Source organism: Halomonas sp. TA22, from assembly GCF_013009075.1.
Taxonomy (GTDB): Bacteria; Pseudomonadota; Gammaproteobacteria; order Pseudomonadales; family Halomonadaceae; genus TA22.
On the sequence record NZ_CP053108.1, the window covers coordinates 3,473,176 to 3,530,039 of the forward strand.

The following is a 56,864-nucleotide window of genomic DNA, read 5'->3' on the forward strand; positions in this document are numbered from 1 at the left end:
GCCACAGGAAGTGCACTCGGCCACCCGGTGGCGCCAGGCAGGTGACTCGCCACGCCGCTACCGCCATCAGCAGGTACAGGGTCGTCCAGGCCACCGGGAACAGCCAGTTCGGCGGCGTGAGCGGGGGCTTTTCAAGCGCGGCGTACCAAGTCCCGGGCGGGGTGAGAATGCCACTCAGCGAGGTCAACGCCACCAGCAACAGCCAGCCGACAAGGATCATGAGCGACTGGCGGGGCGAAACCCTCAAGCTTCGTCCTCGTCGGTGTAGAAGTCGAGATCCTCGAGCTGGCCGATCACGGCGGTGGCGATATTGGCCAGGTGGGAGGCCACGCGCTTGTAGTGCCTGGCCAGCAGCGAATAGGCCACCGCTTCGTGAAACTCGATCTGGCTCTCGTCGCGCAGCAGCGACTCGACCAGCTGGTCGCCCTGGCGGCGTATCTCGCGGGCCTGGCTCAGCACCTGGCCGGCGCGGGCTTCGTCGGAGTCGCGGATCGCCTGGGCAAGCGAGCCGAACATGCCGCGCAGCCGCTCGGCCATTCCGTCCAGGGGGGCCTGGTACTTGGCGACATTGAAGCCTTCGGTGTAGAAGGCGCCCACCTCGAAGACGTTCTTGCAGTAGTCGCCGATGCGCTCGGCATCCTTGGCCACGCTCATCAGCGCCAGGCAGATGGCAACGTCATGTCCTGGGTTGATGGTCAGGTGGCGCATCACCTTGCGGCGAATCGAGCGCTCCAGCTCGTTGATCGCCCGGTCGCGTTCGTAGAGCGGCTGACGCACCTCCTCGGCCGGCACGGTGCTGTAGAGCACTTCGTTGGCGCGGCCGAACATCCAGGCGCCATGCTCCAGCATCTGGGTCAAGTCCTCGAACGCCTGGTCGATCGTGTTCTCGGAGGTCAGGGCGGTATAGAGCTCTCGAAACATGGGGAAACCTCCCGGTTGGCCGCGCTCAGCGCAGGCTGGTGAACAGTTCGGTGGCGGCGATGCCGAGCAGCGGTATCACCAGGAAGACGCCGATCAGGAAGGCGAAGGCGTAGCGAGTCTTCTTGGCGGCCAGCTTGCCGTACCAGGTGGCCACGCGCAGCGGAATGCGGCGCAATGGATACCAGATGAGGGTACCGACCACATTGAAGGTGACGTGGAACAGCGCCACCGTCAGGGCCGCGGCGATGGGATTGGCGGTGGCGGCCAGCACGCTGGTCACGGTGGTACCCAGATTGGCGCCCATCATGAAGGGCAGCACGCGGCGGATGCTCACCACCCCGGCACCGGCCAGCGGCACCATCAGGCTGCTGGTGATGGTGCTCGACTGCACCAGCACGGTCGACACCACGCCCACGCCATAGGCGCGCAGGTCAGTACGGAAGAAGTAGGTGCGAAACAGGCCGTCCATGTGGCGCAGCAGCGCCCCGCGCAGGTTCTGCACCATGAACACCAGCGCAATGAACATCAGCAGCAGACCCAATCCCGCCACGAACAGGCCCTGGGCGGCGGGCGAGGGCATCAGTGCGCCGCCCAACCAGTTCGAAGCATCGACCACCGGAGCAGTGATCAGCTTGATCGGGCTATTGGGCCTTGCCACCTCCTCAAGACCGATCATATCGGCAAGCCATGCCGCAAAGCGCGTGAAGATGCCGCGGCCAGCTTCATGAAACATGCCGCTGAGCCACTCGATGGGAAACACCACCGCGACGGTGAGGATATTGAAGAAGTCGTGCAGCAGCGCCGCGGTGAAGGAGCGCCGGAAGTTGCGCTTGATGCGCATATTGGCCAGGGCGACGATCACCCCGGTCACGGCGGTGCCGATGTTGGCTCCCATGATGGCGAACACCGCCGTGCCCAGCGTCATCTCGCCACTCGCCACCAAGGTCACGATCAACGCCGAGGTGAACGAAGAGCTCTGCACGATCATGGTGACCAGTACCCCGGCCAGCAGAGCGATGAAGGGGTTTTCGCCATAGGCGAACAAGTCGGCCAGGAAATCGCTGGCCTGCCCGAAGCCCCCCAGCCCGGCGCCGAGCACGTTCAGCGCGGCAAGAAACAGATAGAGACACAGCCCGGCATAGATACCGCGCAGCCAGGCCGGCACTTCTCGCCGTGGCTGGCGGGCCAAGGCCCGACTGTCGGTCGTTGAGGGTGTTGGTTCAGTTCTCGACATTAGAAACCTGCTAGGTGGCGGCGCGGTCATTGTGTCAATTGCGTGACGAATTCATGTCAGCCCGCGCACGGTAACGAGCCTTTGTGACATTTTGATGACAGCCGCACATTCACGAAACGTAGCCTTTAAGCCATCAGATTAGGTGGTGAAGGAAAAGGCGTCGAGTCCATCCCCTTGCCACTAATTCAGAAAAAGGCGTAAACCTCCCTACCGCTTCGCTAACGCTGCTATCTTGTAGGGCTTGCGTCCGCCCATCTCGGAGCCACTATGTCCGCCTCTCGCGCCCTCATGAATATCGCCATTGCCATACTGACACTTGTCTTATCCACAACCGCTTTTGCCGACCCGCGCCAGGAGTGGTATGGCTATGCGGATGCACTGGAGCGCGGCGAGCGCCAGGCCAACTACTGGCAAACGGGCTGGACGACGTTCTACGCCGGCAGCTTGGTGCTCAATGCCTACCAGTCCAGCGAGGCGAGCAGCAGCGACGACCGCTTCGATGCACGGGTAGGGGCAGTGAAGTCGGCACTGGCCTTGGGCGGTATGTTCTTCGATCGCCAGCCACATCCTCAGGCGCGACGCGAATTTCAGCAGCTCGATGGCGAGACTGACCTGGCCCATGCTCGCGCGCTGATCGAACAGACCGCGGCGATCGAGCGCGAGCGGCGTACCTGGCAGTCGCGCATGGGGTCGCTGCTGGTCAACACTGCCGGCGGCCTTGCCATCGCGTTGGGCGATGATCGGGCTGAAGATGGCGCGATCAGCTTCGCCACCGGCATGCTGATCGGCGAGCTGCAGATCTGGTCCCAACCCCGCCAGGCCACCACGGCGCTCAACCGTTTCCAGCCGGCCCGAGTCTCGATGGGCGACGTGCGCCTGGATCTCGAATACGCCTTCGTGGTGGCGCCCGACCAGCTGGGCATGCAGATCCGCTACTAACTTTTTACCGTCGCTTTTTCCCGCCTCCCTCTCTTTTTCCTGTCTCCCTCGGCCGCTATTATAGGCGGCCAGCTTTTTTCCACGCTCCGATGAGCTACCGCGTCACGCTGGCCCTTGGCATTATTGTTATGTTATAACCTTCGCTATTCGAGGATAATATCGTCATGGCGCATCGTCACCACCATCGGCCGGAAGGCCCCTGCCATTTTTCGTTGATGTCGCTGGCGGCCGGGCGTCGGCTGCTGCTGGCGCTCATACCGCTGGCTGGGCTGTGGCTGGCTGTCGCCTGGGCGGCGCGGTGGTGGGTCTGATGTCGCGGCTTCGCCTGCACGACCTGCAACTCGCCCAAGGTGGGCGCACGGTGCTCGAGCACGTCAGCGGCACCTTCCAGGATGGTGCCATCACCGCCCTGCTCGGTGCCAATGGGGCGGGCAAGAGTACCCTGATCCAGGCGATCATGGGCGAGCTCAAGCCCGTCGCCGGGCACGTGGAGTGCAGCGTGCCCAAAGAGCATCGCGCCTGGCTGCCGCAGCAGCTGGTGCTGGATCTCTCTTTCCCGATGAGCGTGGAGGAGCTGATCATGACCGGCACCTGGCCAAGCCACGGGGCGCTCAAGGGTTACTGCGGGCCTCACTATCGCCGCGCCCGGGAGGTGATGTCGCGGCTGGGTATCTCGCATCTGGCGCACCGTCCGCTGGGCGAACTCTCCGGAGGCCAGCGCCAGCGTGCCCTGCTCGGACGCACGCTGATGCAGGAAGCGGAGCTGCTGCTGCTCGACGAGCCGTTTGCCAACGTCGACATCGAAACCGTCGAGGTGATCGCCACCGTGCTGCGCGACATGGCTGCCCAGGGCGCCACCATCATCGTGGTACTACACGATCTCGAGCACCTGGCGCGTCTGGCCGATTGTGTGCTGGGCCTGGCCGGCGGTCATGCCCAGTGGAGCACCCCCGAAGCGATCATCCAGCATCACCATGGCGGCACCCAGCGCCACCATCACGCGCCGATCCTGCCCTTGAACCTGCAGCGCATCTCCTCATGATCGATCTTTTGACCAGCTGGTTCATCACCCCCTTCGACTACGGCTTCATGCGCCGCGCGGTGGTCGCCGGGCTCGCCCTTTCGCTTGCCGCCCCACCGCTCGGAGTGTTCTTGATGCTGCGCGGCATGAGCCTGATCGGCGATGCCATGGCCCACGCCATTCTTCCCGGCGTCGCGCTGGGCTTTTTGCTCGCTGGCTTCTCGCTGCCGGCAATGAGCCTGGGCGGCATCATCTCCGGGCTGGTGGTGGCGGGGCTCGCCGGCAGCGTGTCGCAGATGACCGGTCACCGCGAGGACTCGGCAATGGCCAGCTTCTTTCTCATCTCGCTCGCCGCCGGCGTGATGCTGGTATCGCTTGGTGGCAGCAGCGTCGACCTGACCCATGTGCTGTTCGGTTCGATCCTGGCGGTCAACAGCACCGCATTGATCCTGATCGCCGCGATCAGCTCGACCATCGTGCTGGCGCTGGCGCTGATGTTCCGCGTCCTGGTGGTGGAGTGTCTCGACCCGCTGTTCCTGCGCGGCCAGGGCATGCGCAGCGGCCTGGTGCACGGCCTGTTCCTGGGGCTGGTGGTGCTCAACCTGACTGCCGGCTTCCAGACCCTGGGCACCTTGATGGCGGTGGGCCTGATGATGCTGCCAGCCACTACCGCGCGCTTCTGGAGCAAGCGTTTGGAGGGGCTGATGGTGATCGCCATCGGCTGGGCGATGCTCGCCAGCACCGGGGGGCTGTTGCTCTCCTACCACCTGTCGCTGCCCTCGGGGCCAAGCATCATCATGCTGGCCGGTATCGGCTACATCTTCTCGGCGCTATTCGGCCGTCACCACAGCCTGACGGCCAAGCTGCGCCGTCGTGCCACGCCACTCGACGCCAGTGAGCCCGGCTGACTCACCATTGCTACCAGGAGGTTTTCATGTCCAAACCGATCACACTAGGCCTGATGCTCGGCACTGCCGGCCTCTTTGCCCTGTCGCCCCTCCACGCCGATGAGCGTATCGAGGTCATCGCCAGCTTCAGCATTCTGGCCGACATGACCGCCAATGTTGGCGGCGAGCATGTCAACGTCACCGCCCTGGTCGGCCCGGACAGCGATGCCCACGTCTTCTCGCCCAGCCCCACCCAGGCCCGCGCCATCGCTGAGGCCGATCTCGTCGTCTTCAACGGCCTGCAGTTCGAGGGCTGGATGGAGCGGTTGATCGAATCGAGCGACTACGCCGGCCCCCTGGTCATCGCCAGCGAAGGGACCGACAGACTCGCCTATCACGGCCATGATCACGAGCACGCTCATGGCCACGAGGCGCACGAGCACGACCAGGATCATGGCGACGAGCATGACGATCACGACCATGGCGAGTTTGACCCCCACGCCTGGCAAGACATGGCGATGGCCCAGGTCTATGTACTGAATATCCGCGACGGCCTGATCGAGGCGGACCCGGACAACGCAGATGCCTACCGTGACAACGCCGACCGCTACATCAACGAGATCGAGAATACCGAAGCGCAGATCCGCGAGTTGCTCACCCAGATTCCCCCGGCGAGTACGGTGATCACCGGTCACGACTCCTTCGGCTACTTCTCCAACGCCTACGCCATCCGCTTTCTCTCGCCGGTGGGTCTGACCACCGAGGCCGAGCCCAGCGCCGCCAACATGGCGCACCTGATCGACGTGGTACGCGAGCAGAACGTCGGCGCGCTGTTCCACGAGAACATGACCAGCCCCGCGATCATCAACCAACTGGCCGAGGAGACCGGTCTGGAGATCGCCGGCACCCTCTATGCCGACGCCTTGGCGGCGCAGGGCGAGGCCAGCACCTATCTGGGCATGATGCATCACAATGCCGAGGTGCTGCATGCCGCTCTGGCCGACCCCGGCCATCTGCATGATAACGACCATGAGCACGAGCATGACGATCATGGCCACAGCCACTGACCGGCCTGACGTACGCCAAAACGCCACCTTCGGGTGGCGTTTTTTATTGGAAATAAGCGCGGGCATAACTTAATCGGCACAGCTCATGAAACACGACTAGTCTGCATAAGCCACTCGCAATGTAACTCCAACAATAACTTCAACAGGAGTAATGACAATGAAGGACGACACACCGCCTGCTCCCTGCACCCTTCCCACGCTCAAGCTGAGCCGGCGAGCCTTCATGGGCACTGCCGCCGCAGCCGGAGCCGCCGCGGCGTTCGCGCCCGGCATGGCACTGTCGCAGCAGCGCCCTTGGGACGGCTCCCTGGTTTCCTATCCCGACCCGGCCTTCGAGATCATCGATGAGCGCTTCGCCCGCTACCGCTTGGCCAATGCCGCCGTCGAACGGCTTGCCAGCGGTTTTCGCTGGGCGGAGGGTCCGGTCTATTTCGGCGACGGAGGCTATCTGCTCTGGAGCGATATTCCCAACAACAAGCTGATGCGCTGGCTTGAAGATACCGGAGAAGTCAGCGTCTTCCGTCAATCGTCGAACTACGCCAATGGCCATACCCGCGACCGCGAGGGACGGCTACTCTCCTGCGAGCACGACACGCGGCGCGTGACCCGCACCGAGTACGACGGCTCGATCACCGTGCTCGCCGATGCGTTCGAGGGCAAGCCGCTCAACGCGCCCAACGACATCATCGTCCATCCCGATGGTGGCATCTGGTTCACCGACCCGGGCTACGGCATCCTGATGCACTACGAAGGTCATGTCGCGGACTTCGAACTCCCCGAAGCCGTCTATCGCATCGACCCGCAGAGCGGCCAGCTGGAGAAGATGGCGGAGGTCGAGAAACCCAACGGCATCGCCTTCTCGCCCGACTACTCGCGGCTCTACGTCGCCGATACTGGCGGCACCCATGCCGCCGATCATCCCCACCAGATCCTGGTGTGGGACGTCGAGGAGAACGGCACGCGCCTGGTCAACGAGCGGCAGTTCGCCGAGGTCGGCCCCGGTTTCGTCGACGGACTGGCGGTGGATACCGACGGCAACCTGTGGTGCGGTGCCATCTTCGGCGGGCTTTTCGGTGCCGACGATCACGATGGCGTGCATTGCTATGCCGACGACGGCACGCTGATCGGCAAGATTCACCTGCCTGAGCCCTGCGCCAACCTCTGCTTCGGCGGGCCTAGGCGCAACCGGCTGTTCATCACCGGCAGCCAGTCGCTCTATGCCGTCTACGTCGAGACACAGGGGGTCGCAGTGTGGATCAATGACACGCAAGGCTGATCGCGACGATGCTCGATAGTGAGGGGCGCCGCCTTCGGGTGGCGCCCTTTTTATGGGAACATCGTCTTTTGCGTTTCATGTTCAGGACACCGCCATGCTCGAACTGCGCCAGGTGCGCAAGACCTACCACACGCCCCAGGGGCCGCTCACGGTGCTCGATGGCGTCGACCTGCGCCTCGCACCTGGCGAGAGCGTGGCACTGATGGGCGAGTCGGGCAGCGGCAAGTCGACGCTGCTGCACTTGGCCGCCGGGCTCGACACTCCCGACAGCGGCACGATCACGCTCGACGGCAAGGCGCTCTCGTCGCTCGCCGAGCCGGGCCGCGCCGCACTGCGCCGCAACCGCCTGGGGCTGATCTTCCAGCAGTTCCATCTGGTGCCGAGCCTGAGCGTGGCCGACAACCTGACCCTGCAGGCACGCCTGGCCGGGCGCGAGGAGAAGGCCTGGTCGCGTGAGCTGATCGAGCGCCTGGGACTTGCCGCCATGGCCGGACGCTACCCAGAGCAGCTCTCCGGCGGCCAGCAGCAGCGCCTGGCGATCGGCCGTGCCCTGGCGGTGCGCCCCGCCCTGCTGCTTGCCGACGAGCCCACCGGCAACCTCGACGAGACGACCGCCGACGAGGCCCTCGCACTGCTGCTCGAGCTGGTCCGCGACAGTGGCTGTGCACTGCTGATGGTCACCCACAGCCACCGCGTGGCGGCGCCGCTGGCGCGCTGCGTGACGCTCTTCCACGGGCGGCTGGCGGCTCCTGCCTCATGAGTACCGCCTTCCTCACGCTGCTGTCGCACTACCGCCGCCATCCGGGGCAGCTCGCCATGCTGCTGGTGGGGTTGTGGGTGGCCAGCGCGTTGTGGAGCGGCGTGCAGGCGATCAATGCCACCGCCCGCGATAGCTACGCCCGTGCCGAAGGGGTATTCAGTGCCCAGCTCGACCGCCTCGAGCGTCGCGATGGCCAAGCCATTGCGCTCGAGGAGTACCTGGCGCTGCGCCTGGCGGGCGCCCCGGTCTCGCCGCTGGTCGAGGGGCGGGTGGCGCTGGGGGACGACAGCCGCCTGGAGGTAGTCGGCATCGACGCGCTGACGCTGCCGGAGGGCAGCGGCTTTCGTACCGCCGGCGGCACCGCCACGCTCACCGACTTCCTCCAGCCGCCCTATCTGGCCCGAGCAGCCCCGGAGACCGAGACCGCACTATGGCGGGACGGCATGCCGCCCCGGCTCGCCGACGGCCGCCCGCTGCCACCCGCGCAATCGGCGCCGGAGCTGCCGCCGGGGCTCGCGGTGATGGACATCGCCGCGGCGCTGGCCCTGCTCGAGCGCGACGGCATCGACCACCTGCTGCTCCCCACCGACGCGACGCTCGCGCTGCCCGATACCCTGGTGCGCGTGCGCGCCGAACAGCTGGCAAGCCCCGGCCAACTCACCGACAGCTTCCACCTCAACCTCACCGCCATGGGCCTGCTGACCCTGGTGGTCGGCCTGTTCATCGTGCATGCCGCCCTCGGTCTCGCCCTGGAGCAGCGCCTGGGGCTGCTGCGCACGCTGCGCGCGCTGGGCGTCTCCGGACGCATGCTGGTCGGCCTGCTGCTGTTCGAGCTGCTGATCATCGGCGCGATCGGGGCGGTACTGGGCATCGCCAGCGGTGTTTGGCTCGCCGCTCAGCTGCTGCCGGACGTGGCGGCGAGCCTCGGGGCGCTCTACGGTGAGCAAGTGGGCACCGGCCTCGCCCTGCCATGGCACTACTGGCTGGGAGGGCTGGGCGTCACCTTGGGTGGGCTGTTCACCGCAGCGTCGGGTACCGTGTGGCGCGCCGCCCGGCTGAACATCCTCGGGTTGGGTCAGGCCCAGGCCTGGCGTGCACGATTTCAGCGCCAGCTCAGGCTCATGGCGCTCTTCGGCGCCCTGATGTGGCTGGCCGCCTTCGCGCTGTGGCTGTGGCTGCGCGCGCAGCCGCCCGCCGAGGGGCTCGTTGCGGGGTTCATGATGGTCGCCGCCGGCCTGCTGGCCGCAGCACTATGGCTGCCGCCGCTGCTGGCCGCAACGCTCGGGCTGGCCGGGCGTGCGCTGCGTCGTTATCCATTGGCCCAGTGGGCATTGGCCGACCTGCAGTTGCAGCTCCCGCGCCTGGCTCTGGCGATGATGGCGCTGCTGATCGCGCTCACCGCCAACCTCGGCGTGGGCAGCATGGTCGGCGGCTTTCGCCTTACCTTCCTCGAGTGGCTCGACCAGCGCCTGGTCGCCGACCTCTACCTCAACCCCGACACCGAGCAGCACGACGCAATCGTCGAATGGCTTGCACCGCGCCCCGAGATCGCCACCCTACTGCCGCGACGCAGCACCGAGAGCACGCTGCTCGCCGTGGAGGGTGCAAGCGTCGCCGAGCGGCCGGTCTCGCTCTACAGCCTCACGCCCGAGCCACCGCTGACCGACCACTGGCCGCTGCTCGAGACGCTGGACGATAGCCAGGACGCCTGGCGAGACTTCATCGAGGGAGCGGCCCTGATCAACGAGCAGCTCGCCTACGCCACCGGACTCGCCCCCGGCGCGCGGATCACCCTGGCCACCCCCGAGGGGGCGTGGGAAACACACGTGACCGGCATCTATCCCGACTACGGCAACCCGCGTGGCGAGGTGACCCTCAGCGACACGTTGCTGGCCGAGCGCTTCGCCGCGCCGCCCGGCAGCATCGGCGTCGTGCTCGCGCCCAACCTGGCATCGTCCGAAATCGCACTGCTGCGCCGTGCGCTCGCCCAGCGCTTTGCACTGGGTGAAGGCGCGTTGATCGACCAGCAGGCGGTCAAGCGCCAGGCACGCGATATCTTCGAGCGCACCTTCACCATCACCTATGCCCTCAACGGCCTGACGCTGGGAGTGGCCGGGCTGGCGCTTCTCTCGAGCTTGCTCGCCCAGGGCCGCCAGCGGCGCGCGCAGCTCGCTCCGCTGTGGGCCTTGGGTGCAAGTCGCGCTCGCCTGGTGACGATCTCCGTGGCCCAGCTCGGTGGCGCCGCCTTGCTCACCGCCCTGCTCGCCATCCCGCTGGGCATCGCCCTGACCTGGGGCCTGGTGGCGGTGATCAACGTAGCGGCCTTCGGCTGGCGCCTGCCGCTGACGCTTTTCCCCCAGCAGATGGCGCTCACTTTGCTCCTGGCGCTCGGCGTGGCCTGGTTTGCCGCTCTGCTGCCCGCCTGGCGGCTCATGCGCACCCCACCGCGCGAGTTGCTGGCGGAGTTCGAGGCCTCATGATGCGCAGGCATGTTGGACTCGGGCTGGCCGTGATCCTCGGCCTGGCGGCGCTGCTGTGGCTCGCCTTGCCATCCCGCGACGAGGCGCCGCCCACCGGCAGCTTCGCCGGGCTCGGCGAGAGTGCCGAGGGCTACGCCCAGGCTCGTCCGGGTACGCCGCTGCGCTTTCCCGAGGATCACGGCGCCCACCCCGACTACCGCATCGAGTGGTGGTACCTGACCGCCAATCTGGAGGACGAGCGAGGCGAGCCGCTCGGCATTCAATGGACGCTGTTCCGCCAGGCGCTGGCCCCACCGGGAGAGGCGGACCAGGAGGCGCCGGACTCCCCCTGGTCCAGCCGCCAGCTGTGGATGGCGCATGCCGCGCTTTCCACGGGCGAGGAGCACTTCGTCGCCGAGCGCTTCGCGCGCGGCATGCATGTCGCAAACGGACGCGGCCAGGCCGGCGCCGAGGCCGCCCCCTTCGCTGCCTGGCTCGACCACTGGCGCCTGGAGAGTCCCGCCGAGCGGGCCGAGCAGGAGGACTTCGAACATCTCGTCGTCAGCGCCTCGGACCACTATGCCGGGCGCGACTTCGGCTACCGCCTGGCGCTCACAGCCGAGGGACCGCTGGTGCTGCATGGCAAGGGGGGATTCAGCCAGAAGTCCGCCGACGGCCAGGGCTCGATCTACTACAGCCAGCCGTTCTGGCGTGTCAAGGGGGAGGTGGAGATCGACGGTGAGGTGCGTGCGGTGAGCGGCCGCGGTTGGCTCGACCGCGAGTGGAGCAGCCAGCTGCTTGGGCCCGAGCAGCGCGGCTGGGACTGGTTCTCGCTGCACTTGGAGGGCGGTGCCAAGCTAATGGCCTTCCGCCTGCGCGGCGGCGGCGAAGGCGGCGAAGCGTTCGTCTCCGGCAGCTGGATCGACGCCGACGGCACCCAGACGCCGCTGCAGGCCGGCGATCTCGACCTGCAGCCGCTCGAGTACCAGGCGGTGGCCGGCCGCGAGGTGCCGACCCGCTGGCGCCTGCAACTGCCGGCCCGCGGGCTGGACGTGACCGTGAATTCGCGCCACCCCCAGCGCTGGATGGAGACCGCCTTCCCCTACTGGGAAGGCGATGTAGTGGTGGAAGGCAGCCACGCGGGCATGGGCTACTTGGAGATGACGGGATATTGACCAGGCCAGGGCTAGCGCGTCGCACCCCACTCGAGCATCGTTTCGAGCAGTTCGCGTAGTAGCAGGCGCACCTTTTCGGCTCGGTCGTCGCGATAGGCGAATATCGGCGCGTCGTCGTTGGGCTCGTTCATGTAGGTGATCTGCGAGAGTTCGAGCTGCACGGCATGGATATGGTCTGCCGGATCGCCGTAATGGCGGGTGATGTGCCCGCCCTTGAAGCGCCCGTTAGTCACGTGGCTGAAGCGCGTCTGGGCAGCGCACACGGCCTGCAGTCGCCCGCTCAAGCCGGGATCGCAACTGCGCCCCTCGAAGGTGCCGAGATTGAGATCGGGCAGCCGGTCCTCGAACAGGCGCGGGATGCGCGAACGGATCGAGTGGGCGTCGAACAGCAGCGCGTAGCCGAAGCGCGCCTTGAGCCGGGCAAGCTCGCCGGCCAGGGCCTCGTGATAGGGTCGCCAGACGTGCGCCTTGGCCCACTCCCGCGTCTCCCGGCTCGGCATGCCCCCGTCCCGAAACAGCGGCCGTCCGTCGAAGTCGATAACGGGGAACAACCCGGTGGTGGCGCCTGCATAGAGCGGGGTGTCGTCCTCGGGGCGGTTGAGGTCGATCACGTAGCGCGAGTAGCGTGCCTCGAGGCGGCTTGCGCCCCGGCCTTCGCCAAGTTCCGCGGCGAAGTCGTAGAGCCTCGGAATATGCCAGTCGGTGTCGGAAAGCGCGCGCGCCTGCTCGCCAAGGCCCGTCTCCACCTCGGGCGTCAGTCGCGTGCCGGCATGCGGCATCGAGATCAGCAGCGGCGTATCGCCCTGCGTCAGCCGGTAACTCTCATCCATGCGCTCACCTCCTCTCCCGCCTTGAATACCGTTGCCGGCAATTGTCCGCCCAGCCAGTAGCTGAGCTCGGCCGGGCCGGCAATGTCCCAGGCCACGGCGTCCGCCACCTTGCCCACCTCCAGCGAACCGTGGCTCGCCTCGATGCCCAGTGCCTTGGCGGCATTGAGCGTGACCCCGGCCAGGGCCTCCTCCGGGGTGAGGCGAAACAGCGTGCAGGCCAGATTCATCATCAGCCGCAGCGACAGCGCCGGCGATGTGCCCGGGTTGAGGTCACTGGCCACCGCCATCGCCACGCCCTGCGCGCGGAAGGCATCGATCGGCGGCAGCTGCGTCTCACGCAACGTCAGGAAGGCCCCCGGCAACAGCACCGCCGCAGTGCCGCGCTGCGCCATCGCCCGGGCATCCGCCTCGTCGGCGTATTCGACATGATCGGCGGAGAGCGCGCCGAACTCGGCGGCAAGCTGACAACCGCCGAGGCGCGAGAGCTGCTCGGCGTGCAGCTTGAGCGGCAGGCCGAGACGCCTGGCGGTCTCGAACACCCGTCGCATCTGCTCGACCGAGAAGGCGATCCCCTCGCAGAAGCCGTCCACCGCGTCGGCCAGCCCCTCCTCGGCCAGCGTCGGCAGGATCGTCTCGCACACCAGGTCGATGTAGGCGTCGCTGCGCCCCTGGTACTCCGGCGGCAGCGCATGGGCGGCAAGGCATGTCGTGTACACCTCGACCGGCAGACGCTCGCCGATCATGCGTGCGACCTGGAGCATCTTGCGCTCGCTGTCGAGATCGAGCCCGTAGCCTGACTTGATCTCGAGGGTGGTCACGCCCTCGCGCAGCAGCAGTCGGGCGCGCGCCTTGGCGGCCTCGAGCAGCGCATCGACGCTTGCCTCGCGGGTTGCCCGCACGCTGCTGACGATACCGCCGCCCCGGCGGGCGATGGTCTCGTAATCGACGCCTTCCAGGCGCTGCTCGAATTCGCCGCTGCGATCGCCGCCAAACACCAGATGGGTGTGACAATCGATCAACCCCGGCGTCAGCCAGCGCCCGCCAAGGTCGAGAATCTCGTCAATTTGGCATTCTCCAGCCTCAGCCTCGGGCAGCTGCGCCTCGGGGCCGATCCAGGCGATGCGGCCCTCCTCGACGATCAACGCGGCATCGCGGATGACGGCGTAACGGCCGCCCGTCAGAGTCGCGGCGTGACAGTGACGCCAGAGCGTCTTGCCTGTCATTTCATGAGATGGTGTCATGCTCGTCTCCCCGATCGATCATCGGCAGATCGAGCCCCTGCTCGCGGGCGCAGTCGATGGCGATCTCGTAGCCGGCGTCGGCGTGGCGCATCACGCCGGTGGCCGGGTCGTTGTGGAGTACCCGGGCAATGCGCCGGTCGGCCTCCTCGCTGCCGTCGCAGACGACCACCATCCCGGCGTGCTGGGAAAAGCCCATGCCCACGCCACCGCCGTGGTGCAGCGACACCCAGGTCGCGCCGCTGGCGGTGTTGAGCAGGGCGTTGAGCAGCGCCCAGTCGGAGACGGCATCGCTGCCGTCGCGCATGCCCTCGGTCTCGCGGTTGGGGCTGGCCACCGAGCCGGAGTCGAGGTGGTCGCGGCCGATCACCACCGGGGCCGTGAGTTCGCCGTTACGCACCATTTCATTGAACGCCAGGCCAAGCTTGGCGCGCTGGCCGAGCCCGACCCAGCAGATGCGCGCCGGCAGCCCCTGGAAACTGATCCGCTCGCGGGCCATGTCGAGCCAGTGATGCAGATGGGCGTCGTCGATCAGTTCCTTGACCTTGGCATCGGTCTTGTAGATGTCCTCGGGGTCGCCGGAGAGCGCCGCCCAGCGGAATGGACCGACACCGCGGCAGAACAGCGGGCGGATATAGGCCGGCACGAAGCCGGGGAAATCGAAGGCGTTCTCGACACCCTCCTCCTGGGCCATCTGACGAATGTTGTTGCCGTAATCGAAGGTCGGCACGCCCATCGCCTGGAACTCGAGCATCGCCTTGACGTGTACCGCCATCGAACGCTTGGCGGCCTTGACCACCGCCTCCGGCTCGCGCTTGCCGCGCCCACGGTACTCGTCCCACTCCCAGCCCGCCGGCAGGTAGCCGTTGAGCGGATCGTGGGCACTGGTCTGGTCGGTGACCATGTCGGGTCGAACACCCCGCCGGACCAGCTCGGGCAGCACTTCGGCGGCGTTGGCGCACAGCGCGATGGAGATCGCTTTGCCTTCGCGGGTGTAGCGCTCGATACGCGCCAGCGCGTCGTCGAGATCATCGGCTTGCTCGTCGACATAGCGCGTGCGCAGGCGGAAATCGATACGCGACTGCTGGCACTCGATGTTGAGCGAGCAGGCCCCGGCGAGCGTCGCCGCCAGCGGCTGGGCGCCGCCCATGCCGCCCAGGCCGGCAGTCAGAATCCAGCGCCCTGCCAGCGTGCCATCGTAGTGCTGGCGACCGGCCTCGACGAAGGTTTCATAGGTGCCCTGCACGATGCCCTGGCTGCCAATGTAGATCCACGAGCCGGCGGTCATCTGGCCGTACATCATCAGGCCCTTGGCATCGAGCTCGTTGAAGTGTTTCCAGTTGGCCCAGTGCGGCACCAGGTTTGAGTTGGCGATCAGCACCCGGGGCGCATCCGCGTGGGTCTTGAACACACCGACCGGCTTGCCGGACTGCACCAGCAGCGTCTCGTCGGCCTCGAGACCCTTGAGCGACTCGACGATGGCGTCGAAGCACTCCCAGTTGCGTGCGGCGCGGCCGATGCCGCCGTAGACCACCAGCTCCTTGGGATTCTCGGCGACTTCCGGGTCGAGATTGTTCATCAGCATGCGCAGCGGCGCTTCGGTCAGCCAGCTCTTGGCACTCAGCTGGTTGCCGCGCGGGGCGCGGATGACGGTATCGCGAAAGCGTGTAGGGGCCATGAGCCACTCCAGATGTCCAAATTTGTATATACATTAGGTGAGACAACTCCCTGAAAGCAACTTCCGCGTCCACTCTTTTTCATTCACCAACACGGTGCCAACCGCCCTACCAATGCACCAAAATAGCGGACTATGTATAAATCATTGTAATGGCTTTACCCCGCCATGGGAGTCAGATATATGTATATACATTAGATATATTACGGAGTTTACCCACGATGCAGCGCTACTTCGCCGATCATGCTCTGCTGCCTAGCGGCTGGGCCAAAAGGGTACTGCTCGAGGTCGACACGGCCGGAACGCTGGTTAGCGTGACTCCCGAGCGCGCACCGGGCAGTGCCGAACGATTGCGGGGCCCGGCACTGCCCGGCATGCCCAATCTGCACTCGCACGCCTTTCAACGCGCCATGGCAGGGCTTGCCGAGGTCGGCAGCGAACGGCCAGACAGTTTCTGGAGCTGGCGCGAGCGCATGTACGCCCTAGTCGACCGGCTGACGCCCGGACAAGTCGCCACCGTCGCCCAGGCGCTTTATGTGGAGATGCTCAAGGGCGGCTACACCCAGGTGAGCGAGTTCCACTACCTGCATCACGATCCTCAAGGGCGCCCTTACGCCGACCCGGCGGAGATGGCCTGGGCGATCAGCGGCGCCGCCGAGCGCAGCGGTATCGGTCTGACTCTGCTGCCGGTGCTCTATGCCCACGGCGGGTTCGGCGGCCAGCCGCCCAGCGCGGGGCAGCGCCGCTTCGTGCATGACGTTGAGAGCTTCCTGCGCCTGCTCGAGGGGCTGGCACCCGCCCTGGCGGCCCGACCGACCCAGGCGCTCGGCATGGCCTTTCATTCGCTGCGCGCGGTGACCCTCGACGAGATGCGCGCGGTGCTCGAGGCCAACCCCGTCGGCCCACGGCATATTCATGTCGCCGAGCAGGCGCGTGAAGTGGAGGAGAGCCTGGCCTATTCGGGCCAACGCCCGGTGCGCTGGCTGCTCGACAACATCGCGGTCGATGAGCGCTGGTGCCTGATTCACGCGACCCATCTCGACGACAGCGAACTGCGCGATCTCGCCGCCAGCGGCGCCGTGGCCGGACTCTGCCCCACCACCGAGGCCAACCTCGGCGATGGACTGTTTCGCGCCGTCGAGTACGCCGCCCAGGGTGGCCGGCTGGGCATCGGCTCCGACAGCCATGTCTCGCTCGATGTCGTCGAGGAGTTGCGCCTGCTGGAGTATGGCCAGCGCCTCGCCACGCGCCGGCGCAACTGCCTGCACGACAGCGAGATTCGCCCGGTTGGCGACTGGCTCTACCGCTGCGCACTCGCGGGAGGCGCCCAGGCGTCCGGCCAGCCGATAGGCGCCCTGGCGCCGGGAATGCGCGCCGATCTCGTGGTGCTCGACGGCGACGATCCCTATCTGGCGACGGCCGATGACGCGTCGCGCCTGGGGCGCTGGCTGTTCGGCGGCACGCAGCGCCAGATACGCGACGTGATGGTCGCCGGACGCTGGGTGATAGAGGAGCGCCGCCACGCACTTGACGACGAAAACCGCGCGGCGCTTGGCACGCTGTTCACGGGCCTCGGCTAGCGCTCGAGTCACGCAACCCGCTTCGACAACAACCACACCTCGGAGTTACCATGATTGCTACCCAAGCCCCGCCTGCGATCTTGCTCAAGTTGCTGCTGCCAAGCCTGCTCGGCATCTTCGTATTCTTCGTGCCGATCACCCTCAACGGCACCACCACCATCCCCCTCGACCATATGGTGACGGCGCTGCGCGCGCTGCTTGGCGACGCGGTGCGCCTTTACGCCATGGCAGTGATCGTCGCCGGCGCGCTCTATCCCATCCTCACCGGGCGCTGGCGCGAGAGCCGCACCGAGCAGGTCTTCACCCTGCTCAAGGGGCTCGGGGTGGTGTTCGGCGTCCTGGCGCTGACCGGGGTCGGCCCGGCGGCACTGCATACCCCCGACATGCTGCCGTTCCTGTTCGACCGGCTGGTGGTCTCGGTGGGATTGATCGTGCCGATCGGTGCGATCTTCCTGGCACTACTGATCAACTACGGCCTGCTGGAGGGCGCCGGCGTGCTGTGCCAGCCATTGATGCGGCCGCTGTGGCGAACTCCGGGACGTTCGGCCATCGATGCCGTCGCCTCCTTCGTCGGCAGCTACTCGATCGGGTTGCTGATCACCAACCGCGTCTACCAGGCCGGTCAGTATTCGGCACGCGAAGCGGCGATCATCGCCACCGGCTTCTCCACCGTCTCGGTGACCTTCATGCTGGTGGTGGGGCGTACGCTGGACCTGATGCCGCTATGGAACCTCTACTTCTGGCTGACACTTGCGATCACCTTCGCAGTAACCGCGATCACCGTGCGCTTGCCGCCGCTGTCGCGGCTGGACGGCGACTCGAGTCATGCCGAGATAGTCGTGCCGCGCGGTCAACGCCTGTCACGCGCCTGGCAGGAGAGCCTGGCCGCCGCCGAGCGCGCACCGAACCTCGCGGCAGGCGTGGGAATCAACCTCAAGGAGGGCATGCTGATGGCAATGAGCATCCTGCCCTCGATCCTCTCGGTGGGGCTGATCGGCCTGCTGCTGGCCAAGTTCACGCCGGTGTTCGAATGGATCGGCCTGCTGTTCTATCCGCTGATCGCGCTGTTCGGCATCGAGGAGGCGCGCCAGCTCTCCCAGGCGGCGGCCTCGGGGCTCGCCGAGATGTTCCTGCCGGCGCTATTGATGGTCGACGCCGAGCTTCCCGCGCGCTTCGCCGCCGGCGTGATCTCGGTCTCCTCGATCCTGTTCTTCTCCGCCTCGATCCCCTGCATCCTGTCGACGCGCATACCGCTCTCCATTGCCCACATCGTGGCGATCTGGTTCCTGCGAACGCTCTTTAGCCTGGCGCTGGCAATTCCCGCCGGCTACTTCGCCGCCTGGCTGGTGAGCTGAGCCGCCACCTGGCGCACTCAGTGAGCTGAGTGCGCCATGGAGCGCAGCTTGTAACGATCTCCGGGGTGCAGCAGGTGGGCATAGCTGATCAAACGCTCGCCCGACCAGGTACGCCGGCGTACGCTCAGACAGGGAAGCAACGCATCGACCTGCAGCCATTCGACGGCCTGCGCCTCGGGCAGTACCGCCTCGACGATATGCTCCATGTCGGTGATCGGGCAGGCGGCGACTAGCACCTCGTTGGGGGTATGCCGCGAGAAGTCGGCCTCAAGGTAATTCGGCACCCAACGCGGATTGACGTAACGCTCCTCGAGCTGGATCGGCACGCTGTTCTCCAGATGGATCAGGGTGGTGTGGTAGAGCCGGGTGCCAATGCGCACGCCCATGCGCAGCGCCATCTCGTCATCGGCACGCACCGCCTCGCAGTGCAGCACCCGGTTCGTGTACACGTGGCCGCGATTGCGCACCTCGTCAGCGATGTTGTTGATCTCGACCAGCGGCGACTCCGAACGGCGGTCGGTGACGAAGGTGCCGATACCCGGCTGACGCACCAAGTAGCCCTCCTGGACCAGGTCGCGGATCGCCTTGTTGGCGGTCATACGGCTGACACCGAAGTCGGCGGCAAGCTGCTCCTCCGGCGGGATCTGATGATCGACCGGAAAGCTTCCCTCATGAATGCTGTCGAGCAGATACTGCTTGATCTGCAGGTAACGGGGCGGTTGGCGTGCCACGAACTCTCCTCGGATGGCGCCGTGCCGGCTCACGTCGTCAGCGGCTTCAGGTCAATTCTGATCAGGCGTGCCCGTGGCGACGCCTCCAGGGAAACGGATGATGACACCGACGCTGCATGCGCGCCAACTCTGTCCCACTGCCAGGCATCGCCCTGGTTGAGGGTGGCAGGCGAGGGCGCTTCTAGGCGCGCCTCCCCCGTCACGACAACCAGCAGCGTGTCGCACGCAAGGTCACGCATCAATGGCGTGGCAGGGTCGAACCAGGCCAGGCTCGCCTGCCAGCGCTTCGGGTCATGGATCAGATTGAGCGCCTGGCTCACGCCGTCGGGCAGACGGCAGCTCACCACCTCGTCGCCCTCGAACGCCACACTCTCGAAGGGGGGCAGCGCGACATGGCGATCCGGCCAGTCGAGATGCACCGGCCGATCACCGATGACGGTAAAATGGCGGCGCAGGCCGGGAAACGAAGAGAATGGGCCAGGTGCCTCGAGCTCGGCGATCGACACGCGCCACCCCGGCGAGCGGGCATCACTGAGGTCGCGCGCCAATTCACGGGCCACTCCGCCACCGTTGCGCCAGGCAACGACGGCGAGCTCGGCCAAGCGCAGAGTGGCAGGTGCGCTCAAGAGGCGCTCCTGCGGTAGCTCATCGAGGCGTCGATGCGGCCCAGGATGTAATCGCCCGCGGCCACAGGCGGGTATTTCACTACCTCGGCGCTTACTCCAAGCTCCTTGGGGTCGACCACGGCATCGTAGGTGGGATCGAAGAAGGTGGCGATGGAGTAGCGTTCGCGGCCGCTGGTATTGATGACCCGGTGCAGGGTGGACTGGAAGCGGTCGTTGGACCAGCGCGACAGCAGATCGCCGACATTGACCACCAGCGACCCCTCGATGAAGGGCGCGTCGATCCAGCGTTCGCTGCCCAGTTCTCGCACCTGCAGGCCGCCGGCATTGTCCTGGTAGAGCAGGGTGATGCAGCCGTAATCGGTGTGCGGCGCCACGCCGAACTGATCCGCAGGGCGCTCGGCCGTCTGTACCGGGTAGTAGATCGCTTGGGTGCGCTGCAGCGGCTTGCGGTACTTGGTAGCAAAGAAGCCAGGGTCGAGGGACAGGCTCACGGCAACGGCGCGCAGCAGGTCCGCCCCACAACGGCCTACCTCATGGAAGTAGGCGTCCATGGCACGCTGCAGTTCCGGCATGAAGCTTGGCCACTGGTTCGGGCCACGCAGCGCTTCGCCGGCCCGTACGCAGGGGTCATCCTCGGGCAGGTCGAGCCCCATGCTGTAGAACTCTTTCTCGTCGGGGCGGGTCGCCTGATACATGATCGCCCCGCCGCGGCGATGGAAACCGCGATGGCGCTTGTCGACCGCCACCTCCACCTTGCGCTCGAGCGGCAGATCGAAGAAGGCCTTGGCCGCCGTCAACGCCTCGTCGATGGTTGGCTGCGACAGGCCATGATTGACAATATAGAAGAAGCCGACCTCGGTGCAGGCCTGGCGGATCGCCTCGCCGGCACTCGCCAGACACTGGGGATCGCCTTCGCGCACCCCGTGCATATCGATCAGTGGAATCGTGGTAGCCATGCGTCACCTCGCTCATGAGTGTCCAGTTGGCCGCACGACCCTCTAGACAGTAAAAGTATATACATACCCTTCATACAAAGCATAAAGCATGCCATCACCCCTGGCGCTTCCTGCACTCATCATTTCGTGGCTTGTGCTCGAAAATCGAGCAAAAAGGTGAATGGTCATCTTAAAAGGCACTTGAATGGTGCGAGATATGCAGGACAAGCTGGGCTCTTGCATTGTGTTCGATAGCTGTATATACAGGAATAAAGCCATTGGCGACGAGAGACATTACATGGACCTCCATCTATCCCCCGGCGAGCTCACCCTGGATACGCTGCGCGACTTGTTCGAACGCCGCCCCACCCTCACCTTCGACGCACCGAGCCGGGCGCGCGTCGATGCCGCCGAGGCCAGGGTGGTGGCGATCCTCGGCAGCGGTCGCACGGTTTACGGCATCAATACCGGCTTCGGCATCCTTGCCCAGACCTCGATCCCCGAGGCGTCGCTGACCGAGCTGCAGCGCAACCTGGTGCTGTCGCACAGCACCGGTGTCGGCGAATTTATCGACGATGCCACGGTGGGCCTGATCCTGGCGCTCAAGGCGGCCTCGCTGGCGCGCGGCCATTCCGGGGTGCGCTGGGAGGTGATCGAGGCGCTGCTCGCGCTATACAACGCCCAGGTCTATCCGTGCATTCCGGCCAAGGGCTCGGTGGGCGCCTCCGGCGACCTGGCGCCGTTGGCACATCTGTCGGCAACGCTGCTCGGCGAGGGACGCATGCGCCACGCGGGGCGTGAAATGTCCGCCCGTGAGGGGCTCGAACTTGCCGGTCTGACACCGCTGGTGCTGGCACCCAAGGAGGGCCTGGCACTGATCAACGGCACCCAGGTCTCCACCGCCCTGGCGCTGCGCGGCCTGTTCGCCACCGAGAAGCTGTTCACCGCCGCGGTCATCGCCGGCAGCCTGACCGTGGATGCGCTCAAGGGTTCCGACGTGCCCTTCGACGCGCGCATCCAGGCGGTGCGTGGCCATCCCGGGCAGCGCGACGTGGCCGCGCTCTACCGCGAGTTGCTCGGCGGCAGCCAGATCCGCGAATCGCATCGCGACTGCCCACGCGTCCAGGACCCCTACTCGCTGCGCTGCCAGCCCCAGGTGATGGGGGCGTGTCTCGATCACTTGCGCTTCGCCGCCGAGGTGTTCCTGCGCGAAGCCAACGCGGTCTCCGACAATCCACTGATCTTCGACGACGGCGACGTACTCTCCGGCGGCAACTTCCACGCCGAGCCGGTGGCGATGGCCGCCGATGTGCTGGCACTGGTGATCGCCGAGGTCGGCGCACTCTCCGAGCGACGCCTCGCCCAGCTCGTCGACCCCAAACTCTCCGGCCTGCCGGCGTTCCTGGTCAAGGAGAGCGGTCTCAACTCCGGCTTCATGATCGCCCAGGTCAGCGCCGCGGCACTCGCCTCCGAGAACAAGACGCTGGCCCACCCGGCCAGCGTCGATAGCTTGCCCACCTCCGCCAACCAAGAGGATCACGTCTCGATGGCCACCTTTGCCGCACGGCGCCTGGCGGACATGGCCTTCAACTCAAGCGCAGTGGTCGCCATCGAATTGCTCGCCGCCGCCCAGGGCGTCGAATTCCATCTGCCGCTCGCCACCTCCGCACCGCTTGGCGAGGCGTTGGCGATCGTGCGCCGCGATGTGACACCTTATGAGCGCGACCGCTACTTCGCTCCGGATATCGAGGCGGCGCAGCGCTTCGTCAGCGAGGCGGCCTTCGAGGCGATCCTGCCCCGCACACGCCTCTATGCCTGACGCCAGCGCCCCACGCCATACCCCATCCGGAGAGCCGCTGTGACAGTCACTTCCACCCCCTCGGACGAGGCATTCATCGCCACACTGCACGAGGCGCTGGGCGACGCCGTCATCACCCGCGAGGCGATCCCCGAGCGCCACTTCAGCGATTGGACGCGCCACGCGCCGTGCCGTCCGCTAGCGCTGGTGCGCCCTCGCACCACCGAGGAGGTCGCCGCGACGCTGCGCCTGTGCCACGAGCACTATCGAGCGGTCGTCCCCCAAGGCGGCATGACCGGCCTGGCCGGCGGTGCGGTGCCGCGTGCCGACAGCATCGCGCTCTCGCTTGAGCGACTGCGCGGCGTGGTGGTCGACCGCGACGGCGCCACCGTAAGCGCCTGGGCGGGCACCTCGCTTGAAGACGTGCAGCAGGCCGCCGAGCGCGCGGGTTTTCGCTATCCGATAGACTTCGGCGCGCGTGGCAGCTGCCAGATCGGCGGCACGCTTGCCACCAACGCCGGCGGCCATGGCGTGATCCGCCACGGCATGACGCGCCAGCGGGTGCTGGGGCTCGAGGTGGTGCTCGCCGATGGCCGGGTGCTCGACCTGATGAACCCGATGCTCAAGAACAATACCGGCTACGACCTCAAGCAGTGCTTCATCGGCGCCGAGGGTACCCTGGGAGTGATCACCCGAGCGGTGCTCGCCCTGGCACCGCCGGCGCAGCAGACCCACACCCTGCTCTGCGCGCTGCGCGACTATCCGGCGGCGGTGGCGCTGCTGCACCGCCTGCGCGGCGCCGGACTGGCCCTCGAGGCCTTCGAGACGATGTGGCAGGACTTCTACGCCATGAGCTGCGACTGGCATGGAGGCACGCCGCCGTTGCCTGCCGCGCACCCGCTCTATGTGCTGTGCGAGGCGGAGGGTGACGCCGCACGCCTGGAAGAGGCACTGGAAACGGCTATCGCCGAGGGCGAAGTGCTCGATGCCGTGCTCGCCGCTTCCACCGCCCAAGCACGCCAGCTGTGGGCGATTCGCGAGGCCACCGCGGCGTTTCCGACACGCCTTTCACCCCTCAACTTCGACATCAGTTTGCCCATCGGCGAGATCGGCGCATTCGTCACCACCGCCACGGCAGCGCTCGAGGCACGCTGGCCGGGGGTACGCATCGTCAACTTCGGCCATATCGGCGATGGCAACCTGCATCTCACCGTGGACTGTCATTCGCTTGATGCCGACGCTCCAAGCGTGCGCCACGAACTGGAGGCCGAGGTCTACCGCCTGGTCGGCGAGCGGCGCGGATCGATCTCGGCAGAGCATGGCATCGGCCTGCTCAAGCGCGAATTCCTGCATCACAGCGTTGCCCCGGAGGCGCTCGCGGTGATGCGCGCCCTCAAGGCGACCCTCGATCCGCACGGCATCCTCAATCCCGGCAAGCTGCTCACCTGAGCAAGCACCAATAAGCAAGCACCAAAAGGGTGCGCGGTGCCTGAAGCGATACCGAGCAGGGTGATCGAAACGATTATGTATATACAGGTAAGTATTTTTTGGCATGGGGGTTGCTAGCAACAAGACGATACGCACTGCTACTGCCATCTGTGCAAGCACATCCTGCCGCCTCGTCGGCCATCTGGAGTCTACAAGCGATGAATAACAACAAATCACTGCTGCATTCGTTCACTCTTCTTGCCGCGGGTCTCGGCCTGTCGCTGGCAGCGAGCGTCGCCTCGGCCGATCTGCTTGAGGAAGTGCAGGAACGCGGCGTGCTCAATGTGGGCACCGAATTCCACTTCGCCCCCTTCGCCTATCTGGAAGCGGGCCAGCAGACCGGGCTCAATCTGGAGCTGATGGAGCGAGTCGGCGATGCACTGGGCGTGACCATCAACTGGATCGACCTGCCGTGGCCCAGCGTGCTGCCCGGTCTCGAGGCGGGCAACTACGACTTTGTCGCCGGCCCGGCGATGATCACCCAGGAGCGCAAGCAGCGTTACCACTTTACCCTGCCCATCGCCGATGCCACCGTGGCCATCCTGAAGCGTGCCGATGACGACTCGATCCAGTCGCCCGAGGACATCTCCGGCAAGGCCGCCGGCGGCGGGCGCGGCACCGCCCAGCTCGAGCAATTGCGCGCCTTCGCCGCCGAACTGCCCGAGCCGCCGACCATCACCGAATACGTCGATTACAGCCAGACCTACGCCGATCTTGCCGCCGGACGCATCGACGCCGTGGCCAATTCGCTGCCCAACATCGCCTATACCGCCACCCAGCGGCCAATGTTCACGGTGGTCCAGCCGCCCTTCGGTCAGCCCGCCTACTTCGGTTACATGGCGCGCAACGACGACGTATCTGCTTCGCTGGTTGACGCCATCGATGAGGTGATCCTGTCGATGCACGAGGATGGCACCATGGCCGAACTGCAGACCAAGTGGTTCGGCGAGCCGATGGATGTGCCCACCGAGGATTTCGAGCCCGCCATCTGACCCGACCTGAACGCCCGGGCGGCAACATGGCTGTCGCCCGGCACAGCCCCCACACGCCGAGATACGTCGATGTTCGACTGGCCGACCTTCGTCTTCAGCCTGCCCCTGCTGGCTCAAGCGCTGCTCATCACCTTGCAGACCTCGCTGCTGGGCAACGTCATCGGCTTTGCCATCGCCGTGGGCATCGCCAGCATGCAGCTGGCCGGAAGGCCGCTGCTGAGGCGTCTCGGTGGCAGCTACATCTTCGTCTTTCGCGGCGTGCCACTGCTGGTGCAACTGCTGGTCATCTATTACCTGGCACCGATGTTGGGTGCGCCCAACCTGTCGCCGATGGTCGCCGCGATAATGGCACTGTCGCTCTGCTCGGGGGCCTACATCGCCGAAATCCTGCGCGGCGGCCTGATGGCGATACCGCCCGGACAGCGCGAGGCGGCACACCTGCTCGGCATGAGTCGTGCCGCGATCCTGCTGCGCATCGAGCTACCCCAGGCAGTGCAGAGCACCCTGCCTTCGCTGGTCAATGAACTGGTGCTGCTGATCAAGGCCTCGGCGCTGGTCTCGGTGGTGGGGCTTGCCGACCTGACCCGCGTGGCTCAGAACCTGGCCGCCTCCGATTACCTCTTCTTTCAGCACTACCTGGTGCTGGCCGGCATCTACTGCCTGATCAATATCCCGCTGACAATGTTCGGCCGCGGGCTCGAGCGGCATCTGCAGAGGAGCCTGGCATGAACTTCGACCCGAGCATCATCCTGAACAACGCCGGGGCGATCTGGAGCGCCTTCATGATGACGGTCTACACCTGGCTCGTCGGCAGTGCGCTGGGCCTGGTCGCCGGCTTCGTTCTCGCCGCACTGATGCTGTTCGGCGGCACGCCGCTGCGGCTGGTGCTGCGCGGCGTGATCGAGCTGGTGCGCGGCACGCCTTTCCTGGTGATCCTGTTCCTGGTCTATTACGGCGGCCCTGCCTTCGGCATTCGCCTTGGCGCCATCACCGCCGGGGTGCTGTGCATCGCCGGCTACAGCAGCGTCTACTTCGCCGAGATCTTTCGCAGCGGCTTCGCCTCGGTTCCCCGCGGGCAGCTGGAAGCCGGCGAGTGCCTGGGCCTTAGCCGTCTGCAATTATTGTGGCGGGTGCAACTGCCGCAGATGCTGGTGCTGATCACACCGGCCATCGTCAACATGCTGACGATCCTGTGCAAGGAGACCGCGGTGCTGTCGATCATCACCGTGCCGGAGCTGACCGCCGTGCTTACCGGCATTGGCACGCGCACCTTCACCTTCATCGAAACCCTGCTGGTGCTGTGCATCGCCTATCTGCTGCTGGTCGAGCTGACCTCGCGGCTGGGCAGAGTGCTCGAACGCCGCGTCGGCGCCTACCTGCAGCGCTGAACAGGAGCTAGCCATGTCGCTTTCCCTATCCCCCGCCGCGGCCGTCACCTCAGCCAAGACGAGCAGCCCCGGCGCCGCGCCGCCGATGATCCGCCTGGTCGGCGTCGGCAAGCGATTCGGCGAACACCAGGTCCTCACCGATATCGATCTGGAGGTGCGCCGCTCCGAGGTCGTCTGCCTGATCGGCCCCTCGGGCTCTGGCAAGAGCACCCTGTTGCGCAGCATGGCCTTCCTAGAGGAGTACGACGAGGGCGAGATCCATATCGAAGGGCAGCTGCTCGGTTGGGAGATCGACGACCGTGGACGGCGCAAGCACGCCGGTCGCCAGCGCCTCAACCAGGCACGGCGCAACCTTGGCATCGTCTTCCAGCAGTTCAACCTGTGGCCGCACATGACGGCGCTGGGCAATGTCATGGAGGCGCTACTGCGGGTGCGGCGCATGAAGCGCGACGAGGCCGAGCGGCGTGCCAGAGAGGCGCTCGACAAGGTCGGCCTGGCCGAGAAGGCGAAGGCCTATCCGGTGAAACTCTCCGGCGGCCAGCAGCAGCGCGTGGCGATCGCCCGGGCACTGGCCATGGAGCCCAGGATCATGCTCTTCGATGAGCCTACCTCGGCGCTCGACCCCGAGCTGGTCGGCGAGGTGCTGGCAGTGATGAAGCGTCTCGCTCAAGAGGGAATGACCATGGTGGTGGTGACCCACGAGATGGGCTTCGCCGCCCAGGTCGCCGACAGCGTGGTGTTCCTCGACCAGGGGCGTATCGTCACCCGCGGCACACCCGGCGACGTGTTTCGCGACACAGAGCACCCGCGCCTGCGCCAGTTCCTGCAGAACTACCTCGATCGCAATGCCTTCTGGCACACCTCGCCGGAGAAGGCGCCATGATGACACCCCTCGACCCCACGCACCTGGCACGCCGCGAGGTGCGCGACCTCGAGAGCTACAACGCCGGACTTGCGAGCGAAGAGGTACGTCGACGCTTCGGCGTGACGCAGATCACCCGACTCGGCAGCAACGAGAACCCGCTGGGGCCCTCGCCGCGGGTTGTCCCGGCCATCGCTGCTGCTGCCAGCGAGAGTGGCCTTTACCCCGACGCCGAATGCAGCGTGCTGCGCGAGGCGCTTGCCACGCGCCTCGCCGTTGCCCCCGGGCGGCTGGTGTTCGGCAACGGCTCGGAGGATCTGATCGCGATCCTGTGCCGGGTGTTTCTTGACCATGGCGACACCCTGGTCACGGTGACACCAGCCTTCGGCCTGCATACGCTCTACCCGCAGTCGCTGGGAGCGCGCATCCATGGCGTACCGATGCTCGCCGGCGGTCGCTTCGATATCGACGGGCTCGTCGCGGTGCTGGCCGAGCCGCCGCGCATGCTGATGTTCTCCTCCCCCTCCAACCCGGTCGGCAGCGCGCTGACGTGGGAGGCGCTCGAGCGGCTATTGGAGGTGCTAACCCCCGCCACCCTGCTGGTCTTCGACGAGGCCTACTTCGAGTATGCCAAGGCGAGCCCCGGCTACCCCGACCTGCTGGCAAGGCTGGAGCGCCAGAAGAGCCCCTGGATCGTACTGCGCACCTTCTCCAAGGCCTACGCCCTGGCCGGGCTGCGCATCGGCTATGGCATTGTCGGCGATCCGGCGCTGGCCGATCTGATCGACCGTCTGCGCACGCCCTTCAACGTCAACCGCCTCGCCCAGGCGGCGGCCGTGGCAGCCCTCGAGGACGAGGCGCACCTTGCCGCCGGCATCGCCTTGGCCACGCAGGAGCGCGAGCGTGTCACTCAAGCGCTCGACGCGATGGGCCTGAGCGTCGCCCCCTCGCTGGCCAACTTCGTGTTCTTCGAGACGCCGCTTGCATCGTCAGCACTGCATGAGGCGCTGCTCGCCCAGGGGGTGATCGTCAAGGCGTGGCGCACGCCGGGCTATACCCGTTGGCTGCGCGTCTCGATCGGCAGTCGCGAAGAGAATGATCTTTTTTTGGTCGCGCTCTCGGCAGCGCTGGCCGACAGCCGCTAACGGTGTAAAGCCGCGAGGCTGTCATCCGTCAGCCGGGTCGGCGACAATTGGGGCAGTGCCACGCCCAGGCTGGCGTAGGCGGATCGATACCGTGACAGGAGCAATGAATGAAGCGAGCCGATGCCGCGCCCCCGGCCAGCGCGCCCAAGGCGCTTTATCTGCAGGCCAAGCAGTTCGTGCAGGAGCGCATCGACTCGGGGTTCTGGAAGCCAGGCGACATGATTCCCTCGGAGAACCAGCTCGTGATCGAGCTGGGCATGTCGCGCATGACCATCAATCGTGCCCTGCGCGAGCTGACCAGCGAAGGCTATCTGGAGCGTGTCAGTGGTGTCGGCACCTTCATCGCCGAGCCCAGGCCGCAGTCCAATTTCCTGATGATCGCCAACATCGCTGACGAGATTGTCGCCCGTGGGCACCGTTACAGTTGTCGGGTACTGGAGCTTTCGCGGGTTGCCGCTCCGTTCTCCATCGCCTCGGCGCTGGAGTTGCCCACCGGCAGCTCGGTCTATCACCTGCGCTGCGTGCACTTCGAAGAGGAGCTGGCGGTACAACTCGAGGACCGCTACGTCTCGCCGGCGATGGCGCCGGACTTCATCGAGCAACGCTTCGGCGACAGCCTTCAGCCTTCTCGCTATCTGCTCGATCATGTGCCGGTCGACGAGATGGAGCATATCGTCGATGCGCTGCTGCCCGAACCCGAGGATGCCCAGGCACTCGAGATCGCGCCCGACGAGCCCTGCCTGGCGCTGATGCGACGTACCTGGCTCGACGGCAAGGTCGTGACCTATGTGCGCTTTCTGCACCCCTCGTCGCGCTACCGCCTGGGTAGCCGTTTCCCCATGGGAAACGCCTACCAGGCAGGCTGACAGTCACGAAGAGCAGTGCGGCAAGGCAAGCGGCTAATATATAAAACATGCATTAGCGTGTTTCCCGTTAGCGCACTACTCTCTTTTTACTCCTGCCCCTTTTTCGGCACTCATGAAATCGATGAACCTTATGGGGAAAACAAAAAAATAACCAAGTAAAAGAGCGCAATAGCGCTTGGGCACATGCGGCTTATTATTAAAGTTGCAAGCCAACAATACTTGAGAAAAGTAATACTTCGCCGCTCACTACCTTTCCTCGCAGGGAAAGCGCATATCTGTATCTCAAGCCAAGGAGATGGCGAGATGGCAATATTGCTGGTAGTAAGTAACTGTTATATGGGCCTGCACGGCTTTTATATGGCCAAGCGCCAGCATGTTCCTCGACCGTTGCACGTCAAGCGCACTCCTGTACCTATACCACATAACTTCACCTGATATTCCGCCCGGCACTCTGTGCTCAGTCTATACCTGATGCTCAGTGATGCCGTGCGCGCAGCACTCTGTTCGAAGAGTTACTCACGTCATCAAGAAGGATGAGCGCTATGTGTTGGGCAGGACCAAATCAATACGCTATCGGCAAGCACAGGCCCGGCAATCAGCCTTCGGCCATATCATCCAAATCCGTCATTCACGGTCGTGACACGCCCGTACTCGTTTGTTTCTCGCATCTACGCTGGAATTTTGTCTACCAACGACCGCAGCATCTCATGTCGCGCTTCGCCACTACGCATCGGGTCCTCTACGTCGAGGAGCCGATCATCACAGACCAGGTGACGCCCTGGCTGGAGGTTCGCGACGAAGAGGGGCTCCAGATCCTGGTCCCCAGGCTGCCGCACTCCTGCACCGGTGACGACGCGATAACGGCCCAGCGCGCATTGCTCGATCGGCATCTCAACGAGATCGGTACCCATCAACTCGTCGCCTGGTACTACTCGCCGATGAGCCTGGCCTACACCGCTCATCTCGCCCCATCGCTGCTGGTCTATGACTGCATGGATGAGCTTTCCGGCTTCAAGGGCGCGCCACCCGACCTGATCGAGCATGAACGGGCGCTACTGGCCCGGGCGGATGTGGTGTTTACCGGTGGAGTGAGCCTCTACGAGGCCAAACGCGAGTTTCACGACAACGTGCACCCCTTCCCCAGCAGTGTCGATGTCGGGCACTTCGCCCAGGCGCGCCAGCCATTGCCTGATCCCGACGATCAGGCCGGCATCGCCTATCCGCGCCTGGGGTTCTACGGCGTCATCGATGAACGACTGGATATCTCACTGCTCGACGAGATGGCACGCCTGCGCCCCGACTGGCAGTTCGTGCTGGTGGGGCCGGTGGTCAAGATCGACCCCGCCACCCTGCCACGCCATAGCAACATCCACTACCTGGGTGGCAAGACCTACGACGAGCTGCCCTACTACCTGGCCGGCTGGGACGTGGCGCTGATGCCTTTCGCCCTCAACGAATCGACACGCTTTATCAGCCCCACCAAGACTCCCGAATACCTGGCCGGCGGCCGCCCGGTGGTCTCCACGCCGATTACCGATGTGGTGCGCACTTACGCGCAGAGCGGTGTGGTCAGGATTGCGCGCACTACGGCTGAGTTCATCAGTGCCGTCGAGGCGGCGCTCGACGATACCCAGCATCCGGAGCGGGTGCTGGCGATAGCAGACCAGGTGCTTCAGGACACGTCCTGGAACAGCACCTGGAAACTCATGGAGGAGAAGATGCAATGTCGAGTCTAAAGAGCGCTTATGGCAAGTCGCCCCACCGCGATGCCGCTGTTGGCACGCAGCGTGCCCACGCCGGGACTGGAAGACGCCCCCGGAGGAGTGGCTTCGACTATCTTATCGTCGGCGCCGGATATGCCGGCAGCGTAATGGCCGAGCGGCTGGCCAACGTGCTTGGCAAGCGCGTGCTGATCGTCGATCGTCGGCCACACATTGCCGGCAATGCCTATGATCATTACAACGATGATGGCTTGCTGGTGCATCGCTATGGCCCGCATATCTTCCACACCAATGCCCAGCGCATTGTCGACTATCTGTCGCAATTCACCGAATGGCACCCCTACGAACATCGCGTACTGGCTCAGGTGGATGGCAAGCTGGTTCCCATGCCGATCAACCTGACCACCCTCAATACGCTCTATGGGCTCGATCTGAACTCCGACCAGGCCGAGGCGTTTCTCGCCTCCCGAGCAGAGCATATCGCCGAGATCCGCACCTCCGAGGACGTGGTGATCAGTCATATCGGCCGTGAACTCTACGAGAAGTTCTTTCGCGGCTACACGCGAAAGCAGTGGGGCTTGGATCCTTCGAAGCTCGACAAGTCGGTCACCTCGCGGGTACCGACACGTACGGACACCAATGATCGCTACTTCAGCGACAGCTTCCAGATGATGCCAAAGCACGGCTATACGAAGATGTTCGAAAAGATGCTCTCGCATCCGAACATCAAGGTCATGCTGAATACCGACTTCGAGGAGATCCGCCATGAGGTCCGCCATGATCATCTCATCTACACCGGCCCGATCGATGAGTATTTCGGTCACCGCTTCGGCAAGCTGCCCTACCGTAGCCTGAGATTTCAGCACGAGACGCTCAATCAGGAGAACTTCCAGGCGGTCGGCGTGGTGAACTATCCCGCCGAGGACGTGGCCTACACGCGGATTACCGAATACAAGCATCTTACCGGCCAACGTCACCACAAGACGGCCATCACCTATGAATTCCCCTCGGCCCAGGGCGATCCCTACTATCCGATACCTCGCCCCGAAAATGCCGAACTCTACAAGCGGTACCGCGCCCTGGCTGATGAAACATCCGATGTCACCTTCGTGGGCCGCCTGGGCAGCTATCGCTACTACAATATGGACCAGATCGTCGGCCAGGCGCTTGCCACCTTCGAGCGGCTGGCAGGCATGAAGCAAGAGACCCCGCGCGTCGAAACCCAGGCCGTGCGGGTCTCTTGAGCGGTGCACCTCCGCGGGCAATACCGGCCAACATGAGCGCAAATCCATGAGGAGAATCACGGATGCATCAACCGAGCCTGTTCGAGAGCTTCTTCCTGGGCGGTTTCGAGTGCTCGACTCAGCGCCGCCGTGATGGCCGCCGGCTGGATCTCACTGCCTCGACACAGCACGACCGGCTCGCCGCGGCGGATTACTCAAGCGTGGCGAGGCACGGCATCCGCACGGTGCGCGATGGCGTGCGCTGGCACCTGATCGAAGGCGTGCCGGGCCAGTATGACTGGTCGAGTCTGCTGCCGATGGTGCGCTCCGCCCGTGACAGCGGTATCCAGGTGATATGGGATCTGTGCCACTACGGCTGGCCCGACGATATCGATATCTGGCGGCCCGAGTTCGTCGAGCGCTTCGCCCAGTTCGCCGCCGCCGTGGCCAGGTTGATGCACGATGAGGGACTCGAGGCGCCGATGTTCTGTCCAATCAACGAAATCTCCTACTGGGCCTGGGCGGGGGGAACCACGGCGCGCTTCAATCCTTCGGTGCGCGGTCGGGGCGATGAACTCAAGTTCCAGCTGGTGAGAGCGACCATTGCCGCCATCGAGCGGATCCGCGAGTGCGTCCCCAGAGCGCGCTTCGTTCAGGTCGATCCATTGATCCATATCGTGTCGCGCTCCCGTCAACGTCGCGACCATGAGCGTATAGAGGGGGTACGGCTCGCTCAATACCACGCCTGGGACCTGCTGATTGGTACCGAACACCCGGGGCTGGGCGGCAAGCCGGAGTACCTCGATATCATCGGGGTCAATTACTACTCAGACAACCAGTGGTATGCCAATGGCCAGACCATCGCGCCGCAGGAGCCCGCCTATCGCCCGTTCCACGAGATCCTGGCCGAGACCCATCGTCGTTACCAACGCCCGATCCTGATTGCCGAAACCGGCGCCGAGGGCGACGAGCGAGTGCCCTGGCTGCGCTATGTCTGCGATCAGGTGGAGGTGGCGCTCAAGCATGACATTCCCCTCGAGGGAATCTGTCTCTATCCGATCACCGACTATCCCGGCTGGAGCAACTATCGGCATTGCAGGACGGGCCTACTCGGCTATCCCGACCCCAGGGGCACGCGCCCCCTCTACGAGCCTCTTGCCGAGGAGATCGCCTGCCAGCGGATGCGTTTCGATACACTGCTCAAGGTCCAGTCGCTAGCCGACGCCTTGACACCATGATTCGTGATCCGATCGATCACGCCAACTGGTCGATACCGGATACGCCCGGCGCCTTCCTGTTGCGCTATATCCGCATGCGACCCTGGCGCTTTGGCTTGCTGGCACTGGTGGTGGTCAGCGCCGCTGCCTGCGCGGTAGTGGTGCAGTACAGCATGAAGTTGCTGGTCGACGGCATGGCGATACAGGAAGCGCAGCGCAGCTTTACCTACGTGTGGCTGCCGTTTGCGCTGTTCATCGGCCTGATCGCTGTGGAGAACGTCCTGTGGCGCAGCAGCGGCTGGCTTGGCAGTCGCACCATCATTGCCACCTGCGCCGATCTGCGCGTCGACCTGTTCACCCATCTGACCGGGCATTCGATGCGCTACTTCAGCCGTCATTCGACGGGGGCGCTGGGCACGCGTATCTCGGCGACCGGCGCCTCCACCGGCTCCATCCTCTCCACTTTCACCTGGAGCATCACTCCACCCTGCGTCGACTTCCTGGGGGCCATCGTGGTCTTTCTGATCATCGACTGGCGCATGGCGGCGGCCCTGGTCGTCTTCGTGGCGCTGGTGGCCACGATCATCATCTGGTTCGGCATCCGGGGGCGCCGGTTGCACCAGCACTTCGCGGCCCAGTCGTCACAGATCGGCGGCGAAGTGGTCGACCTGGTCTCCAACGTCTGGACGATCAAGGCATTCTCGGCCCGCCGCCGCGAGCGTGAGCATCTGGCCCGCGAAATCGGCACCGAGGCGCGTGCCCAGCGGCGCAGCTGGCTCTATGTCGAGAAGGCGCGTGTATTGCATGACATCTGTCTATGGCTGATGGCAGGTTCGATGCTGCTGTGGGCGCTATGGCTATGGACGCGGGGCAGTATCACGCCGGGTGATGTGGTGGTGGTCAGTGCGCTGACCTTCCGTATTCTCCACGGTTCGCGGGATCTCGCCCTGGCCCTGGTGGATGTCTCCCAGCAGTTCGGGGCCATCGCCGATACGCTGGAAATCATCGCCCGTCCGCATGACCTCAAGGACCCTCCCGGCGCCAGGACACTCGACATGAAAGCCGGGCGCATCGACATCGAGCGAATCGCCTTTCATTATCCCGATGGGCAGCAGGTGTTCGAGGATCTCACGCTGCATATTCCAGCGGGTCAGAAAGTCGGCATCGTCGGCGCGTCTGGGGCGGGCAAGACCACCCTGACCTCATTGATCCAGCGGCTCGACGACGTGCAGTCAGGACGTATCCTGATCGACGGACAGCCGATCGATGAGGTGACGCAAGATAGCCTACGGGCTGCCATCGCCGTCGTGCCCCAGGAGAGCACACTGTTTCATCGCTCGATTCTGGAGAATATCCGCTACGGGCGGCCGGACGCCTCGGACGAAGAGGTGATCGACGCGGCCAGGCATGCCCACTGTGAAGAGTTCATCCGCGAGCTGCCCCAAGGCTACGAGACCCAAGTCGGCGAGCGCGGCGTGCGACTTTCGGGCGGCCAGCGCCAGCGCCTGGGAATCGCCCGGGCCTTTCTGAAGGGTGCGCCGATCCTGATCCTCGACGAGCCCACTTCGGCACTCGATACCCACTCCGAACATGAGATACAGCAGGCCCTCGGCGAGCTGGTCAGGGGACGCACCGTAATCGCCGTCGCCCACCGCCTCTCCACGCTTTCTACCTTCGACCGGATCGTGGTGATGCAGCATGGTCGCATCGTCGAGGATGGCGCCCCCCATGAGCTGAGGCGCCAGGGCGGCATTTTCGAGTCGCTGTGGCGGCTGCAGGCCGACGGTTTCATCGCCCAGTGAGCCGCCTGGTGTCAACTTCCCAGCGTCTAGTCTCCCAGCTTCGCCAGTCGTGTCGGCTCGACGATCTCGATCCAGTAGCCGTCGATATCCTTGACGAAGGCGACATCCTTCATCTTGCCCTGGTCGGGACGCTTGACGTACTCGACGCCGTTGGCGTCGAACCAGGCCACCGCGGCGTCCAGATCGGGCACCGAGAAGCAGATATGGCCGAACCCCTGCGGCTCGGCGTTGCCGTTATGGTAGGCAAAATCTGTCTGACTCTCGGTGCCCCAATTATGGGTCAGCTCGAGCAGCCCCTTCTGGCTGAAGGTCCACTGGGAGCGCGCCTCCTCCTCCTCGGGTACCTCATCGCCCTGCTCCAGGTTGGCCAGGAAGTAGAGCGAGAACTGCATCTCTTCGAAGTCGAGTCGCCGCAGTACGCGCATGCCGAAGACTCGCGAGTAGAACGCCAGGGCCTTCTGCGGATCTTTGACCCGCAGCATGGTGTGATTCAGTCGAAAGCCCTGGGATTCCGCCGTGGGTGCCTTCACGCCGGGATGTTGCTCGCCTTGAAAGCTCATGAGTCGCTCCGTTGCATGTGGGTTCAGCGTTGAGTCATATTAGGCTAGATGTACTTGGCTAGACGGTATTTCAAGCCTCGTTACGATATGCAGTCGCCGAGGAGTCCCGATGCGCGATCACCTTGTCACTCCCCTTCACTCAGTCATCGCACCTACGCTCTTCCACCGCTATTTTAGCTGGTTGACGACCTGGCTATGTGTCGCCCTGCTTTCCGGCTGCGCCAGTCGCGACATTCCCACTCGCGACAGCATGCCCACCGCCACCGGCCTCTCCATCGAGCGCGCGCTGATACTCGCCAATGCCCAGCAGGCGCTGGGCACACCCTACCGGTTCGGTGGCAACGGTCCCGATGGGCTCGACTGCTCGGGGCTGGTGGAGATGACCTACCGCGCCGCCGGCATCCAGGTACCACGCACCGCCCATGAGCAGTACAGCCAGTTGCCCCGAGTCAACGAGGCGCGCCCTGGCGACCTACTGTTCTTCGGCAGCGGTCGCAAGGCGACCCATGTGGGGATCTATCAGGGCGAGCGCCAGATGATCCACGCCCCCGGCAGCGGGCGCGAAGTGGCGAGTGTGCCGCTGGATATCGACTACTGGCAGAGCCGCTTCCTGGGCGCCGCCGGCCCGGCGCCGTGACCAGCAGGGGGGAGATTGCTCCTACTCGAGAATGCGAAATTGCCAGGTGCTAGGTCATTCCGCTTATGCAGTCCGTTCGAATATTACTTGAGTATATGCTGCTTGATCAGGCGCTCGAGCAGCGCCACGTCGCGCCTCTCGATCGCCTCGATCATGGCGAAGTGTTCACGACTGGAGTGCTCCGCCATCTCGCGAGTGGCCCACTGGCCGATTCTCGCTCCGGGAATCCGTCCGCGCTGGGCGAAGGCGAGGGCCACCAGCTCGGTATTGGTGCACGTCGAAAGCAGTTGACGATGGAACGCCAGGTTGGCCTCGTACTGCTGCAGCAGCGATCCCTTGAGGATCATTTCCTCGAAGCTTGCCGCCAGCTCGGTCAGCCGCGAAATCTCCTCGTCATCGGCATGGGCGACGATCTCTCCGGCCGCCGCGCTCTCCAGCACCGCACGGATCTCATCGATGTGGCGCCGCTGCACCTTGTCCAATACACAGACGTGGTAGCCGCGATTGGGCACATGCTCCACCAGACGCTCCGATACCAGTTGATCGAGCGCCTTGCGCACGCCAGCCCGTGACGACCGGTAGCGCTGTTCCAGGTCCACTTGCTTGAGCCAAGTACCCGAGGCGAGCTCGCCAATATTGATGTCCCGGGCAATACGATCCGCCAATTCCACGCTGTTCACTCGACTCGCTCCATGCCCTTTTCCCTTGCAAGTGCCGTCGCGGCGCAGCGGCGTCTCTAGTGTATGGCAGGCATCAGGAAAAGCCAAAATCGGAAGTTTTTTATAAAAAAATATTGGCGCCAATTTTGGCGTGTGTTTTACTGTCTACATCGGCCGATCAATTCCAACTCACAACAAGGTCGCAAAAGCCCATGCAAGCCGAACAGGCCTCTTCCGAGCGCTACAGGCAGATGTATCGCCGTGGCACCACCACGGTCTTTTCCTGCCGCCAAGATCCCCGGTTCTCCTACTGCCTCTATGTTCCGCAGGAGCTGGATCAGGCGCCCCATACCTATACCCTGCTGGTCGCCGTCCACGGCACCGGACGCACCATGAACGCCTACCGCGACGCCTTCGCGGAGTTCGCTGAGTACCATCGCTGCGTGGTGTTGGCGCCGCTGTTCCCCGTCGGGCCTTGCGGCGACGGCGAACCCGACGGCTACAAGTACATCATCGAGGACGATATTCGTTACGACCGGGTGATGCTCGCCATCATCGACGAGGTAGCCGAGGAACTCGGCATCGACGTCTCGAAATTCCTGATGTTCGGCTACTCCGGCGGCGGCCACTTCTGCCACCGCTTCCTGTATCTGCACCCCGAACGGCTGCTGGCCGCGTCGATCGGTGCCCCCGGCGCGGTCACGCTGCTCGACGACAAGCGCGACTGGTGGGTCGGCACGCGCGATTTCGCGCAGGTCTTCGGCCATCCGGTCAACCTGGCGGCGATGCGCGACGTGGCGATCCAACTGGTAGTAGGCGCCGCCGATCTCGAGACGTGGGAGATCAACCATGCACCTGGCTCGCGTCGCTGGCGGGAAGGCATCAACGATGCCGGAGCGACGCGCATCGACCGCAACAATACCTTGCTGGCCAATCTCCAGTCCCATGGCATGCAGGTCGAACAGTCGATCGTGCCCAACGTTCCCCACGACGGCATGAAGGTGCTGCCGGAAGTAAAGGGCTTCTTCAAACGCGTCCTCCAGGCACACTTAAAGGAGCACACCGCATGAGCGTCCCCCGCCTCTTCCCCCTTATCGAGATCAGCGGCGCGCCCCGCGAGCGCGGCCGCCAGTATGGCGAACAGGCCACGGGGCGCATCCGCGACAGCGTGGCCGTCTACGGCGACCAGCTCGCCGAGCTGGGGCTGCGTAGCGAGGAGCGTCGACACCTGATCGACGCCTTCGCCGTCGAGATCGAGCAGTTCGATGCCGACTACCTGGAGGAGATGCGCGGCATCGCCGAGGGCGCGGGCGTCGAGCTGGGCGATATCGTGATGATCAACGCCCGCACCGAGGTGATCTCGCGTGCCCGGCGTATCGCCAAGCGTCAGGCAGATTCCGACGCCTCGCTCGAGGATGGCTGTACCGGTGCGGTGATCCTGCCCGAGCGCAGCGCCACCGGTCAGCTCATCCACGGCCAGAACTGGGACTGGCGCGCCGAATGCGCCGACACCTCCGTGGTGCTGCGTGTGGAGCGTGACGAGGGGCCGGAACTGCTCACCTTCGTCGAGGCCGGCGGGCTGGCCCGCAGCGGCCTCAATAGCGCGGGACTCGCCATCACCGCCAATTTCCTTGGCTGCGAACGCGACTACCGCCAGAACGGCGTGCCGCTGTCGCTGATCCGTCGCAAGGCGCTCGAGCAGTCGCACATGGCGCTGGCCATGAAGGTCGTGGCCACCACGCCGAAGTCGGGCTCCAACAACATGATGCTGAGCACCGCCGAAGGCTTCGCCATCGATTTCGAGTGCGCCCCGGACGAGAGCTTCACGCTCTATCCGCGCAACGGCATGATCGTGCATGCCAACCACTGGCTGAGCGAGGTCGCCCTTGGCAAGCTCCGCGAGTGCGGCGTGGCCACGTCACCCGACACCCTCTATCGTGCCTGGCGAGTGCAGCAACAGCTCGACACCTGCGGCGAGCGAGTCTCCGTCGACGATCTCAAGGCCGCCTTGTTCGACGATTTCGGCTCTCCCTATTCGGTGTGTCGCCCGCCCCGTCCCGGCTTCCAAGGCGACCTTTCGGCAACCGTCGCCATGGTGGTGATGGAGCCGGCACGCGGCACGCTCGAGGTGGCACCGCTACCGGCGATCAACCGTGAATTCGGCCACTACCGACTCAAGCAGCCCATCGGTGCCTGACCCGGCGTCGAGACCTTCACGATCAACAACAACAGGACAGTGTCATGAAGCGTTTCTCCTACGTTCCCCTACTGATGCTCTGCGGCCTCCCGCTGGCCGAGGCCGCCCCCAACGAGTCGATCACCCTGGCCATGAACGCGGATATCCGCAGCACCCAGCCCGGCGTCAATCGCGACGGCAATACCGACGGCGTGATAATGCACATCGTCGAGGGCCTGGTGGGCTATCGCGAGGATGGCAGCGTCGGCCCCATGCTGGCGGAGCGCTACGAGGTTTCCGACGATGGCCTGACCTATACCTTCCATCTTCGCGACGGGGTGAGATTCCATAACGGCGAGACCATGACCGCCGAGCATGTGGTGTGGAGCTGGAACCGCTGGATGGAGCCGACCACCGAGTGGCGCTGTCTCAGCGACTTCGACGGCAGCCTCGGTCTCGACGTCACCGACGTGAGCGCGCTGGACGACACGACCGTCAGCATGACCCTGGCCTCGCCCAGCGCCCTGCTCCTCGCCACCATGGCGCGCCCCGATTGCGGCGCCGTGGCGGTGGTCCATCCCGACTCGGTGGACGAGAACGGCGAGTGGATCGCGCCGATCGGCACCGGCCCCTATCGTCTCGCCCGCTGGAACCACAATCGCTCCATTGAGCTGACGCGCTTCGAGGACTACACCTCCCGCGACGAACCGATGGACGGCTACGTCGGCGGCAAGCAACCGCTGATCGAGACCGTGCGCATCCTGGTCGTGCCCGACCCGGCCACGGTAGTGGCGGGCCTGCAGGCGGGCAACATCGACGTCGCCCTGATCGGGGCCGCCGACGCCCGCTCGCTGCGCAACGCTTCCCACGTCGAGATCGCGACCGCCGCCAACGGCCTGCGCAATGGCCTGCTGATCCAGACCGAGGACCCTCTGCTCAGCGACCCGAGGATCAGGCGTGCCATCGCCCTGGCCATCGACACCGAACAGGTGGCGCTCGGCAGCAGCGAAGGCATGGCTACACCCAGCAACTCCAACGTGCCCGTCTCCTCGGCCTGGTACGGCGAGGTGCAGCGCCAGGGATACGAGTACGACCCCGAGGCCGCCCGCGCCCTGCTACAGGAGGCCGGCTACAATGGCGAACCCATCGAGATCATCGCCAACCGTCGTCCCAAGGTCCCCAGCTACGATGTCGCCATCATCTCCCAGGCGATGATGCAGGCAGTCGGCATCAATGCCCGGGTCAATACCATGGAGTGGGCGACCCAGCTCGACCGCTATTCGAGCGGGCGCTACCAGATGATGTCCTTCACCTACTCGCCGCGCTTCGATCCGGCACTGATGTTCGAGCAGATCACCGGCGACAAGAGCCAGGAGCCGCGCAAGGTGTGGGGCGACCTGGAGGCAGTGGCACTGATCGACGAACTCTCGCTCACCGAGGACGAAACGGAGCGTCAGGCGCTGGTCGATGAGCTGCACACGCGCATGATCGAGCAAACCCCGCTGATCTTCTTCTTTCCCGGCGTCTCCATCGCCGCCTACCGTGACCACGTCGAAGGCTTCACCCCCTGGTTCGGCGAGGACCCGCGGCTGTGGAACGTGAGCACGACCCAGTAACCGGAGAGCGTTATGTTCCTGCATCTCGTAAGGAGAATCGGCGCTTCGTTGCCCACGCTCTTTCTGGTATCGGTGCTGATCTTCCTGCTGATTCGCCTGGTGCCGGGAGACCCGGCCCAGCTCCTGCTCGGCGATCTCGCCACCGAGCAGAGCCTGGCCAGGGTGCGCCAGCAGATGGGGCTCGATCTCTCCTACCCCCAGCAGTACCTGATCTGGATCACCCAGGTGCTGCAGGGCGATTTCGGCCGCTCCATCCAGACCGGCCAGCCCATCCTGCCGCTGATCGTTGCACGCTTCGGGGTGACGCTGAGCATCGTGCTGGTGGCGATCGTCATCGCCGCCGCCATCGCCATCCCGGTAGGCATGATCGCGGCCTGGAAACAGAACTCACGGCTTGACGTGGGCCTGGTGGCGCTCGCCACCCTGCTGCTGTCGATACCAAGTTTCTGGATGGGCTTGCTGCTGCTGCTGCTCTTCGGCCTGCAGCTGGGGTGGCTGCCGGTGGTGGGCTACGTCTCGCTGGTCGAGGACTTCCAGCGCGGCCTGCTCTATCTGATCATGCCGATCATCACGCTGGTGCTGGTGGAGTGCGGCACCCTGGTGAGGATGATGCGCTCGAGCACCCTCGAGGTGCTGCGCCTGGACTACATCTCCCACGCCCGGGCCAAGGGCGTGGGGGAAGGGAGCGTACTGGCACGGCACGCCTTTCCCAACGCCTTCGGCCCCACCCTCACCCTGCTCGGCATCATGCTCGGCAACCTGCTCAGCGGGATCGCCGTGGTCGAGACGGTGTTCACCCTGCCGGGCCTGGGGCGCCTGCTGGTCGACGGCATCTATGCCCGCGACTATCCCGTGGTCCAAGGCTGCATGCTGTTCATCGCCGCGCTCTACATCGTGGTGAATGTCATCATCGACGCCATCTATCCGCTCTTCGACCCGAGGGTGAAGGACGCATGAAGACGCCAAGACTCCCCCTCCCCGCGCTCAACGCACTGCTCGGCGGCCTGATGCTCGGGCTACTGGTAGCCGCGGCACTGATCGGCCTGGTATGGACGCCCTTCGACCCGCTGCGCATCAACATCCTCGGCAAGCTCCAGGCACCCAGTTTGCTGCACTGGCTGGGAACAGACGAGTTCGGCCGCGACGTGCTCAGCCGGCTGATGGATGCCGCCTTCACCACGCTGTCGATCTCGTTGCTGACGGTCCTGTCCGCGGTGCTCGCCGGTGTCTGGCTGGGGGTGCTCAGCGGCTACCTCGGCGGCCTGGTCGATCGCGGGGTGATGATGATCACCAACACGCTGCTCGCCTTTCCCGGCATCCTGCTCGCCCTGGGCCTGCTCAGCGTGCTCGGCAACAGCCGCTACGGCATCGTCCTGGCGCTGGGCCTGGCCTATACTCCTTCGGTGGTGCGCATCGTACGCGGTACCGTGCGCAGCCTGCGCGAAAGCGACTACGTGGAGGCCGCCCGCGTGATGGGCCACTCCGAATCCTTCATCCTGGCACGCCACATCCTGCCCAACTGCCTAGCGCCGCTGATCGTGCTGGCCACCTCGATGCTCGGCTGGGCGATCATCTCCGAAAGCGCCCTCTCGTTCCTCGGCCTAGGGGTGCCGCCCCCCGAGCCGACCTGGGGCAACATGCTCGCGGCCAGCCGCGAGAACCTCTCCGACGCCGCCTGGCTGGCGATCTTCCCCGGCCTGTGCATCTCCTTCGCACTGCTCGGCGTCAACCTGCTGGGCGATGCCCTGCGCGACCACTTGGACCCGAGGATGAAACGATGAGCCGCAACGCAGCCTCCTCGCTGCTCTCCGTCAGCGGGCTGACCCTCGAGGTCAACGGCAAGGTCGTCGTCGACGATCTCGACCTCGACGTCGCCGCCGGCGAGACCATCGCCATCGTCGGCGAATCGGGAAGCGGCAAGACGCTGGCCACGCGCGCCTTGCTGGGGCTGCTCCCCTCCGGCGTGACATGCCGCCACGGTCAGATGCAGTTCAACGGCGATGCCTACCGACTCGACGATCGCGATGCCCTCAAGTCGCTGCGTGGCCATGGCCTGGGAATGATCTTTCAGGAGCCGATGACCTCGCTGAATCCGGCGCTCAAGATCGGCCGCCAGCTTCACGAGAGCCTGAAGCTGCATACGCGGCTCGACCGTGCTGCCCGCGAGCGACTGATCATCGCCATGCTCGAGCGCGTCGGGCTCGCCGCGGACAAGGCCCTGCTCGACTGCTATCCGCACGAATTCTCCGGCGGCATGCGCCAGCGCATCATGATCGCCTCGGTGATGCTGATGTCGCCTTCGCTCATCGTCGCCGACGAGCCCACCACGGCACTCGATGCCGTGGTGCAGCGTGAGGTGATGGAAACCATGCTGTCGCTGACCCGCGAGGAGGGCAATGCCACCGTCCTGATCAGCCACGACCTCTCCATGGTCGCCCACTACGCCTCGCGCATCCTGGTGATGTGCCAAGGCAGGCTAGTCGAGCAGGGAGCCACCGATGCTCTGCTCGCCGCGCCCCGCCACCCCTATACGCGCAAGCTCCTCGATGCCCTGCCGCGACGCATTGCGCTGCCCGCGCCACAACCCGACGGTGAACCGGTGCTGGCGCTCCAGCGGGCGGTCATCGAGTATGCCGGCCGCAAGCGCTGGTTCCGTCCGGTCGTCAGTAAGCGCGCCGTGGACGTCGTCAGCCTGGACGTCGCCAGGGGCGAAACGGTCGCGCTGGTGGGCGCCAGCGGCTCCGGCAAGACCACCGTGGCCAAGGCGATCGTCGGCCTGCTGCCGCTGCATTCCGGCGAGCTGCGCTTCAACGGCATCTCTCATGTCGCCATGGATCGTCATCAGCGACGTGCCTGGCGCCTCGACTGTCAGATGATCCAGCAGGATCCCTTCTCGTCCCTCGACCCACGCATGCGCGTCCGCCAGATCGTCGATGAGCCATTGCGTCTCTCCGAGTCCATGGATCGCAGGCAGCGCCTGGCGAGGGTAGTCGAGGTGATCGAGGAGGTCGGACTCGGAAAGGAGTTTCTGGAGCGCTTTCCCCACCAGCTCTCCGGCGGCCAGCGCCAGCGCGTGGCCATTGCCAGGGCGATTGCGCGCAAGCCTCGCTTCATCGTCGCCGACGAGCCCACCTCGGCACTCGACATGACGGTACAGAAGCAGATTCTCGCCCTGCTCGGCGAACTGCAGCGGCGCTACGGCTTCGCCTGCCTGCTGATCACCCACGATCTCGGCGTCGTCGAACAGATCGCGCATCGCGTGCTGGTCATGGAACAGGGACGCATCGTCGAGAGCGGCGAGCGTGACCAAGTGCTCGATGCCCCACGTCACCCCTATACGCGGCGTCTACTGTCCTCCTTGCCACAGCTTGTCGAATGCCCAGAGGGTGGTTTTCTCCTCAAGTCTCGGACACTTGCCGAGGCACTAGATTAGCGGCCCTTAGCCCGGCGCCGTGATCAGTTGATCGGCTTACGACGTCGGTCGCCGTTTCAGGCTGGTGCGGCGCTCATGCAGAGTAATCGCCAGCCCGCTGGCGATGATCACGGCGGTGCCGAGGTAGACCCACAGGTCCGGTACCTCACCCCAGAACCACCACCCCAGCACGACCGCCCATAGCATGCCGGTATAATCGAAGGGGGCCACCAGCGCGGCTGGCGCCTGACGAAAGGCCAGGGTGATGCAGGCCATCGCACCGATGCCGAAAATGCTGGCACCGACAAACCCCAGCCAGTGCAGTGCGTCTGGAGTGCGCCACACCATGGGCAACAGCATGCCCGTGACCAGCAGGGGCACCAGCGTGACGTAGAAGACCATCGCCCACAGGTACTCCCGCACGCCATAGCGGCGCGCGGTGATCAACAGCAGGGCATAAAAGAGCGCGGCGGCGACCACCACCAGCGCGCCTGGCTGAAAACCGCCGGTGCCGGGACGCACCACCATCAACACCCCGATGAAACCGACCAGGGCGGCAAGCATCGGCAGGCGCTCGACACGTTCATCAAGCAGGGGCACAGAAAGCAGCGTGACGAACAGCGGGGCGGCGAAGGCAATGGCGGTGGTCTGGGCCAACGGCAGCAGGGTCAGCCCGAACACAAAACACAGCATGGTACCGGTGGCCAGCAGACCGCGGATCAGGTGCACGCCGGGTCGGCGCGTCGAGAGTTTGCGCAGGCCACCACTGAAGTGCGCGATCAAAGCAATCAAAGGCAGCGATATCAGCGCACGGAAGAAGATGATCTGAATCGGCGAGTGTACATCGCCCAACCATTTGGAGATGGCGTCTCCCACCGACAGGCAGAACACCGCCACGCACATCCATGCAATGCCCTGCAACGTCGGCGCCATGCATCATCCTTTGGGGCGACCAGCAATGGAACCCAGCCGGCAGCCCGGCCGCGTACTGTCCGGAAGGAGCCCTACCTGACCACCAGGCAATCCATTCCTTGCTGCTGGAGGCGATTGCAAGCGTTGCGTGCCTGGTTCTCTTCGAGATCGACAAGCCGGGCGCGGAACATCTTGTTTCCGCTGCTCGAACCGACCTCAGTGACCGCGACCCGCGCAGGAGCTTGATCTTGGTGAAGATAGTTCATGGCGCGATCGGCCAGTACGCGCGCCTGATCGGCATCCTGGAAAGCGCCGATCTGTACCGCCCAGTCGCCGCCCTCCAGTGTCGAGTGGGAGAGCAGCGCCAGGATCGGATCGTCAGGCGAATTGTAGGGCGTATTCGGGCTCTGGGTGGAAGGCGTCGAGACGACTGACGGCGCCGATGCACGCGGCGTGGCATCCAGGGCCAGATGCAGGTTGATCGGTTCGGCACCCGGTAGGGTCTGGACATTGGTTTCGGCAAGCGCCGGCTCCGGCTGGGCTTCGGCCTCATCCAGCGACGCGACCAGCTCATCGAGCTGCTGGGAGACATTGGTCTGCGCGACCCAGTCGTTCTGATCCTGCAGGGAGGCGCGCATGAAGCCCCGGTCGAGCAGCGTCATCATGTGGTCGTCCCGGGACTGGGCGGTAAAGCCGCCCATGACCACCGCCACCACACGCCTGCCATCACGCACCGCGGAGGTCGCCACGTTGAAGCCAGAAGCACGGATAAAGCCGGTCTTGAGGCCATCGGCACCCGGATAGTTGCGCAGCAGTCGGTTATGGCCGTTGATGGTCTGCCCGCGCCAGGTGAAGTTGGAGTTGGCGAAGTAGTGGTAATACTGAGGATAGTCGTTCATCAGCTGCATGGAGAGGGTCGCCAGATCACGCGCCGTGGAGGTCTGCAGCGGATCCGGCAGGCCGTTGGCGTTGCGAAAAAAGGTCTTCTGCATGCCCATGCTGCGCGCCTTGGCCGTCATCAACTCGGCGAACTGGCTCTCGGTACCGCCCAGCGCTTCGGCGATCACCACCGAGACATCATTGGCGGAACGGATGATCAGGGCGGGAATGGCATCTCTCACGGCGATTCTCTCGCCCGCGCGCACGCCCAGCTTGGAGGGCTGCATGGAGGCTGCATAGGCCGAGACGGGAAGCTCCTGATCGAGCCGTAGGCGCCCCTGCTCGATCGCCTCGAAGACCAGATAAAGCGTCATCATCTTGGTCAGCGATGCCGGGTAGCGTGTCTCGTCGGCGTTGGCGGAGTGCAGTACCTCACCGGTACCGGCATCAAGCACGATCGCGGCATAGCGCGGGTTGGCCTGGGCCTGGGCAGCGATACCCACGACCAGCAACATCATAAAAACGATCACACCAAGCACTTCAAGGCAGCGTGTTCTTATTGTCTTATGCACGTAGAGCACCATTCTTCATTCTTCTCGTATCCCCTGCAGCAGCCTTATCTTGGCGGCGCACCTTGACAGAATTTATTCCTTATAGCTAGCACCTGTCCAGACTATGTCGTACCGATTCGTAGGTCGATTCTCTACCGAAGGTAAATCCGCACGCAGGGCGATTTTTCTCCTCGACCAAAAGCGTAAAAAGGCTATTGAAGCTCGAGCGTGACGCGATAGCGAAAGGTCTGATCCTGGCAGCGCAACTCGGAGACGCAGGCAAACGGGGTCATGACGTGCAGATACCAGGTGCCGGTGTCGAGCGGGGTCTCGAGCCGGAAGTTACGGTAGCTTCCGCTCTCCCAATCACGAGCCACCTCGTTACCCGCTTCGTCCAGCAAGCGTGCATTGGGAGAGATGAAGCCACCATCGGCGGGGAAAGTATGGCTCTCGAGCACCACGCTTGCAGGTGCCTCGAGGGTGAAGCGGAAGTAGCGCGAGCCAGGCGACATCACCTCGATGGATTGTCCAGGCGCGAGCGGAACGGCGCGAACCTCATGAACGGGGCCGCTGGCACAGCCAGTCACGACCAGAGCGAGCGCAAGCGCAGTGAGAAAGTGACGAAACATGCGGTAGCCTCCCGGCGGGTACTACTGCAGCATAGCGCCCACCGGGGGCAAGAGGCGACCCTGTTCAGCTAAGAGAGTTAGTCAGCAGCGGCCGCGATACTGTCGCGGTATCCGGGATGGCGGCAAGCGCGTCTTTGAGGCTGGAATGCTTGAAGAATCTTGTCAGTCCCATCACGGCGGCAGCTCAAGTGTTCTATTTATCGGGTCGGCAGGGCGCGACATCTGGAGGCCATTATTGTACAAAATTGCGCAAATATGACATTACTGTATAAATAATCGCGATTCTCGTTCAACTTGTGCACAGCAAACGTAGCATCATGCGGACGGGAGGCTAGCGGGTGGCAGGTGCCACGCGGGAGGCGGGCAACCACACGACGGCCCGCAGCCCTCCGCCATCGCTTGCCTCGAGCGAGAGGCGGCCCCCATAAAGGTCCATGAGGTCGGTCACGATAGCCAGGCCCAACCCGGAGCCGGAGCGCCGCTGGTCGAGGCGTACGCCCCGCGCCAGTGCCGCGTCGCGCTGTTCGATGCTCATACCGGGGCCATCATCCTCGATGCACAGCTCTACCCCACCCCTCTCGTTTCCAGCGCGAAGCACCACCCGCGACGATGCCCAGCGCAGGGCGTTCTCCAGCAGGTTGCCGAACAGCTCCTGCAGATCCTGAGGATCGATGTGTACATAGAGCGTCGGGGGAAGGTCATGTGACAACTCGATCCCGCGCCGTGCCGCCAATCGCTTGAGCCCCGCGAGCACCGGGCCGACCACTTCGGCGAGGCGTACCCGGCCGGTGAAGATGGCACCCCCGGCAGCTGAAGCGCGGGCGAGATGATGGCGCACCGCGTCGTCGATACGCGCAAGCTCCGCCTGGATCTGATGGCGCGAGGCCTCGGGATAGTGCTCGGAGAGCGTCTGCAGCACGCTGACCGGCGTCTTGAGCGCATGGGCGAGATTGCCCGCGGCGTGACGCCCGCGCTCGATCAGCCGCCGGTCGCGCTCGAGCACGCCATTCATCGCCCCGGCCAGGCTCGCCAATTCGCCGGGCAGCCGGGTATCAAGCCGCTCGGCGTCGCCACGCTCCACTTCCCGCAGGTTGGCATGCATGCGACGCAGCGGTGCCAGTCCCCAACGCACCTGGGCGGCAAGTCCCGCCAGCAGCAAGCCAGCCAGCGCCAGCAGCGAAAGTGTAATCAACCGCTCGAAGCGATCCACCTCGGCATCCAGCTCCTGGCGAGACGCCGCCATGCTGACGTGCAGCACCTCATCGAGCCCCGCCAGGCGAATGTCGCGCTCGACGATCCGCACCGGCAAGCCGCGCGGACCCAGGGAGTCGCGGATATCGATGCCCGATACGTGGCTCACCGGCAGACGCTGATCCCACAACGAGCGTGACGTGAGAGCAAGCTCACCCCCGTCGGTGATCTGCCAGTACCAGCCGGAGAAGACCCGTTCGAAGCGCGCATCTCCCAGCGAGCGAGCCTGCCCCAGACGCCCCTCGACGGCATCGTAGTCGACGCCGGTGAGCACCACGTTGAGCAGCGAGGTGAGTCGCTCGTCGTAGGCGGCGGTGACCGCCGCGCGGAAGTTGTAGGCCAGTCCGACCCCAGCCAGCGGCAGGACGATCACCACGAGCAACAGCGAGGCACCGAGCAGCCGTACGCCAATCGGCGCATGGGTCAAGCGCTCGGTACAGTGGCGACGAAAGCGCCTCAGCGACGCACGCAGGCGCGTCATGTCGAGGCGGCCTCGACCAGACGATACCCTTGGCCACGCAGCGTCTCGATGCGCTGGCTGCCGAGCTTGCGCCGCAGCCGGCTGATCTGCACGTCGATGACGTTGGAGTCGGGTTCGTGATCGCGATCGTAGACGTGTTCGGCAAGTTCGCTGCGACTGACGATGCGCGGTGCGGCATGGATCAGGTAGGCCAGCAGCCGCGACTCCTGAGCGGTCAACGTCACTGGCCGGCCAGCAAGCGTCACGCTGCCACTATGAGTATCGAAGGTCAGCTCGCCGACCTTGAGCAGCGGATGGGCGTGGCCGTGGCTACGGCGGACCAAAGCACGTAGCCGGAACAGCACCTCGGCACTCTCGAAGGGCTTGGTGACATAGTCGTCGGCCCCTGCAGAGAAGCCCGCCGCCTTGTCCGACCAGCGCTCTCGGGCGGTCAGCACCAGCACCGGCAGATCGATGCCGTCGTCACGCCATGCCGCCAGCCAGCGGGTGCCATCGCCATCGGGCAGGCCGAGATCGAGGATCACCGCATCGTAGCGCTCGGTACGTACCAGAAAATCCGCCTCGGTCCCGGTAGCGGCATGCTCGAGCAACAGCCCGGCATCGGCCAGGGATACCGTCAGGGCATCGGCCAGCGCGCGATCATCCTCTACCAGCAATACCTTCATCGGCGCCTCATTGCGTTGACGTTTACCCCCTCGATGCCGATCAGTTCGCCACTCACCGCATCGAATTCGAACTCCACGATCTGCCCCTGGGGACCGATCATCTCGACTTCATAGACCAGTATGCCATCCTCGCGCTCCAGCTCGACCTCGAGCACTCGCCCCTCGTAGTGCGCCTCCAGCCAATCAAGGATCACCGGCAGCGCGACGATGCGTCCCGCTCTCACCTCGCCATGCAGGTCGCGCCAGTGCTCATCGGCTGCTAGCGGAGCGGCGAACAGCGTCAGCACGCCAGCATGGCATACCAGGAAGGCTGCCAGCAGCAGAGGGCGAAGCCCAGCGATCTGGCCGCGAAGCGCGAGAAAAAAGCGTGAGGGAGTCATCAGCCAAGGGTGTCACGACACAGATGAATGAAAGATGAACGGCACTGTCAGGCCCGTGCAAGATCGTACCTGCTATAACGTGACGAACCCGCAAGCGAAACGATATCCACGTCAAAGGAGAGATCATGATGACACTCAAGCGACTGCTGATCGCCCCCACCGCCGCCCTCGCACTTGCCGCAGGCGGCCTTGTCCATGCCGATGAGCGTATCGCGCTCGATCAGCTCGACACCATCATCGAGCACGCCAGCGCCTTCGGTTTCACCCATTATGAGGAGATCGAGGCCAAGAGCGGCGACAGCGTCGAGATCGAGGGGTGGCTCGATGACGAGTGGCATGCCGACGTGCGCCTCTCGTTGCGTGACGGCCAGACCCTCGAGGAGGAGCGCAAGCGCCTGGTGAGCGGCGCCTGGGGGATGAGCGAGGAGGACCTGCGGCTCGCCTTCCGCCTCGCCGCCGACGAGGGCATGCAGGCGTTCGAAGAGATCGAGATCAAGCAGACCGGCGTCATCGAGATCGAGGGCTTTGATGCCTCCGGGCGCGAGCTCGAGATCACCCTGCGCCAGGGCAGCGACACGGTGTCACGGGTCGAGCGCGATTGAGCGACGACTGATGAAGATGAACGAAAGATGAACGACTCGCTCAGCTTGCCGACAGGTGAGCCTGCGTAGAAAGGTAACTGCCGGCCGGACGCCGGCGACCGATACCCGGTTCGATAGCAATATCAAGGAGCATCGACATGAAGCGACTCACACTATTGGCAGTTCCCCTGGCATTCGCCGGTTTCTCCAGCCTGGCACTGGCCAACGACACGGTGACACTGGATGAGCTCAACACCCTGCTCGACAGCGCCGACCAGCATTTCAGTCACTATGACGACATCGAAGTCGACGATTCGCGTCTGGAGATCGAGGGCTGGCGCGAGGACGGCACCAAGCTCGAGATGGACCTGCAACTCGCCGACGGCAGCGTGAGCAAGGAGGAGGAAGGGCGCAGCGGTGACATTCCCGACTGGAGTCTAAGTGGCGATGAGGTGCGTCAGGCGCTGGAAGTGGCCCAGCAGGAGGGCCTGCAGCGCTTCAAGGAATTCGACGCCGACGATGACGGCCATGTCGATATCGAAGGCTACGACGATCAGGATCGTGAAATCGAGATTCGCCTCAACAGCAGCGACTTCTCGGTGATCGACGTCGAGCGCGACTGATCCGTGACGCAGTAAGCGTTAGCGAGAGACACGCGGCCAGGGCAGATGCCCTGGCCGCTTGCGCTGCCCGCTTGCTGTCACCGTCTTCCTCTCCTAGGGTGAGAGTGACCTGACGATTCATTACCGTGACACTCCTCCCGCCACAGGCTAGCGACTGCTGACCTAGTGGCGCAGCGCATGCCCAAGGAGACGATGGCGGCAACCGTTCGCCATCATGGGGGCAGGAGACCCGAGAACAAGGAACCGGCATAATGGAATATTCCGAGTACTCCCCCGACGAGACGATCATCGTCAATGTCATCCTGAACGGTGAAGCGGCCACGCTTAAGGTCGCTCCCAACGCGATCCTGCTCGATGTGCTGCGCGAGCAGCTTCATCTGGGTGGCACCAAGAAGGGCTGCGATCATGGCCAGTGCGGCGCCTGCACGGTGCACGTCGATGGCAAGCCCATCAACGCCTGCCTGCGCCTGGCGGCAATGTGCGAAGGACAGCACATCACCACCATCGAAGGGCTGGCCCGGGACGGCGCGATGCATCCGGTACAGCAGGCCTTTCTCGATCACGATGCATTCCAGTGCGGCTACTGTACGCCGGGTCAGATCATGACCGCCGTGGCACTGCTCGATGATCCGCATGTGGCCAGCGACGACGCCTCGGTACGCGAGGCGATGAGCGGCAATATCTGCCGCTGCGGGGCCTACCGCAATATTCTCGCAGCGGTGCAGGATGCCCGCGTGCGTCAAGGGAAGGGAGCGTCATGAAAACCTTCGCCTTTGCCCATGCCGATAGCGTCGAAGGCGCCGTCAGTGCCCATCAGAGCGATGTCAGCGGCGTCTTCGTGGCTGGCGGCACCACCCTGCTCGACCTGGTCAAGCTCGACGTGATGCGTCCGGGGCGCATCGTCGATATCAATTCGTTGCCACTCAAGCGTGTGGAGCGGCTGAACGATGGCCGCCTGCGCATCGGCGCGCTCGTCACCAACAGTGCGCTTGCCTATCACCCCGAGGTGACCCAACACTACCCGCTGCTCTCCCAGGCGACGCTTGCCGGAGCCTCGACGCAGCTGCGCAACATGGCCACCACTGCCGGCAATATCATGCAGCGCACCCGTTGTCCCTACTTCCGCGATGTCAGCGCAGCCTGCAACAAACGCGCCCCCGGTACCGGCTGCGACGCCATGCATGGCCACAACCGCCTGCATGCCGTACTAGGCGGCAGCGAAGCCTGCGTGGCCACCCACCCCTCAGACATGTGCGTGGCCCTGGCGGCGATCGGCGCGACCCTGACGCTGAGCGGCCCGGACGGCGAGCGCGAGGTCGCCTTCGCCGACTTCCACCGCCTGCCCGGCGATACGCCACATCGCGAGCACGAACTCGAGTCCGGCGAACTGATCACCGCGATCACGCTGGATGCGCCTCTCGTTCCGCAAGGTGCGGTCTATCTCAAGCTGCGCGACCGCTCATCCTACGAGTTCGCCCTGGCCTCGGCCGGGGTCATGCTGTCGCTGGATGGCGAGATGATCGGCGAGGCGAGAGTGGCGCTCGGCGGCGTCGCCACCAAGCCTTGGCGTTGCCATGAGGCCGAGGCCATGCTCGAGGGCCAGCCCGCCAAGCCGGAGACCTTCGCCAAGGCTGCGGAGGTGGCGCTTGCCGATGCGCAGCCGCTCTCCCATAACGCCTTCAAGATACCGCTGGCACGCCAGGCGATCGTACGCGGCCTGCGTGATGCTGCGCGCAGTGCCAAGGAGGGCCAGGCATGAACGACATGACCCAACCCAGCGTGATCGGCCGCGGCACGCCGCGTATCGATGGCGAATACAAGCTGACCGGCCGCGCCGGCTATACCGGTGAGCTGCATGCCGAAGGCATGCTCTACGGCTATCCCGTGCCGGCGACCATCGCCAATGGCGTCATCGTGTCGCTGGAGACCCAGGCGGCAGAGGCCATGCCTGGCGTGGTGGGCATCCTGCATTACGGCAATTTCCCGCAGCTCTATCGCTCGCCCAACAGCATGGGCCACGGCGACAAGGTCGGTGAGGTGCGCCTGCCATTCGAGGATGAACGCATCTACTATCACGGCCAGTACGTGGCGCTGGTCGTCGCCGAGAGCTTCGAGCAGGCGCGCGCTGCCGCCTATCGCGTCTTCGCCCACTATCGTAAGGATCCGGGCGCGCTGCCCAGCCTGCTAAAGGGGGATGAGGAAGGCGAGCCCCTCGATGCCGCCACCTATTCGCGGGGCGAACCGCAGTCCGCCTTCGAGGCGGCAGCGGTGAAACTCGATGCGACCTACCGCATCGAAGCCGAAAGCCATCTGCAGATGGAGATGCACGCCACCCTCGCCGAGTGGCGAGAGAGCGGCCGACGCCTGATCGTGCATGAATCGACCCAGGGCGTGGCCTACCAGCGCAATGCCCTGGCCCGCATCTTCGATCTCCCCCAGGAGAGCCTCGAGGTGATCTCGCACTACATCGGCTCGGGATTCGGCAACAAGCTGTTCATGTGGCCCCACGCGGTGGCCACGGCGGCGGCGGCACGGGAGTTCAAGCGGCCGGTCAAGGTGGTGCTGCCGCGCCAGCAGGACATGATGAGCGCGGGTCACCGCCCGGCATCGCGTCAGCGTCTACGCCTGAGTGCTGAGCGAAACGGCCGGCTCACCTCGATCCGGCATGACAGCGTCACCGAAACCTCGCTGGTCGATCAGTATGTCGACGACTGCAGCGGGGCCACGCCCAGCTTCTACGCCTGTGACAACGTCGCCACCTGCCATCGCCTGCTGGCGGTCAACCATGGCACGCCCTGCCCGATGCGAGCGCCGGGTGAAGTCTCGGGCATCTTCGCACTCGAGTCGGCCATGGATGAACTGGCGATTAAGCTGGAGATGGATCCGCTGGAACTGCGCAGGCGCAACTACGCCGAGTCCGATGGCAAGAAGGGCCTGCCCTGGTCGAGCAAGCATCTCGACAAGTGTCTGGAGAGTGCCGCCGAGCGCTTCGGCTGGGCCACACGTGATCGAGCTATCGGCGCGATGCGCGAAGGCGACGAGATCATCGGCTACGGCATGGCCTGCGCGACCTGGTCGGCCAGTCGACAGCCCTGCGCCGCACGGGCCGAGCTGCGCGCCGATGGTAGCCTGTTGATCGCCTGCGGCACCCAGGATATCGGCACCGGCACCTATACCATCGTCGCCCAGACCGCCGCCGAGCTGACCGGTGTCGCCCTAGAGAGGATCGAGGTCAAGCTCGGCGAATCGAGCCTGCCCGCCGGTCCGCTCTCGGGCGGCTCGATGGCCACCGCCACCACGCTTCCGGCGATTGCAAGCGCGGTGCGCGATGCACTCTCGGCGCTCAAGGAGGTCGCCACCGGTACAGGGGGCGCCTTCGAGGGAGAGGATCCCGAGTCGATCGAGGCCGAGGAGGGAGCACTGGTCATGGCAGACAAACGCGTCAGTTTTGGCGATATCCTCGCCGCGCACCGCCTGTCGAGCGTCAATGGCGAGGGCCAGGCCGCGCCGGGGGCGGAGCAGCAGGAGTTCAGCTTCCGCTCGTTCGGCGCGCACTTCGTCGAGGTGCGCTGGGACCCCGGCATTTCACGGCTACGCGTCGCCCGGGTGGTAAGCAGCATCGATGTGGGGCGCGCGATCAACCCCTCGGCGGCACGCAACCAGGTCGAGGGAGCGATCGTGATGGGTATCGGCATGGGTCTGTTCGAACGCCTCGACTACGATCCCCGCGATGCCCGGCTCGTCAACGCCAACGTCGCCGACTATCTGGTGCCGGTTCACGCCGATGCACCCGATATCGATGTCGAGCTGCTCGACTATCCCGACTTCCTCTTCAATGAGTTCGGCGCCCGCGGCATCGGCGAGATTGGCCTGACCGGCATCGCCCCGGCGATTGCCAATGCCGTTCGTCACGCCACCGGCAAGCGCATCCGCGACTTGCCGATCAGTATCGAGAAGCTGATGGAGTAGCCTGCACACCGCTGCACACCGCCAGGCGGCGGTGTGCAGGCGGTCAGACCGTGCGTGAGAAGCGACCCTGCTGCGTCGTATGAGCCAGATAGGCATCGAAGGCCATGGCCACGCTGCGCATCATCAGCCGCCCCGCCGGATGCAGCACCACCGCCTCATCGGTCACGCTCACCAGGTCGTCGGCAATGGGCTCTTCAAGGGCCGCCAGGGCATCGGCGAAGTAGTCGTCGAATTCGATCCTGTAGCGACGCTCGATAGTGCCAATGCCCACCCGCCCATGACACATCAACTGATGAATCACGTCACGGCGCAGGCAGTCGTCGTCATGCAGGCTGTAGCCGCGCTGTACCGGGAGTTGCAGCTCATCGAGCTTGGCGTAGTACTCCGATAGCGTCTTGACGTTTTGGCTGTAGCTGTCGCCCACCTTGCCGATCGCCGATACGCCAAGCCCGATCAAGTCGCAGTCGGCATGGGTCGAATAGCCTTGGAAGTTGCGCTGCAGCGTACCATTGTCGCGCGCCAATACCAGTTCATCGTCGGGCAGTGCGAAGTGATCCATGCCGATATAGACATAACCCGCAGCCTGCAGGCGATTGACGGTCAGCTCGAGCAGCTCGAGCTTGCGCTCCGGCGGTGGCATGTCCTCGGGGCGAATCAGCCGCTGGGCACGGAAGGTGTCGGGCAGGTGCGCATAGCTGTAGGCGGCGATACGGTCCGGTCGCAGCGCGACGATCTTGTCCAGCGTGGCGGAGAAGCTCTCCACGGTCTGCAGCGGCAAGCCGTAGATCAGATCGACGCTCACCGACTTGAAGCCCGCCTCGCGGGCAGCCTCGACCAGCGCGACCGTCTCTTCCTCGCTCTGGATGCGATTGACGGCCTGCTGCACCTCGGCATCGAAATCCTGCACTCCCAGGCTCAGGCGGTTGAAACCCAGCGCATACAACTCATGAATCTGCGCAGGCGATACGGTACGCGGGTCGACTTCCAGCGAAAATTCACGCGCCTCGCCATGCTCCATGTTGAACGCCTTGTCCAGCGCTGCCATCAGCTCGGCGAGCTGGGCCTGGCTCAGGTAGGTAGGCGTGCCTCCGCCCAGGTGCAACTGGGTCAGCTTGCGATCGTGATCGAAGAGCGCGGCCTGCAAGGTGATCTCGCGCTTGAGATAGCGCAGATACTCCTCCGCCTTGTCGTTCTTCTGCGTGATGATCTTGTTGCAGGCGCAGTAGTAGCAAAGGCTCTTGCAGAACGGGATGTGAATGTAGACGGACAGCGGCTTGGGCAGCAGGTCGCCGTTGCTCTGCTGAACCGCATCGCGATAGTCGTCCAGCGCGAAGGCGCTATGAAACCGCGGTGCAGTGGGATAGGAGGTGTAACGCGGCCCCGGACGATCATATTTCTCGACCAGCGCCCGGTTGAATGACAGCTCATCGTGATTCATGACTGGCTCCGGGAAGGAAAGTTGCCCGCCACCTCTCCATGGCGGCATGAGGGCATGATACTGCCAGGCACCGAAGGCCTTATGACCTGAGTCAAGCAGTGCAGCGTTTGCTTCGAACAAGCGCGTTTGCCAGCCAGGGCGGCAAGGCTACGGTGAAGAAGCGGCTAACTGGCCGCTCGTTTCACAAAAAATACTTCACCATGTGACGGCAGGGCGATGCCTCGACCATGCCTA

Annotated in this window: 53 protein-coding genes (1 of these 53 running past the window's edge); 35 read left to right on the plus strand and 18 right to left on the minus strand. The window is 64.8% G+C overall.

The window, feature by feature from the left end:
• The 3 genes in view from HJD22_RS16475 to HJD22_RS16485 are tightly spaced (at most 25 nt apart) and all read right to left on the minus strand, a layout consistent with a single transcriptional unit that may run on beyond the window.
• Window positions 1-247, minus strand: partial view of a TspO/MBR family protein gene (locus HJD22_RS16475; protein WP_248730297.1) — the 5' portion only. It extends 230 nt beyond the left edge of the window; 247 of the gene's 477 nt are visible here — the first part of the coding sequence; the start codon lies at window positions 245-247; the stop codon falls past the left edge of the window.
• Complete coding sequence (locus HJD22_RS16480; protein ID WP_208653616.1) at window positions 244-921, minus strand: PhoU domain-containing protein; 678 nt, start codon at window positions 919-921, stop codon at window positions 244-246. The genes HJD22_RS16475 and HJD22_RS16480 overlap by 4 nt, the downstream gene beginning before the upstream one ends.
• A gap of 25 nt (window positions 922-946) precedes the next feature.
• The gene (locus tag HJD22_RS16485) at window positions 947-2,155 is read right to left on the minus strand and encodes a Na/Pi symporter (RefSeq protein WP_208653615.1); all 1,209 of its coding nucleotides are present in this window, start codon (window positions 2,153-2,155) and stop codon (window positions 947-949) included.
• A gap of 267 nt (window positions 2,156-2,422) precedes the next feature.
• On the opposite strand from HJD22_RS16485, the gene HJD22_RS16490 reads away from it, so the two are divergent.
• The 9 genes from HJD22_RS16490 to HJD22_RS16530 all read left to right on the plus strand — a co-directional run bounded on the left by HJD22_RS16490 (window position 2,423) and on the right by HJD22_RS16530 (window position 11,739).
• Complete coding sequence (locus HJD22_RS16490; RefSeq protein ID WP_248730298.1) at window positions 2,423-3,094, plus strand: hypothetical protein; 672 nt, start codon at window positions 2,423-2,425, stop codon at window positions 3,092-3,094.
• 164 nt (window positions 3,095-3,258) lie between these two features.
• A complete protein-coding gene (locus HJD22_RS16495) occupies window positions 3,259-3,405 on the plus strand; it encodes a hypothetical protein (protein ID WP_208653614.1) in 147 nt (48 codons plus the stop codon).
• A complete protein-coding gene (locus HJD22_RS16500) occupies window positions 3,405-4,136 on the plus strand; it encodes a metal ABC transporter ATP-binding protein (RefSeq protein ID WP_208653613.1) in 732 nt (243 codons plus the stop codon). The genes HJD22_RS16495 and HJD22_RS16500 overlap by 1 nt, the downstream gene beginning before the upstream one ends.
• Window positions 4,133-5,023, plus strand: coding sequence for a metal ABC transporter permease (locus HJD22_RS16505; RefSeq protein WP_208653612.1), 891 nt, complete (start codon window positions 4,133-4,135; stop codon window positions 5,021-5,023). Before HJD22_RS16500 ends, HJD22_RS16505 begins: the two co-directional genes overlap by 4 nt.
• A gap of 26 nt (window positions 5,024-5,049) precedes the next feature.
• A complete protein-coding gene (locus tag HJD22_RS16510) occupies window positions 5,050-6,069 on the plus strand; it encodes a metal ABC transporter solute-binding protein, Zn/Mn family (protein WP_208653611.1) in 1,020 nt (339 codons plus the stop codon).
• A gap of 157 nt (window positions 6,070-6,226) precedes the next feature.
• Window positions 6,227-7,345: an SMP-30/gluconolactonase/LRE family protein gene (locus HJD22_RS16515; protein ID WP_208653610.1), complete on the plus strand. Its 1,119-nt coding sequence runs from the start codon at window positions 6,227-6,229 to the stop codon at window positions 7,343-7,345.
• A gap of 94 nt (window positions 7,346-7,439) precedes the next feature.
• Window positions 7,440-8,105: an ABC transporter ATP-binding protein gene (locus HJD22_RS16520; protein WP_208653609.1), complete on the plus strand. Its 666-nt coding sequence runs from the start codon at window positions 7,440-7,442 to the stop codon at window positions 8,103-8,105.
• Window positions 8,102-10,585, plus strand: a complete 2,484-nt coding sequence (locus tag HJD22_RS16525; RefSeq protein WP_208653608.1) for an ABC transporter permease — start codon at window positions 8,102-8,104, stop codon at window positions 10,583-10,585. Before HJD22_RS16520 ends, HJD22_RS16525 begins: the two co-directional genes overlap by 4 nt.
• A complete protein-coding gene (locus tag HJD22_RS16530) occupies window positions 10,582-11,739 on the plus strand; it encodes a lipocalin-like domain-containing protein (protein ID WP_208653607.1) in 1,158 nt (385 codons plus the stop codon). The genes HJD22_RS16525 and HJD22_RS16530 overlap by 4 nt, the downstream gene beginning before the upstream one ends.
• A gap of 11 nt (window positions 11,740-11,750) precedes the next feature.
• Here the strand turns inward: HJD22_RS16530 and hutG are convergent, their stop codons facing one another.
• From hutG to hutU, 3 genes are read right to left on the minus strand one after another with little or no spacing between them, the layout of a single operon-like run.
• Window positions 11,751-12,569, minus strand: coding sequence for an N-formylglutamate deformylase (gene hutG, locus HJD22_RS16535; protein ID WP_208653606.1), 819 nt, complete (start codon window positions 12,567-12,569; stop codon window positions 11,751-11,753).
• Window positions 12,548-13,810 carry an imidazolonepropionase gene (gene hutI, locus HJD22_RS16540; protein ID WP_248730299.1) on the minus strand — a complete coding sequence of 421 codons (1,263 nt, stop codon included), beginning with the start codon at window positions 13,808-13,810 and terminating at the stop codon, window positions 12,548-12,550. The genes hutG and hutI overlap by 22 nt, the downstream gene beginning before the upstream one ends.
• The gene (gene hutU / locus HJD22_RS16545; protein WP_208653605.1) at window positions 13,794-15,485 is read right to left on the minus strand and encodes a urocanate hydratase; all 1,692 of its coding nucleotides are present in this window, start codon (window positions 15,483-15,485) and stop codon (window positions 13,794-13,796) included. The genes hutI and hutU overlap by 17 nt, the downstream gene beginning before the upstream one ends.
• Before the next feature lie 218 nt (window positions 15,486-15,703).
• On the opposite strand from hutU, the gene HJD22_RS16550 reads away from it, so the two are divergent.
• Entirely contained in the window at window positions 15,704-17,062 is a 1,359-nt protein-coding gene (locus HJD22_RS16550) for a formimidoylglutamate deiminase (protein ID WP_208653604.1), read from the plus strand.
• A gap of 50 nt (window positions 17,063-17,112) precedes the next feature.
• Window positions 17,113-18,417: a YjiH family protein gene (locus HJD22_RS16555; RefSeq protein ID WP_208653603.1), complete on the plus strand. Its 1,305-nt coding sequence runs from the start codon at window positions 17,113-17,115 to the stop codon at window positions 18,415-18,417.
• Between the two features lie 17 nt (window positions 18,418-18,434).
• Here HJD22_RS16555 and hutC (HJD22_RS16560) read toward each other — a convergent pair whose 3' ends face one another.
• From hutC (HJD22_RS16560) to HJD22_RS16570, 3 genes are read right to left on the minus strand one after another with little or no spacing between them, the layout of a single operon-like run.
• Window positions 18,435-19,148, minus strand: a complete 714-nt coding sequence (hutC, locus tag HJD22_RS16560; RefSeq protein ID WP_208653602.1) for a histidine utilization repressor — start codon at window positions 19,146-19,148, stop codon at window positions 18,435-18,437.
• 29 nt (window positions 19,149-19,177) lie between these two features.
• A complete protein-coding gene (locus tag HJD22_RS16565; RefSeq protein WP_208653601.1) occupies window positions 19,178-19,774 on the minus strand; it encodes a HutD family protein in 597 nt (198 codons plus the stop codon).
• Window positions 19,771-20,730 (minus strand): isopenicillin N synthase family oxygenase, encoded by a 960-nt coding sequence (locus HJD22_RS16570; RefSeq protein ID WP_208653600.1) that lies wholly within the window; start codon window positions 20,728-20,730, stop codon window positions 19,771-19,773. The genes HJD22_RS16565 and HJD22_RS16570 overlap by 4 nt, the downstream gene beginning before the upstream one ends.
• Before the next feature lie 277 nt (window positions 20,731-21,007).
• Here HJD22_RS16570 and hutH point away from each other — a divergent pair, with 277 nt between their 5' ends.
• From hutH to HJD22_RS16630, 12 genes are all read left to right on the plus strand, one after another.
• Window positions 21,008-22,528: a histidine ammonia-lyase gene (gene hutH, locus HJD22_RS16575; protein WP_208653599.1), complete on the plus strand. Its 1,521-nt coding sequence runs from the start codon at window positions 21,008-21,010 to the stop codon at window positions 22,526-22,528.
• A gap of 39 nt (window positions 22,529-22,567) precedes the next feature.
• A complete protein-coding gene (locus HJD22_RS16580) occupies window positions 22,568-23,956 on the plus strand; it encodes an FAD-binding oxidoreductase (RefSeq protein WP_208653598.1) in 1,389 nt (462 codons plus the stop codon).
• A gap of 197 nt (window positions 23,957-24,153) precedes the next feature.
• A complete protein-coding gene (locus HJD22_RS16585; RefSeq protein ID WP_208653597.1) occupies window positions 24,154-24,987 on the plus strand; it encodes a transporter substrate-binding domain-containing protein in 834 nt (277 codons plus the stop codon).
• 69 nt (window positions 24,988-25,056) lie between these two features.
• The gene (locus tag HJD22_RS16590; RefSeq protein ID WP_208653596.1) at window positions 25,057-25,716 is read left to right on the plus strand and encodes an amino acid ABC transporter permease; all 660 of its coding nucleotides are present in this window, start codon (window positions 25,057-25,059) and stop codon (window positions 25,714-25,716) included.
• Entirely contained in the window at window positions 25,713-26,375 is a 663-nt protein-coding gene (locus HJD22_RS16595; RefSeq protein WP_208653595.1) for an amino acid ABC transporter permease, read from the plus strand. Before HJD22_RS16590 ends, HJD22_RS16595 begins: the two co-directional genes overlap by 4 nt.
• Window positions 26,376-26,460: 85 nt before the next feature.
• On the plus strand, window positions 26,461-27,258 hold the full coding sequence (locus HJD22_RS16600; RefSeq protein ID WP_208656683.1) for an amino acid ABC transporter ATP-binding protein: 798 nt from the start codon (window positions 26,461-26,463) through the stop codon (window positions 27,256-27,258).
• A complete protein-coding gene (gene hisC, locus HJD22_RS16605; protein ID WP_248730300.1) occupies window positions 27,255-28,382 on the plus strand; it encodes a histidinol-phosphate transaminase in 1,128 nt (375 codons plus the stop codon). The genes HJD22_RS16600 and hisC overlap by 4 nt, the downstream gene beginning before the upstream one ends.
• A 107-nt stretch (window positions 28,383-28,489) precedes the next feature.
• Window positions 28,490-29,248 (plus strand): histidine utilization repressor, encoded by a 759-nt coding sequence (gene hutC, locus HJD22_RS16610; protein ID WP_208653594.1) that lies wholly within the window; start codon window positions 28,490-28,492, stop codon window positions 29,246-29,248.
• A gap of 707 nt (window positions 29,249-29,955) precedes the next feature.
• Window positions 29,956-30,984: a glycosyltransferase family 1 protein gene (locus tag HJD22_RS16615; protein WP_248730301.1), complete on the plus strand. Its 1,029-nt coding sequence runs from the start codon at window positions 29,956-29,958 to the stop codon at window positions 30,982-30,984.
• The gene (gene glf / locus HJD22_RS16620; RefSeq protein WP_208653592.1) at window positions 30,972-32,213 is read left to right on the plus strand and encodes a UDP-galactopyranose mutase; all 1,242 of its coding nucleotides are present in this window, start codon (window positions 30,972-30,974) and stop codon (window positions 32,211-32,213) included. Before HJD22_RS16615 ends, glf begins: the two co-directional genes overlap by 13 nt.
• A gap of 62 nt (window positions 32,214-32,275) precedes the next feature.
• Window positions 32,276-33,430, plus strand: a complete 1,155-nt coding sequence (locus HJD22_RS16625; RefSeq protein WP_208653591.1) for a beta-glucosidase — start codon at window positions 32,276-32,278, stop codon at window positions 33,428-33,430.
• Window positions 33,427-35,211, plus strand: coding sequence for an ABC transporter ATP-binding protein (locus tag HJD22_RS16630; protein ID WP_208653590.1), 1,785 nt, complete (start codon window positions 33,427-33,429; stop codon window positions 35,209-35,211). The genes HJD22_RS16625 and HJD22_RS16630 overlap by 4 nt, the downstream gene beginning before the upstream one ends.
• 26 nt (window positions 35,212-35,237) lie before the next feature.
• On the opposite strand, the gene gloA is transcribed toward HJD22_RS16630, so the two are convergent.
• Window positions 35,238-35,771: a lactoylglutathione lyase gene (gene gloA / locus HJD22_RS16635; protein ID WP_208653589.1), complete on the minus strand. Its 534-nt coding sequence runs from the start codon at window positions 35,769-35,771 to the stop codon at window positions 35,238-35,240.
• A gap of 109 nt (window positions 35,772-35,880) precedes the next feature.
• Here gloA and HJD22_RS16640 point away from each other — a divergent pair, with 109 nt between their 5' ends.
• Window positions 35,881-36,408: a C40 family peptidase gene (locus tag HJD22_RS16640; RefSeq protein ID WP_208653588.1), complete on the plus strand. Its 528-nt coding sequence runs from the start codon at window positions 35,881-35,883 to the stop codon at window positions 36,406-36,408.
• An 83-nt stretch (window positions 36,409-36,491) separates the two neighbouring features.
• On the opposite strand, the gene HJD22_RS16645 is transcribed toward HJD22_RS16640, so the two are convergent.
• Window positions 36,492-37,088: a GntR family transcriptional regulator gene (locus HJD22_RS16645; protein ID WP_208653587.1), complete on the minus strand. Its 597-nt coding sequence runs from the start codon at window positions 37,086-37,088 to the stop codon at window positions 36,492-36,494.
• 191 nt (window positions 37,089-37,279) lie between these two features.
• Here HJD22_RS16645 and HJD22_RS16650 point away from each other — a divergent pair, with 191 nt between their 5' ends.
• The 6 genes from HJD22_RS16650 to HJD22_RS16675 are packed head-to-tail and all read left to right on the plus strand — an operon-like array spanning window position 37,280 to window position 44,292.
• Window positions 37,280-38,137, plus strand: a complete 858-nt coding sequence (locus tag HJD22_RS16650) for an alpha/beta fold hydrolase (protein ID WP_208653586.1) — start codon at window positions 37,280-37,282, stop codon at window positions 38,135-38,137.
• The gene (locus HJD22_RS16655) at window positions 38,134-39,264 is read left to right on the plus strand and encodes a C45 family peptidase (protein WP_208653585.1); all 1,131 of its coding nucleotides are present in this window, start codon (window positions 38,134-38,136) and stop codon (window positions 39,262-39,264) included. Before HJD22_RS16650 ends, HJD22_RS16655 begins: the two co-directional genes overlap by 4 nt.
• 44 nt (window positions 39,265-39,308) lie before the next feature.
• On the plus strand, window positions 39,309-40,859 hold the full coding sequence (locus HJD22_RS16660; protein ID WP_217267780.1) for an ABC transporter substrate-binding protein: 1,551 nt from the start codon (window positions 39,309-39,311) through the stop codon (window positions 40,857-40,859).
• 12 nt (window positions 40,860-40,871) lie between these two features.
• Complete coding sequence (locus HJD22_RS16665; RefSeq protein ID WP_208653584.1) at window positions 40,872-41,816, plus strand: ABC transporter permease; 945 nt, start codon at window positions 40,872-40,874, stop codon at window positions 41,814-41,816.
• A complete protein-coding gene (locus tag HJD22_RS16670; protein ID WP_208653583.1) occupies window positions 41,813-42,640 on the plus strand; it encodes an ABC transporter permease in 828 nt (275 codons plus the stop codon). The genes HJD22_RS16665 and HJD22_RS16670 overlap by 4 nt, the downstream gene beginning before the upstream one ends.
• On the plus strand, window positions 42,637-44,292 hold the full coding sequence (locus HJD22_RS16675) for an ABC transporter ATP-binding protein (protein ID WP_208653582.1): 1,656 nt from the start codon (window positions 42,637-42,639) through the stop codon (window positions 44,290-44,292). Before HJD22_RS16670 ends, HJD22_RS16675 begins: the two co-directional genes overlap by 4 nt.
• 36 nt (window positions 44,293-44,328) lie before the next feature.
• Here the strand turns inward: HJD22_RS16675 and HJD22_RS16680 are convergent, their stop codons facing one another.
• The 6 genes from HJD22_RS16680 to HJD22_RS16705 all read right to left on the minus strand — a co-directional run bounded on the left by HJD22_RS16680 (window position 44,329) and on the right by HJD22_RS16705 (window position 50,019).
• Window positions 44,329-45,204, minus strand: coding sequence for a DMT family transporter (locus HJD22_RS16680; RefSeq protein ID WP_208653581.1), 876 nt, complete (start codon window positions 45,202-45,204; stop codon window positions 44,329-44,331).
• A 71-nt stretch (window positions 45,205-45,275) separates the two neighbouring features.
• Window positions 45,276-46,580, minus strand: coding sequence for a D-alanyl-D-alanine carboxypeptidase (locus tag HJD22_RS16685; protein ID WP_254280824.1), 1,305 nt, complete (start codon window positions 46,578-46,580; stop codon window positions 45,276-45,278).
• Between the two features lie 245 nt (window positions 46,581-46,825).
• On the minus strand, window positions 46,826-47,242 hold the full coding sequence (locus tag HJD22_RS16690) for a PPC domain-containing protein (RefSeq protein ID WP_208653579.1): 417 nt from the start codon (window positions 47,240-47,242) through the stop codon (window positions 46,826-46,828).
• Window positions 47,243-47,573: 331 nt separating this feature from the next.
• Entirely contained in the window at window positions 47,574-48,974 is a 1,401-nt protein-coding gene (locus HJD22_RS16695; protein WP_208653578.1) for a HAMP domain-containing sensor histidine kinase, read from the minus strand.
• Entirely contained in the window at window positions 48,971-49,639 is a 669-nt protein-coding gene (locus HJD22_RS16700; RefSeq protein ID WP_208653577.1) for a response regulator transcription factor, read from the minus strand. Before HJD22_RS16700 ends, HJD22_RS16695 begins: the two co-directional genes overlap by 4 nt.
• Entirely contained in the window at window positions 49,636-50,019 is a 384-nt protein-coding gene (locus HJD22_RS16705) for a PepSY domain-containing protein (RefSeq protein ID WP_208653576.1), read from the minus strand. Before HJD22_RS16705 ends, HJD22_RS16700 begins: the two co-directional genes overlap by 4 nt.
• Before the next feature lie 125 nt (window positions 50,020-50,144).
• On the opposite strand from HJD22_RS16705, the gene HJD22_RS16710 reads away from it, so the two are divergent.
• From HJD22_RS16710 to HJD22_RS16730, 5 genes are all read left to right on the plus strand, one after another.
• A complete protein-coding gene (locus HJD22_RS16710; RefSeq protein WP_208653575.1) occupies window positions 50,145-50,621 on the plus strand; it encodes a PepSY domain-containing protein in 477 nt (158 codons plus the stop codon).
• 137 nt (window positions 50,622-50,758) lie between these two features.
• Complete coding sequence (locus tag HJD22_RS16715; RefSeq protein ID WP_208653574.1) at window positions 50,759-51,223, plus strand: PepSY domain-containing protein; 465 nt, start codon at window positions 50,759-50,761, stop codon at window positions 51,221-51,223.
• A gap of 287 nt (window positions 51,224-51,510) precedes the next feature.
• Window positions 51,511-51,984 (plus strand): 2Fe-2S iron-sulfur cluster-binding protein, encoded by a 474-nt coding sequence (locus HJD22_RS16720; RefSeq protein WP_340163053.1) that lies wholly within the window; start codon window positions 51,511-51,513, stop codon window positions 51,982-51,984.
• Window positions 51,981-52,982: a xanthine dehydrogenase family protein subunit M gene (locus tag HJD22_RS16725; protein WP_208653572.1), complete on the plus strand. Its 1,002-nt coding sequence runs from the start codon at window positions 51,981-51,983 to the stop codon at window positions 52,980-52,982. Before HJD22_RS16720 ends, HJD22_RS16725 begins: the two co-directional genes overlap by 4 nt.
• Complete coding sequence (locus HJD22_RS16730; RefSeq protein WP_208653571.1) at window positions 52,979-55,192, plus strand: xanthine dehydrogenase family protein molybdopterin-binding subunit; 2,214 nt, start codon at window positions 52,979-52,981, stop codon at window positions 55,190-55,192. The genes HJD22_RS16725 and HJD22_RS16730 overlap by 4 nt, the downstream gene beginning before the upstream one ends.
• Before the next feature lie 43 nt (window positions 55,193-55,235).
• On the opposite strand, the gene hemN is transcribed toward HJD22_RS16730, so the two are convergent.
• A complete protein-coding gene (hemN, locus tag HJD22_RS16735) occupies window positions 55,236-56,630 on the minus strand; it encodes an oxygen-independent coproporphyrinogen III oxidase (protein WP_208653570.1) in 1,395 nt (464 codons plus the stop codon).
• Window positions 56,631-56,864: the final 234 nt, after the last annotated feature.

Excerpts from the sequence above, each read along its gene's own strand:
- HJD22_RS16675 (WP_208653582.1), top strand. The coding sequence starts at position 42,637 with ATGAGCCGCAACGCAGCCTCCTCGCTGCTCTCCGTCAGCGGGCTGACC.
- hutU (WP_208653605.1), bottom strand. The coding sequence starts at position 15,485 with ATGGCCCCTACACGCTTTCGCGATACCGTCATCCGCGCCCCGCGCGGC.
- HJD22_RS16500 (WP_208653613.1), top strand. The coding sequence starts at position 3,405 with ATGTCGCGGCTTCGCCTGCACGACCTGCAACTCGCCCAAGGTGGGCGC.
- HJD22_RS16595 (WP_208653595.1), top strand. The coding sequence starts at position 25,713 with ATGAACTTCGACCCGAGCATCATCCTGAACAACGCCGGGGCGATCTGG.
- gloA (WP_208653589.1), bottom strand. The coding sequence starts at position 35,771 with ATGAGCTTTCAAGGCGAGCAACATCCCGGCGTGAAGGCACCCACGGCG.
- HJD22_RS16700 (WP_208653577.1), bottom strand. The coding sequence starts at position 49,639 with ATGAAGGTATTGCTGGTAGAGGATGATCGCGCGCTGGCCGATGCCCTG.
- HJD22_RS16510 (WP_208653611.1), top strand. The coding sequence starts at position 5,050 with ATGTCCAAACCGATCACACTAGGCCTGATGCTCGGCACTGCCGGCCTC.
- HJD22_RS16665 (WP_208653584.1), top strand. The coding sequence starts at position 40,872 with ATGTTCCTGCATCTCGTAAGGAGAATCGGCGCTTCGTTGCCCACGCTC.
- HJD22_RS16670 (WP_208653583.1), top strand. The coding sequence starts at position 41,813 with ATGAAGACGCCAAGACTCCCCCTCCCCGCGCTCAACGCACTGCTCGGC.
- HJD22_RS16555 (WP_208653603.1), top strand. The coding sequence starts at position 17,113 with ATGATTGCTACCCAAGCCCCGCCTGCGATCTTGCTCAAGTTGCTGCTG.
- hutC (WP_208653594.1), top strand. The coding sequence starts at position 28,490 with ATGAAGCGAGCCGATGCCGCGCCCCCGGCCAGCGCGCCCAAGGCGCTT.
- glf (WP_208653592.1), top strand. The coding sequence starts at position 30,972 with ATGTCGAGTCTAAAGAGCGCTTATGGCAAGTCGCCCCACCGCGATGCC.
- HJD22_RS16520 (WP_208653609.1), top strand. The coding sequence starts at position 7,440 with ATGCTCGAACTGCGCCAGGTGCGCAAGACCTACCACACGCCCCAGGGG.
- HJD22_RS16480 (WP_208653616.1), bottom strand. The coding sequence starts at position 921 with ATGTTTCGAGAGCTCTATACCGCCCTGACCTCCGAGAACACGATCGAC.
- HJD22_RS16650 (WP_208653586.1), top strand. The coding sequence starts at position 37,280 with ATGCAAGCCGAACAGGCCTCTTCCGAGCGCTACAGGCAGATGTATCGC.
- HJD22_RS16615 (WP_248730301.1), top strand. The coding sequence starts at position 29,956 with ATGTCGCGCTTCGCCACTACGCATCGGGTCCTCTACGTCGAGGAGCCG.
- HJD22_RS16640 (WP_208653588.1), top strand. The coding sequence starts at position 35,881 with ATGCGCGATCACCTTGTCACTCCCCTTCACTCAGTCATCGCACCTACG.
- HJD22_RS16505 (WP_208653612.1), top strand. The coding sequence starts at position 4,133 with ATGATCGATCTTTTGACCAGCTGGTTCATCACCCCCTTCGACTACGGC.
- hutG (WP_208653606.1), bottom strand. The coding sequence starts at position 12,569 with ATGGATGAGAGTTACCGGCTGACGCAGGGCGATACGCCGCTGCTGATC.
- HJD22_RS16680 (WP_208653581.1), bottom strand. The coding sequence starts at position 45,204 with ATGGCGCCGACGTTGCAGGGCATTGCATGGATGTGCGTGGCGGTGTTC.
- HJD22_RS16690 (WP_208653579.1), bottom strand. The coding sequence starts at position 47,242 with ATGTTTCGTCACTTTCTCACTGCGCTTGCGCTCGCTCTGGTCGTGACT.
- HJD22_RS16485 (WP_208653615.1), bottom strand. The coding sequence starts at position 2,155 with ATGTCGAGAACTGAACCAACACCCTCAACGACCGACAGTCGGGCCTTG.
- HJD22_RS16655 (WP_208653585.1), top strand. The coding sequence starts at position 38,134 with ATGAGCGTCCCCCGCCTCTTCCCCCTTATCGAGATCAGCGGCGCGCCC.
- HJD22_RS16590 (WP_208653596.1), top strand. The coding sequence starts at position 25,057 with ATGTTCGACTGGCCGACCTTCGTCTTCAGCCTGCCCCTGCTGGCTCAA.
- HJD22_RS16725 (WP_208653572.1), top strand. The coding sequence starts at position 51,981 with ATGAAAACCTTCGCCTTTGCCCATGCCGATAGCGTCGAAGGCGCCGTC.
- HJD22_RS16550 (WP_208653604.1), top strand. The coding sequence starts at position 15,704 with ATGCAGCGCTACTTCGCCGATCATGCTCTGCTGCCTAGCGGCTGGGCC.
- HJD22_RS16585 (WP_208653597.1), top strand. The coding sequence starts at position 24,154 with ATGAATAACAACAAATCACTGCTGCATTCGTTCACTCTTCTTGCCGCG.
- HJD22_RS16660 (WP_217267780.1), top strand. The coding sequence starts at position 39,309 with ATGAAGCGTTTCTCCTACGTTCCCCTACTGATGCTCTGCGGCCTCCCG.
- HJD22_RS16600 (WP_208656683.1), top strand. The coding sequence starts at position 26,461 with ATGATCCGCCTGGTCGGCGTCGGCAAGCGATTCGGCGAACACCAGGTC.
- HJD22_RS16715 (WP_208653574.1), top strand. The coding sequence starts at position 50,759 with ATGAAGCGACTCACACTATTGGCAGTTCCCCTGGCATTCGCCGGTTTC.
- hutI (WP_248730299.1), bottom strand. The coding sequence starts at position 13,810 with ATGACACCATCTCATGAAATGACAGGCAAGACGCTCTGGCGTCACTGT.
- hutH (WP_208653599.1), top strand. The coding sequence starts at position 21,008 with ATGGACCTCCATCTATCCCCCGGCGAGCTCACCCTGGATACGCTGCGC.
- HJD22_RS16495 (WP_208653614.1), top strand. The coding sequence starts at position 3,259 with ATGGCGCATCGTCACCACCATCGGCCGGAAGGCCCCTGCCATTTTTCG.
- hisC (WP_248730300.1), top strand. The coding sequence starts at position 27,255 with ATGATGACACCCCTCGACCCCACGCACCTGGCACGCCGCGAGGTGCGC.
- HJD22_RS16730 (WP_208653571.1), top strand. The coding sequence starts at position 52,979 with ATGAACGACATGACCCAACCCAGCGTGATCGGCCGCGGCACGCCGCGT.
- hemN (WP_208653570.1), bottom strand. The coding sequence starts at position 56,630 with ATGAATCACGATGAGCTGTCATTCAACCGGGCGCTGGTCGAGAAATAT.
- HJD22_RS16530 (WP_208653607.1), top strand. The coding sequence starts at position 10,582 with ATGATGCGCAGGCATGTTGGACTCGGGCTGGCCGTGATCCTCGGCCTG.
- HJD22_RS16705 (WP_208653576.1), bottom strand. The coding sequence starts at position 50,019 with ATGACTCCCTCACGCTTTTTTCTCGCGCTTCGCGGCCAGATCGCTGGG.
- HJD22_RS16570 (WP_208653600.1), bottom strand. The coding sequence starts at position 20,730 with ATGGCTACCACGATTCCACTGATCGATATGCACGGGGTGCGCGAAGGC.
- HJD22_RS16525 (WP_208653608.1), top strand. The coding sequence starts at position 8,102 with ATGAGTACCGCCTTCCTCACGCTGCTGTCGCACTACCGCCGCCATCCG.
- HJD22_RS16625 (WP_208653591.1), top strand. The coding sequence starts at position 32,276 with ATGCATCAACCGAGCCTGTTCGAGAGCTTCTTCCTGGGCGGTTTCGAG.
- HJD22_RS16710 (WP_208653575.1), top strand. The coding sequence starts at position 50,145 with ATGATGACACTCAAGCGACTGCTGATCGCCCCCACCGCCGCCCTCGCA.
- HJD22_RS16630 (WP_208653590.1), top strand. The coding sequence starts at position 33,427 with ATGATTCGTGATCCGATCGATCACGCCAACTGGTCGATACCGGATACG.
- HJD22_RS16490 (WP_248730298.1), top strand. The coding sequence starts at position 2,423 with ATGTCCGCCTCTCGCGCCCTCATGAATATCGCCATTGCCATACTGACA.
- HJD22_RS16695 (WP_208653578.1), bottom strand. The coding sequence starts at position 48,974 with ATGACGCGCCTGCGTGCGTCGCTGAGGCGCTTTCGTCGCCACTGTACC.
- HJD22_RS16515 (WP_208653610.1), top strand. The coding sequence starts at position 6,227 with ATGAAGGACGACACACCGCCTGCTCCCTGCACCCTTCCCACGCTCAAG.
- HJD22_RS16685 (WP_254280824.1), bottom strand. The coding sequence starts at position 46,580 with ATGATGTTGCTGGTCGTGGGTATCGCTGCCCAGGCCCAGGCCAACCCG.